General features: G+C 52.1%; 50 protein-coding genes, 1 tRNA gene, 2 rRNA genes, 1 other RNA gene and 2 riboswitches (2 of these 56 only partly in view). Of the genes, 16 read left to right on the top strand and 38 right to left on the bottom strand.

The window, feature by feature from the left end; all coding sequences use genetic code 11:
* Both NSQ80_RS00730 and NSQ80_RS00725 read right to left on the bottom strand, forming a co-directional pair.
* On the bottom strand, nucleotides 1-109 hold the beginning of the coding sequence (locus NSQ80_RS00730) for a pro-sigmaK processing inhibitor BofA family protein (RefSeq protein WP_260071143.1). The gene continues 155 nt to the left of window position 1, outside the view; 109 of the gene's 264 nt are visible here — the first part of the coding sequence; its start codon is at nucleotides 107-109; its stop codon lies beyond the left edge, outside the window.
* Nucleotides 110-142: 33 nt separating this feature from the next.
* A complete protein-coding gene (locus NSQ80_RS00725; protein WP_323078485.1) occupies nucleotides 143-421 on the bottom strand; it encodes a DUF2508 domain-containing protein in 279 nt (92 codons plus the stop codon).
* A gap of 330 nt (nucleotides 422-751) precedes the next feature.
* Between NSQ80_RS00725 and NSQ80_RS00720 the strand changes: the two genes are divergently transcribed.
* The gene (locus NSQ80_RS00720) at nucleotides 752-2,116 is read left to right on the top strand and encodes an ISNCY family transposase (protein WP_339300023.1); all 1,365 of its coding nucleotides are present in this window, start codon (nucleotides 752-754) and stop codon (nucleotides 2,114-2,116) included.
* An 89-nt stretch (nucleotides 2,117-2,205) separates the two neighbouring features.
* Here the strand turns inward: NSQ80_RS00720 and recR are convergent, their stop codons facing one another.
* The 4 genes from recR to ffs all read right to left on the bottom strand — a co-directional run bounded on the left by recR (nucleotide 2,206) and on the right by ffs (nucleotide 5,404).
* Nucleotides 2,206-2,805, bottom strand: coding sequence for a recombination mediator RecR (gene recR, locus NSQ80_RS00715; RefSeq protein ID WP_016314604.1), 600 nt, complete (start codon nucleotides 2,803-2,805; stop codon nucleotides 2,206-2,208).
* A 27-nt stretch (nucleotides 2,806-2,832) separates the two neighbouring features.
* Nucleotides 2,833-3,144, bottom strand: a complete 312-nt coding sequence (locus NSQ80_RS00710; protein WP_009226830.1) for a YbaB/EbfC family nucleoid-associated protein — start codon at nucleotides 3,142-3,144, stop codon at nucleotides 2,833-2,835.
* A gap of 97 nt (nucleotides 3,145-3,241) precedes the next feature.
* Entirely contained in the window at nucleotides 3,242-5,011 is a 1,770-nt protein-coding gene (gene dnaX / locus NSQ80_RS00705) for a DNA polymerase III subunit gamma/tau (protein WP_339300914.1), read from the bottom strand.
* Between the two features lie 126 nt (nucleotides 5,012-5,137).
* An RNA gene (gene ffs / locus NSQ80_RS00700) (signal recognition particle sRNA large type) lies at nucleotides 5,138-5,404 on the bottom strand.
* Nucleotides 5,405-5,590: 186 nt separating this feature from the next.
* Between ffs and NSQ80_RS00695 the strand changes: the two genes are divergently transcribed.
* Complete coding sequence (locus tag NSQ80_RS00695; protein WP_036646522.1) at nucleotides 5,591-6,847, top strand: stalk domain-containing protein; 1,257 nt, start codon at nucleotides 5,591-5,593, stop codon at nucleotides 6,845-6,847.
* Between the two features lie 430 nt (nucleotides 6,848-7,277).
* On the opposite strand, the gene NSQ80_RS00690 is transcribed toward NSQ80_RS00695, so the two are convergent.
* The 10 genes from NSQ80_RS00690 to rpoE all read right to left on the bottom strand — a co-directional run bounded on the left by NSQ80_RS00690 (nucleotide 7,278) and on the right by rpoE (nucleotide 17,712).
* A complete protein-coding gene (locus NSQ80_RS00690; protein ID WP_009226827.1) occupies nucleotides 7,278-7,952 on the bottom strand; it encodes a hypothetical protein in 675 nt (224 codons plus the stop codon).
* 120 nt (nucleotides 7,953-8,072) lie between these two features.
* Nucleotides 8,073-8,270, bottom strand: coding sequence for a 50S ribosomal protein L31 (rpmE, locus tag NSQ80_RS00685; RefSeq protein WP_009226826.1), 198 nt, complete (start codon nucleotides 8,268-8,270; stop codon nucleotides 8,073-8,075).
* A gap of 102 nt (nucleotides 8,271-8,372) precedes the next feature.
* Complete coding sequence (locus NSQ80_RS00680) at nucleotides 8,373-9,641, bottom strand: radical SAM protein (RefSeq protein ID WP_036646527.1); 1,269 nt, start codon at nucleotides 9,639-9,641, stop codon at nucleotides 8,373-8,375.
* Between the two features lie 58 nt (nucleotides 9,642-9,699).
* The gene (gene rho / locus NSQ80_RS00675; RefSeq protein WP_009226824.1) at nucleotides 9,700-11,064 is read right to left on the bottom strand and encodes a transcription termination factor Rho; all 1,365 of its coding nucleotides are present in this window, start codon (nucleotides 11,062-11,064) and stop codon (nucleotides 9,700-9,702) included.
* 112 nt (nucleotides 11,065-11,176) lie between these two features.
* Nucleotides 11,177-12,433 (bottom strand): UDP-N-acetylglucosamine 1-carboxyvinyltransferase, encoded by a 1,257-nt coding sequence (locus NSQ80_RS00670; protein ID WP_009226823.1) that lies wholly within the window; start codon nucleotides 12,431-12,433, stop codon nucleotides 11,177-11,179.
* A 199-nt stretch (nucleotides 12,434-12,632) separates the two neighbouring features.
* Nucleotides 12,633-13,487, bottom strand: a complete 855-nt coding sequence (gene fba / locus NSQ80_RS00665; RefSeq protein ID WP_009226822.1) for a class II fructose-1,6-bisphosphate aldolase — start codon at nucleotides 13,485-13,487, stop codon at nucleotides 12,633-12,635.
* Between the two features lie 333 nt (nucleotides 13,488-13,820).
* Nucleotides 13,821-14,534: a hypothetical protein gene (locus NSQ80_RS00660; protein ID WP_036646520.1), complete on the bottom strand. Its 714-nt coding sequence runs from the start codon at nucleotides 14,532-14,534 to the stop codon at nucleotides 13,821-13,823.
* A 138-nt stretch (nucleotides 14,535-14,672) separates the two neighbouring features.
* Nucleotides 14,673-15,050, bottom strand: coding sequence for a response regulator (locus NSQ80_RS00655; RefSeq protein ID WP_028539100.1), 378 nt, complete (start codon nucleotides 15,048-15,050; stop codon nucleotides 14,673-14,675).
* A gap of 158 nt (nucleotides 15,051-15,208) precedes the next feature.
* Nucleotides 15,209-16,810, bottom strand: a complete 1,602-nt coding sequence (locus NSQ80_RS00650) for a CTP synthase (protein ID WP_009226819.1) — start codon at nucleotides 16,808-16,810, stop codon at nucleotides 15,209-15,211.
* A gap of 332 nt (nucleotides 16,811-17,142) precedes the next feature.
* Entirely contained in the window at nucleotides 17,143-17,712 is a 570-nt protein-coding gene (gene rpoE, locus NSQ80_RS00645) for a DNA-directed RNA polymerase subunit delta (RefSeq protein ID WP_323078475.1), read from the bottom strand.
* A 425-nt stretch (nucleotides 17,713-18,137) separates the two neighbouring features.
* On the opposite strand from rpoE, the gene NSQ80_RS00640 reads away from it, so the two are divergent.
* Entirely contained in the window at nucleotides 18,138-19,289 is a 1,152-nt protein-coding gene (locus tag NSQ80_RS00640; RefSeq protein WP_339300909.1) for a S8 family peptidase, read from the top strand.
* Nucleotides 19,290-19,597: 308 nt separating this feature from the next.
* Here the strand turns inward: NSQ80_RS00640 and argS are convergent, their stop codons facing one another.
* The 4 genes from argS to speE all read right to left on the bottom strand — a co-directional run bounded on the left by argS (nucleotide 19,598) and on the right by speE (nucleotide 23,755).
* A complete protein-coding gene (gene argS / locus NSQ80_RS00635; protein WP_323078472.1) occupies nucleotides 19,598-21,277 on the bottom strand; it encodes an arginine--tRNA ligase in 1,680 nt (559 codons plus the stop codon).
* On the bottom strand, nucleotides 21,278-21,697 hold the full coding sequence (locus NSQ80_RS00630) for a DUF1934 domain-containing protein (protein ID WP_009226815.1): 420 nt from the start codon (nucleotides 21,695-21,697) through the stop codon (nucleotides 21,278-21,280). It abuts the gene before it with no gap.
* A gap of 154 nt (nucleotides 21,698-21,851) precedes the next feature.
* The gene (locus NSQ80_RS00625; RefSeq protein WP_157273538.1) at nucleotides 21,852-22,793 is read right to left on the bottom strand and encodes a hypothetical protein; all 942 of its coding nucleotides are present in this window, start codon (nucleotides 22,791-22,793) and stop codon (nucleotides 21,852-21,854) included.
* 134 nt (nucleotides 22,794-22,927) lie between these two features.
* Complete coding sequence (speE, locus tag NSQ80_RS00620) at nucleotides 22,928-23,755, bottom strand: polyamine aminopropyltransferase (protein ID WP_323078469.1); 828 nt, start codon at nucleotides 23,753-23,755, stop codon at nucleotides 22,928-22,930.
* A gap of 292 nt (nucleotides 23,756-24,047) precedes the next feature.
* Here speE and NSQ80_RS00615 point away from each other — a divergent pair, with 292 nt between their 5' ends.
* The 4 genes from NSQ80_RS00615 (at nucleotide 24,048) to NSQ80_RS00600 (ending at nucleotide 30,006) form a co-directional block, all read left to right on the top strand.
* Complete coding sequence (locus NSQ80_RS00615; protein WP_083791536.1) at nucleotides 24,048-26,045, top strand: PBP1A family penicillin-binding protein; 1,998 nt, start codon at nucleotides 24,048-24,050, stop codon at nucleotides 26,043-26,045.
* 91 nt (nucleotides 26,046-26,136) lie between these two features.
* Entirely contained in the window at nucleotides 26,137-26,835 is a 699-nt protein-coding gene (locus tag NSQ80_RS00610) for a DNA-3-methyladenine glycosylase (RefSeq protein ID WP_009226811.1), read from the top strand.
* Between the two features lie 457 nt (nucleotides 26,836-27,292).
* Complete coding sequence (locus NSQ80_RS00605) at nucleotides 27,293-27,667, top strand: metalloregulator ArsR/SmtB family transcription factor (RefSeq protein ID WP_009226810.1); 375 nt, start codon at nucleotides 27,293-27,295, stop codon at nucleotides 27,665-27,667.
* Nucleotides 27,664-30,006, top strand: coding sequence for a heavy metal translocating P-type ATPase (locus NSQ80_RS00600; RefSeq protein WP_339300904.1), 2,343 nt, complete (start codon nucleotides 27,664-27,666; stop codon nucleotides 30,004-30,006). The genes NSQ80_RS00605 and NSQ80_RS00600 overlap by 4 nt, the downstream gene beginning before the upstream one ends.
* A 77-nt stretch (nucleotides 30,007-30,083) precedes the next feature.
* On the opposite strand, the gene NSQ80_RS00595 is transcribed toward NSQ80_RS00600, so the two are convergent.
* Complete coding sequence (locus NSQ80_RS00595) at nucleotides 30,084-30,596, bottom strand: YwhD family protein (RefSeq protein ID WP_009226807.1); 513 nt, start codon at nucleotides 30,594-30,596, stop codon at nucleotides 30,084-30,086.
* 191 nt (nucleotides 30,597-30,787) lie between these two features.
* On the opposite strand from NSQ80_RS00595, the gene NSQ80_RS00590 reads away from it, so the two are divergent.
* The 6 genes from NSQ80_RS00590 to NSQ80_RS00565 all read left to right on the top strand — a co-directional run bounded on the left by NSQ80_RS00590 (nucleotide 30,788) and on the right by NSQ80_RS00565 (nucleotide 36,749).
* Nucleotides 30,788-32,788, top strand: a complete 2,001-nt coding sequence (locus NSQ80_RS00590; RefSeq protein ID WP_339300901.1) for a M1 family metallopeptidase — start codon at nucleotides 30,788-30,790, stop codon at nucleotides 32,786-32,788.
* Between the two features lie 34 nt (nucleotides 32,789-32,822).
* Entirely contained in the window at nucleotides 32,823-33,653 is an 831-nt protein-coding gene (locus NSQ80_RS00585; protein WP_009226805.1) for a hypothetical protein, read from the top strand.
* 221 nt (nucleotides 33,654-33,874) lie between these two features.
* Nucleotides 33,875-34,011: riboswitch (cyclic di-AMP (ydaO/yuaA leader) on the top strand.
* A gap of 4 nt (nucleotides 34,012-34,015) precedes the next feature.
* Nucleotides 34,016-34,507 carry a C40 family peptidase gene (locus NSQ80_RS00580; RefSeq protein ID WP_009226804.1) on the top strand — a complete coding sequence of 164 codons (492 nt, stop codon included), beginning with the start codon at nucleotides 34,016-34,018 and terminating at the stop codon, nucleotides 34,505-34,507.
* Nucleotides 34,508-34,762: 255 nt separating this feature from the next.
* Nucleotides 34,763-34,959: riboswitch (cyclic di-AMP (ydaO/yuaA leader) on the top strand.
* Nucleotides 34,960-34,963: 4 nt separating this feature from the next.
* Entirely contained in the window at nucleotides 34,964-35,455 is a 492-nt protein-coding gene (locus NSQ80_RS00575; RefSeq protein ID WP_009226803.1) for a C40 family peptidase, read from the top strand.
* A 272-nt stretch (nucleotides 35,456-35,727) separates the two neighbouring features.
* On the top strand, nucleotides 35,728-36,225 hold the full coding sequence (locus tag NSQ80_RS00570) for a GNAT family N-acetyltransferase (RefSeq protein ID WP_009226802.1): 498 nt from the start codon (nucleotides 35,728-35,730) through the stop codon (nucleotides 36,223-36,225).
* Between the two features lie 164 nt (nucleotides 36,226-36,389).
* Complete coding sequence (locus tag NSQ80_RS00565) at nucleotides 36,390-36,749, top strand: cytochrome c (protein WP_009226801.1); 360 nt, start codon at nucleotides 36,390-36,392, stop codon at nucleotides 36,747-36,749.
* Nucleotides 36,750-36,835: 86 nt separating this feature from the next.
* Here NSQ80_RS00565 and NSQ80_RS00560 read toward each other — a convergent pair whose 3' ends face one another.
* Both NSQ80_RS00560 and NSQ80_RS00555 read right to left on the bottom strand, forming a co-directional pair.
* Nucleotides 36,836-37,135 carry a 4a-hydroxytetrahydrobiopterin dehydratase gene (locus tag NSQ80_RS00560; protein WP_016314635.1) on the bottom strand — a complete coding sequence of 100 codons (300 nt, stop codon included), beginning with the start codon at nucleotides 37,133-37,135 and terminating at the stop codon, nucleotides 36,836-36,838.
* A gap of 170 nt (nucleotides 37,136-37,305) precedes the next feature.
* Nucleotides 37,306-37,599: a hypothetical protein gene (locus NSQ80_RS00555; RefSeq protein ID WP_028539084.1), complete on the bottom strand. Its 294-nt coding sequence runs from the start codon at nucleotides 37,597-37,599 to the stop codon at nucleotides 37,306-37,308.
* Between the two features lie 187 nt (nucleotides 37,600-37,786).
* Between NSQ80_RS00555 and motA the strand changes: the two genes are divergently transcribed.
* Both motA and motB read left to right on the top strand, forming a co-directional pair.
* Nucleotides 37,787-38,590: a flagellar motor stator protein MotA gene (motA, locus tag NSQ80_RS00550; protein WP_016314637.1), complete on the top strand. Its 804-nt coding sequence runs from the start codon at nucleotides 37,787-37,789 to the stop codon at nucleotides 38,588-38,590.
* The gene (motB, locus tag NSQ80_RS00545; protein WP_260071160.1) at nucleotides 38,574-39,383 is read left to right on the top strand and encodes a flagellar motor protein MotB; all 810 of its coding nucleotides are present in this window, start codon (nucleotides 38,574-38,576) and stop codon (nucleotides 39,381-39,383) included. Before motA ends, motB begins: the two co-directional genes overlap by 17 nt.
* Nucleotides 39,384-39,446: 63 nt before the next feature.
* Here motB and rluF read toward each other — a convergent pair whose 3' ends face one another.
* Nucleotides 39,447-40,151: a 23S rRNA pseudouridine(2604) synthase RluF gene (gene rluF, locus NSQ80_RS00540; RefSeq protein ID WP_009226796.1), complete on the bottom strand. Its 705-nt coding sequence runs from the start codon at nucleotides 40,149-40,151 to the stop codon at nucleotides 39,447-39,449.
* Nucleotides 40,152-40,192: 41 nt separating this feature from the next.
* On the bottom strand, nucleotides 40,193-42,091 hold the full coding sequence (locus tag NSQ80_RS00535; RefSeq protein WP_009226795.1) for an ATP-binding protein: 1,899 nt from the start codon (nucleotides 42,089-42,091) through the stop codon (nucleotides 40,193-40,195).
* A gap of 352 nt (nucleotides 42,092-42,443) precedes the next feature.
* Here NSQ80_RS00535 and tadA point away from each other — a divergent pair, with 352 nt between their 5' ends.
* Nucleotides 42,444-42,941: a tRNA adenosine(34) deaminase TadA gene (gene tadA, locus NSQ80_RS00530; protein WP_009226794.1), complete on the top strand. Its 498-nt coding sequence runs from the start codon at nucleotides 42,444-42,446 to the stop codon at nucleotides 42,939-42,941.
* Nucleotides 42,942-43,038: 97 nt separating this feature from the next.
* On the opposite strand, the gene NSQ80_RS00525 is transcribed toward tadA, so the two are convergent.
* The 13 genes from NSQ80_RS00525 to NSQ80_RS00465 all read right to left on the bottom strand — a co-directional run.
* Entirely contained in the window at nucleotides 43,039-44,115 is a 1,077-nt protein-coding gene (locus tag NSQ80_RS00525) for a hypothetical protein (RefSeq protein WP_339300896.1), read from the bottom strand.
* Nucleotides 44,116-44,224: 109 nt separating this feature from the next.
* The gene (locus NSQ80_RS00520) at nucleotides 44,225-45,040 is read right to left on the bottom strand and encodes a YitT family protein (protein WP_339302145.1); all 816 of its coding nucleotides are present in this window, start codon (nucleotides 45,038-45,040) and stop codon (nucleotides 44,225-44,227) included.
* A gap of 315 nt (nucleotides 45,041-45,355) precedes the next feature.
* Nucleotides 45,356-45,511, bottom strand: coding sequence for a hypothetical protein (locus tag NSQ80_RS00515; protein WP_009226791.1), 156 nt, complete (start codon nucleotides 45,509-45,511; stop codon nucleotides 45,356-45,358).
* Between the two features lie 109 nt (nucleotides 45,512-45,620).
* Nucleotides 45,621-45,709: transfer RNA gene (locus NSQ80_RS00510), tRNA-Ser, on the bottom strand.
* Nucleotides 45,710-45,770: 61 nt separating this feature from the next.
* The gene (gene serS / locus NSQ80_RS00505; RefSeq protein ID WP_009226790.1) at nucleotides 45,771-47,057 is read right to left on the bottom strand and encodes a serine--tRNA ligase; all 1,287 of its coding nucleotides are present in this window, start codon (nucleotides 47,055-47,057) and stop codon (nucleotides 45,771-45,773) included.
* A gap of 142 nt (nucleotides 47,058-47,199) precedes the next feature.
* The gene (gene pdxT, locus NSQ80_RS00500) at nucleotides 47,200-47,778 is read right to left on the bottom strand and encodes a pyridoxal 5'-phosphate synthase glutaminase subunit PdxT (protein WP_323078454.1); all 579 of its coding nucleotides are present in this window, start codon (nucleotides 47,776-47,778) and stop codon (nucleotides 47,200-47,202) included.
* A 161-nt stretch (nucleotides 47,779-47,939) separates the two neighbouring features.
* The gene (pdxS, locus tag NSQ80_RS00495) at nucleotides 47,940-48,821 is read right to left on the bottom strand and encodes a pyridoxal 5'-phosphate synthase lyase subunit PdxS (RefSeq protein ID WP_009226788.1); all 882 of its coding nucleotides are present in this window, start codon (nucleotides 48,819-48,821) and stop codon (nucleotides 47,940-47,942) included.
* A gap of 88 nt (nucleotides 48,822-48,909) precedes the next feature.
* A complete protein-coding gene (locus NSQ80_RS00490) occupies nucleotides 48,910-50,340 on the bottom strand; it encodes a D-alanyl-D-alanine carboxypeptidase family protein (protein WP_339300892.1) in 1,431 nt (476 codons plus the stop codon).
* 125 nt (nucleotides 50,341-50,465) lie between these two features.
* Complete coding sequence (gene guaB, locus NSQ80_RS00485; protein WP_260071162.1) at nucleotides 50,466-51,926, bottom strand: IMP dehydrogenase; 1,461 nt, start codon at nucleotides 51,924-51,926, stop codon at nucleotides 50,466-50,468.
* A gap of 382 nt (nucleotides 51,927-52,308) precedes the next feature.
* The gene (clpP, locus tag NSQ80_RS00480) at nucleotides 52,309-52,899 is read right to left on the bottom strand and encodes an ATP-dependent Clp endopeptidase proteolytic subunit ClpP (protein WP_009227142.1); all 591 of its coding nucleotides are present in this window, start codon (nucleotides 52,897-52,899) and stop codon (nucleotides 52,309-52,311) included.
* Between the two features lie 18 nt (nucleotides 52,900-52,917).
* Complete coding sequence (locus NSQ80_RS00475) at nucleotides 52,918-53,706, bottom strand: RNA polymerase sigma factor (RefSeq protein ID WP_339302144.1); 789 nt, start codon at nucleotides 53,704-53,706, stop codon at nucleotides 52,918-52,920.
* A gap of 682 nt (nucleotides 53,707-54,388) precedes the next feature.
* A 5S ribosomal RNA gene (rrf, locus tag NSQ80_RS00470) occupies nucleotides 54,389-54,505 on the bottom strand.
* A gap of 139 nt (nucleotides 54,506-54,644) precedes the next feature.
* Nucleotides 54,645-55,000, bottom strand: a 23S ribosomal RNA gene (locus NSQ80_RS00465) (it continues 2,703 nt past the right edge of the window).

Here is a 55,000-nt window from a genome sequence, read left to right as displayed (position 1 = left end):
CATGTAACCCTAAGCGTGAAAGCCACACCAAACCGATTTTACGCGAAAATAAAATGTACAGTAACAGCGCCAATGACACAACCAAAATACCGATCAATACCAGCTTCATTTTTTCCCGCCTCCATATCAAACGGTCTTGAACTTAGCCAAAATAAGAACCATTTCGAAAGGCGTCCCAATCAACCTGCGCCTTCTTCGCCGCTTTCAGTTGAATTTGATATCTACGCTCGGCTGCCTCCAGGGTGTAAATCGCTACGTCCACTTCATCATGCCCCACCGCCTCCTGAAAAGCGATGCTGGCCCGTTCCCACTCCTTTAACGCGTTGATGACTTCCTCATAAAGTTCGCGCTTATATTCCATCGCATCTTTCCTGTGAGCCAGGTTCGAGCGCCCTACCCCCCAGCGCTTCAAGATCTTCAAGTTGGATCGCCTCCCCATCCGTTTTTTTATTTCATGTGTATCGGAGAAAGGACAAACTTAGAACCTCAGCATCGTCGGAAAAACAAAAAGAACCTTAAGCCCCAACGAAAGACAGGGCCTAAAGTTCTTTAGTTTCAAGCGATAGAAAAAAGACTAATTAGTTTCCCCTGAAAAAGTTAGGGTGTTTTGAGCATAATTAAAAGGAATTCAGCACCTCAAAATGGAAATTGTTATTGACGAGATAACAAAGTTCCACACCCCGAGGGAAGAATTCCTTTGCTATAGGAGTTCAACAGAAGCCCTCGGGAATCCTTCCAAGAGGTGAAGAAAATGTTGAAACTTCGAGACGAGCAATTGACCATCTGGGATGCCATTCTCCCGGAATCTGTTAGAAAGTTGCCGGTCGAGCTTGCAATCATAGATCAATTACTGGACGACGACCGTTTTCTTCAACCGTTTACTGAGTTGCACCCGAAAGGCAAGAAAAGCGGCCGTCCTACGCTTGCAATTGAAAAGTACATCCGTCTTATGGTCCTGAAGCATAAATACAATTTGGGCTACGAGTCACTCGTGAAGGAAGTCGGTGACAGCATCACATGGCGAATGTTCTGCCGGTTTGCCATCGACGAACCGATGCCCGACCCGTCTACGCTCATCTATGCCCGCAAACGCTACGGCGACAAGATCGTCGAAGACATCAATGCCGCACTCGTAAAGCAGTGTGAGGAAAAAGCCGTTCTGAAAACCCGCAAATTGCGCACGGATACGACGGTTGTGGAATCCGACATCCATCACCCGACAGACGCTACGCTGTTGCAAGATGGCGTAAAAGTCATCACTCGAACGATTCAGAAAATCCGGAAAATCGCCTCCCACACTGTTCAAGGCTTTGAAGATCGTACGGCAGAAATCAAGGAAAAGATTCTGTCCATCGCGAAAGTTCTACGTCGCCGCACCCGTGAATCTTGGGAAGAAGTTGACCGGATCACTGGGAGCGTAATCGAAGTAGCCGAGAACGTTGTGAACAAGGCGCAAGCCGTTATCGAGAAACTGCAAGACAAGGGCAAAGCTGCTCTTCGACAAAGTAAAACCAAACTGACCGAGGCGGTCACGCTAACCGGCAAGTTGTTGGAACAAGCCAAACAGGTCGTTTCCGGCAATCGAATCATCGCAGATCGGATCGTCAGTTTCTTTGACCCGGAAGCAAGACCGATTAAGAAAGGTAAGCTGGCCAAAGGAACTGAGTTCGGCTACAAGGTGCGAATCGACGAGACGGAAAGCGGCTTTGTGACCGGCTATGCTGTCTACGAGGGGAACCCCTCGGATGATGAACTGCTCGTTCCCGCTGTACAGGCGCATATCAAGCAATTCGGCAAAGCGCCGCAAGCTGTAGCGACCGACCGCGGTTTCTCAAGCAAGAAGAACGAAACGGCCATTACCGAACTTGGTGTGAAGCGAGCTAGCTTGCCGCGAAAGGGCAAAAAAGGCATTGCCCGATCCGAGTACGAAAACGAATTATGGTTCAAAGACTTGCAGCGTTACCGTGCAGCTGGAGAAGCGAAGATTAGTCTTCTCAAGCGGAAGTACGGTTTGAACCGCAGCAGGTATCGGGGCTTTGTCGGCTCAAAATGCTGGGTCGGCTTCGGGATTCTGACCCACAACCTGCAAAGAGCGGCAAAAATGCTCCAAAACTAACATGGAAACCGATCATTAGGGAAAGTTCCCCCTCACAACCCAGCCAGCAACCCGAAACTATTTTTGAAAATCGACTTTTTCAGGAGCAACTAATTAATTTCTCGGCGTCCTTCCAACGCCTTGGATAATGTCACTTCATCCGCATACTCCAAGTCGCCGCCGACCGGCAACCCGTGGGCAATCCGGGTGACGCGGATATCAAAGGGCTTCACGAGACGGGAGATATACATCGCCGTCGCCTCCCCCTCAATGTTTGGGTTGGTTGCCAAGATAAGCTCCTTCACTCGTTCATCACTTAAGCGATTCAGCAGCTCCTTCAGCCGGATATCATCCGGACCGAGGCCTTCCATCGGCGAGATTGCCCCTTGCAGCACATGATAGTAGCCATCAAACTCCTTCGTCCGCTCCATTGCGACCAGGTCCTTGGATTCCTGCACAACGCAAATAACGGAAGCGTCCCGGGTCTTATCCTGACAAATCCGGCAAGGATCCGTATCCGTGATGTTACAGCAGATGGAGCAGTAATGAAGGTTACGCTTCACGCTTACCAGCGCTTTGGCGAAATCAATGACGTCGTCTTCCTTCATGTTCAGCACGTGAAAAGCCAATCTGGCTGCTGTCTTCGGCCCAATACCGGGCAAATGAGTAAAAGCATCGATCAGCTTCGCGATCGGTTCGGGATAATACAATGGGGCCTTCTCCTTCAGTTCGTAGAATTAGAACAGGCCAGGAATTTTGATTCCGCCTGTAAATTTGCCCATGTCTTGGTTTGCCAATTCTTCGGCCTTCGTCAAAGCATCGTTCACTGCAGTCAGCACCAAGTCTTGCAGCATTTCCACATCGTCCGGATCTACCGCTTCCGGTTTGATCGTCAGGTTCAGCACTTTTTTGTGACCGTTGACTTGTACGGTAACGACCCCGCCGCCTGCACTGCCTTCCACGGTTTTGTTCGCAAGCTCTTCCTGTGCTTTGAGCATTTGCTCCTGCATTTTTTTCACTTGCTTCATCATTTGGTTCATATTGTTCATCTGCTTCACATCTCCTTAAATTGGTCTACATGCACATCATGCGATAAGTGGAAAAATATAACCACGATCTGGCGCCTAGTCCAAGCCATTCGTTGGGTTATTCCTTGATGACGACCAGATCATCCCCAAACATATTTAACGCTTCATCCACCCAGGGTTCCTTCCCGGATCCAGGCGCACCTTCCTCCGGCGGATGCTCCAGCTCAAACGGTTCACCGCCGGACCGTTCGCCCGCCCCTTGCAGCGCATCGTTCCAATCCTTCAGCATCATGGTGACCAAATGGTACGGTCTGCCCAGTTGACGCTCCAGAACCGTTTCAATGACTTGCTTATTGGCCGGCTTCTCGGTGGTCTCGCGGTGAATATCGTTCTTAAACGCGACCAGCACGTTATCCTCCAGGATTGAAACGGGCTCTCCGTTCACGAACCACGCATGGACCGTAATTTTGGCATCCTTGACGGCCTGGAGCACTTGATTCCATTTTTGCTGGATTTCCATAAACTCCGGACTATTGCGGTTGGCCAGATACTGATCCATCCCTGCGGGGATTTTGGCTTTCGAGGCGACGCGTGGCGCAGGGCTTCGCGATGGACGATGACCTCCGCCCCCCGCGCCCGAGGCAGAACCGCCAGCGGCAAGCCCGCCCTGCAGCGCCCGCTCTAGCTTCGCCTCCAAGTCTGCAAGCTGGCGGCGCAGCTGTTGGACCTCAGAAGCATCGGCGGATGCTCCGGCCCCCGTTCCGGCAATATGGCCCCCTGTCGGACGCTCTTCCGCGCCATCTTTTCCAAACGTACAGATCTTCAGCAAAGCGACCTCAAACAAGGTTTGGGGTTGAACGGCATATTTCATTTCAGTCTGGTAGTGGTTAAGCGTATCGATGATTCGGAACAGCTGCGATTGGGTGAAGCCCTCGGCAATCTCCGCAAAATCCTGCGGATCCAGCACACGTTCCGTCAACTTGTCCGCTTGCGGCACCATTTTGACCATCAGCAAGTCACGGAAATAGTAAAGCAGGTTCTCCATGCACTTGTCTGCGCTTTTGCCTTCCTGCATAAAGCCGTCGATCATCTGCAGCATCCCGCCAATATCGCCGTCAAGCAGCGTCTTGGCCAGCTCCGCAAACTGCCGGGAGGCGATGCCGCCGGTCATGTCCAGCACCTGCTGATAAGAGACCTTGCGCCCCGAGAAGGAGGCGATTTGATCCAAAATGCTTAACGCATCGCGCATCCCGCCGTCGGACAATCTGGCGATATACTCGATCGCTTCCTTCTCCGCTTCGATGCCCTCTTGCTCGCAGATCATCCGCAGCCGTTCGCTTTGCTCTTCCAGCGATACCCGGCGGAAGTCAAAACGCTGACAACGCGATATCACCGTAGCCGGCAGACGATGCGGTTCAGTGGTTGCCAGAATAAACATCACGTGTGGAGGTGGCTCCTCCAGGGTCTTCAGCAGCGCATTAAACGCTTCCGTCGTTAACATATGGACTTCATCGATAATATAAACCTTCTGCCGCACTTCCGTAGGGGCATATTTCACCTTCTCGCGCAAATCGCGGATTTCTTCAACCCCCCGGTTGGAAGCGGCGTCAATCTCAAGTACATCCATGACAGCACCCGCCGTGATTCTCCGGCACGCATCACACTCGTTGCAGGGTTCTGCCGCGGGTCCTTTTTCGCAGTTGACCGCTTTGGCCAAAATTTTGGCCGCACTGGTCTTCCCGGTTCCGCGCGGACCGCTGAACAGGTAAGCGTGCGACAGCCGCTGTTCACGGATCGCATTCTGCAACGTGCGAATGATATGCTGCTGCCCCACCATGTCTTGAAACGACTGCGGCCGCCAAGCCCGGTACAGCGCAATATGCTCCATTATGCGGCACCTCTTTCTTTCCTTAAACGACGGTTGTCGTTCCCTTATTATACTATAGCCTTTTGGTCTATGTACAAAAAAAACACCCCTGTCCGCAGACAAAGATGTATTCTGATCAAGTATACACCGTGCACCTGTTATCGATCATTGCGATCCGAGCGGCACCTTTACGGCAAGACTCGAGACAGGCTGCCCTCCGGCACAGGCGTAGGACTGCTTATGGCTGCTTCCTTCCGGACCTGACCAGGTTCACAGGTACTCCTTGCGGAGGACCCGTCCGTCAACGTCTGCCGTAAAGACCGGCCTCACATCGGCAAGACCTCTAACAGGACTTCAACCTCGCTATAGCGGATTGCGAGTTACAGGGCACCGCTACCTCCCCATCTAGCACGGTGAAACTAAGTATAGCTCATGCCTGTATAAAATGCAACCGGAGGGAAGAAGTTGGCTTTACGACTTGGCTTATGCCTCGACTATCACTGAGTTGTGCGCGCTCTCTCATGCAACTCTAGTTATATTTTGCTATATTAATAGAATAAGGAAATGGGAAACTAGAAGTGCATGAGAGAGGGGAAACAAATGAAATTAATTGGGAAGCTCTTGCTGGGCATCACCCTGTTAGCCGGAGGCCTGGCCGGGATGCAGTCGCCCCGGGTTGAAGCGGCGTCACCGGTACGGATCCTGCTGGACGGATACCCGCTGAATTTTGCAGGTGAACCCATGATTGTAAACGGCACGACACTGGTTCCGTTCCGCTCCATATCCGAAGCGCTCGGCATCAACGTCACTTGGAACCAAGCTTCCAAAACGATCACCGCGATCAAAGGCACAGGTGCTGAAGCCATTCATGTGCAGTTAACGCTGAACAGCAAAACGGCGAAAGTGAACAACACCTCCGTTCCATTGGCGGTTGCGCCCCGGTCCGTTGGAGGCAATACGCTGATTCCGCTCAGCTTCTTCAGTCAGCAGTTCGGAGCCCAGGTCGGGTGGGACCAAGCTTCGCGGACCGTATCCATCGCCTCCCCGCAGGAACGGATGTACACGCTGGGGTTCTACGCCATCTCCTCCTTCTCGGAAGTCGGGGTGATTCCGAGTCTGGACGCTGTCGCTTTCGGCTGGAGCCGGATCAACGAGAAAGGGGAGTTTACGCAAACGGGCGACGTGTTTAGGCTCCCGCAACCCGCAGGGAACGTGACTGCGGACAGCCTTGTGAGTGACGCTGCCTCCGCACGAACCTTGCCGTATCTGATGGTCTTCGCCAGCGATGGGAAAGGCGAACTGACCCGGATCTTGGAGGATCCAGCCCTGCAGCAGCAGGCGATTACCGATATGGTGAACGCTGCGACAGCGAAGGCGTTTCAAGGAATTATGCTTGATTTCGAAGGACTGGGCTTAACAACAGAAAAGACGGCGACACGCCAGGCTTTCAACAGCTTCGTGAAGGAATTGTCTAAGCAAACCCGAACAGCTGGGTTGAAGCTGTCCCTGGCTCTGCACCCGTTGAACTCGTCCTATAAAGGCTATGATTATAAGACACTGGGGGCTCTGGCAGACGAGATTGTCATCATGGCTTACGATTACTTCCCAGGAAACAATAGCGGCCGGCCGCAGCCCGCAGACAAAGTAGACGAAGCGATCCGCCTTGCTCTTAACGAGACAAGTGCCAGCAAGCTCCTCCTGGGGCTAAATATGGACAGCGAGGATCAAACCAGCGTCAAAACGCTAACCGGGCTGGCCAAGCGCTATGATTTGAAGGGCATCGCTTTATGGCGGCTGGGCCTCATCAAGAGTGAAGAATGGAATAGTCTGAAGGAAACTGTGGAGTTTAAGAAGTAGATATCATCCCAGGCAGGTTGGAGATTTGAGGGCGGACCGCGGTCGGCTATCGTCTTCGACCTGTTTTTTAGTTTGTACACTGCCTCCCGTCCCCGATCGCGACAGCCAACCGGCTGATTTGTACACCGCCTCCCGTCCCCCGACCCCTGATCGCAACAGCGACCCTCTGAAATGCAAAAGTGCAGTTCATTTCGCCAATTTAGTATCATTTTGCCGTTTTAACTGCAAAAGTGTAGTCCATTTCCGCCTATTGTGGCTGAATTCCGCCTTTTCCGCCCTTTCGAACTGCGCTTTTACATTCCACCAAGCAAATCACTCCATGTTCGCTCAAATCAACTGCACTTTTACACTTAGCGACGGGGTATCGAGGGGTGGCAGCATAAGCTTAATTTTGTGTTAGCCGTTAGGCGACCAAGCCCATATTATCCACTCACCAATCAAACGCATCCCAATCCCGTCGTATCACCTCATACATCCGAACCCGGCCCGACTCACCGCTGGAACGCGCCTGTAGCCAGCCCATCTGGCACAACTGCTGTAAATACCGCACCGCGGTCCGATGATTTACGCCAAGCTGCCTCTCTACATCCTTCGGGCGAATGGGTCTGCCTAACTGAACTGCTTGCAGCAACGCTGATTTCAAAGCCAGCCTGGGAAGCTTGTCCGTCTGCCGGGACGACTCAAATCTGCTTAATAGCATGCGAAGTAGCATGATGCAAACTTCCGGCTGCCGTTCCACATCGTCATAGGACAGGGAAACAACCCGATACCCCAACGCTTGCAGAAAAACCTCCCGGTTCAACTCCCGGCTATACATCGTACGATCCATATCGCGAACATGCGGTCCAAAGCCTTTCACCTCAATAATGAGCTTCACGGCCCCCGTTAGCCAAGCAAAATCTGCAAAATACGGCCGCCCCCGCCAATCGACGATTTCGTATTCCGGATGCAGGTTGTCCAAATTCCCCCGCAAAGGCCACCATACATTGCGCAAAAACAGCTGCTCTCCATGCCCATGTCCCCGTTCCAATCGGTCTTTCCGTTCACCCGAACGGCGTTTACGATGCGTGTCCAACCACAACCGATGCGCCTGATCGAAGTCCATATGTTCTGTACACCTCCCCTTAATGGGCCCATTCATTACCGCCGAAAAAGAAAAAAACGCCCCCGCCAATCATCAGATTGGCAGAGACGTTCTTCGTCATTTCGCTTGTGCAAGGGTATCTTAGATACCGTATTTCTTTTTGAATCTATCCACACGTCCACCAGCATCCAGGAATTTCTGCTTCCCGGTGAAGAATGGATGGCAGTTGGAGCAAATTTCAACGCGCAGGTCTTGTTTCACGGAACCCGTCTCAAACGTGTTACCGCAAGCGCAAGTTACAGTAGTCACGTAATATTTCGGTTGAATTGCTTCTTTCATCTTCTTTCACCTCTTTCCGCCCTGAGCCTCAGTCGTGCCCAGAGTTATAATGACACATAATCGCATTATAGCACGGGCCCCTCGTTCACGCAATTGCCTGTTTTATCCGCCCACTTTGACACGGGCCAATTCCGCCGGCGGCACATGCGTATACGATCCGATGACCACGTCCGGCAGCTCCTCCTGAAAAATCTCAATCGCCTGCTTCATCCCAAGAATCTCCCCTTTGGCCGTCGGAATCAATTCCAGGTAGCTTTCGGGGTCGATGTTCAGGTTGCGCAGCTGAATCAGTTTCAGATTGGTGCGGCGGGCGAAATCAATCATCGCTTCGATTTCTTCCTCCCGGTCCGTAACTCCAGGGAAAATCAAATAGTTGATCGAGGTATAGACCCCTTGATCCGCTGCATACTTCAACGATTTCTCCACATTCGCGAGCGTATAGCCGCGCGGTTTGTAGTAGGCGTTGTAGTGATCGTCCAACGCGCTGATCGTGCTGACCCGCATTAGATCCAAGCCGGCATCCACGATCCCGCGGATATGATCGGTAAGCCCCGCGTTGGTATTGATATTGATATACCCCATGTCCGTCTGGCGCCGCACCTCGCGAATCGCCTCAATGATCAGCTTAGCCTGCGTGGACGGTTCCCCTTCACAGCCCTGGCCGAAGCTGATAATCGACTCCGGAGTCTTCAGATGCTCTAGCATCACTTCCACCAGTTCTTCGACACGCGGGCGAAAGTTCATCCGCGTCTGCGGCGAAACAAATCCGCTGTCATCCGGTTGCTCGGAAATACAGCCGAAGCATCCCGCATTACAGGAATAGGAGACGGGGACGGCCCCTTCCCAGCGGTTCAAAAACGTATTGGAGGCGGTTAGGCATTCATAACCTAACGCGCAATTCGATAAATGTTCGTACAGCCGATTCTCCGGATAACGGGAGGTGTAGGCTTTCACTTGATTTTTGAGCTCAAGAGGATCACAATTCAGCGGATTCCACTTCTCGGGATCGTCCGACAGGCGCGCTGTCACGTAAAACTGACCGTCCTTCCAAACCACCGCAGAATACCCGAACAAAGGCAGTTTATAATTCTTGTCCGTCTTCACATACCCCGGCAAACAAAGACGGGTATAGCCTTGCGGAAGCAGAGCGCCGACCGCCTGGACATTCCCGGGGAGCGGCTTCATTTCGCCGGTTTCCGGGTCCATCCCGATCGGCCGGGTGGACGGCAAGCCCACCAATGTCGCCCCTTCAGGAAGCGGAATCAGCTCATCCTCCATAATCTCCACGATCATGTCCGCACTGCGGGCTAAGCCGTACAGCGACGGATGATCATAGACCTGTCCTTGTTCATCTGCATACACTAAGTACATGTTGTTCTCCTCTTTGTATTCATCGTTGGAAGCCAAGCAAGCCCCCCGAGAGATCTCTTTAAACCGTAGTATTTTGCGCGGTGCCAGCGCCCGTAGAAGCCGAACTCGACCGTGAGGAGGTAGAGCCCGACCGTACCGGACGACGCGCCCCGCCGTTGCCGCCACCCGAAGGGTTGTTCCCGGAAACATCAAAAGAAGCCAGGAATTCGGCGTTGGTCTTGCACTCGCGCAGCTTTTTGAGGAAGCCTTCCACAAAGTCGTAAGAGTCGGTCATATTCTTCCGGATCGACCAGATCGTATCCAGCTCTTCTTTGCTCAGGAGCACTTCCTCACGCCGCGTGCCGGAGCGGCGAATGTCGATAGCCGGGAAGATCCGGCGTTCCGCCAATTTCCGATCCAGGTGCAGCTCCATGTTCCCCGTACCCTTAAATTCCTCATAAATAATATCGTCCATCCGCGAACCGGTATCCACCAATGCCGTTGCCAAAATCGTCAAGCTGCCGCCCTCTTCCACATTCCGGGCCGAGCCGAAGAACCGCTTCGGACGATGGAACGCAGCCGGATCGATCCCCCCGCTGAGCGTACGTCCCGACGGCGGAACCACCAAGTTATAGGCACGGGCAAGACGCGTAATGCTATCAAGCAAAATCACAACGTCCTTCTTGTGCTCCACTAGCCGTAAAGCGCGCTGCAGCACAAGCTCCGCCACCTTGATATGGTTCTCCGGCAGCTCGTCAAACGTAGAAGCGATCACTTCGCCTTTGACCGAACGCTGCATATCGGTAACCTCTTCCGGACGTTCGTCGATCAACAATACGAATAACTCAATGTCGGGATTGTTGGTGGAGATGCTGTTGGCGATTTCCTTCAGCAGCAAAGTCTTCCCTGCTTTAGGCGGCGCCACGATCAAACCACGTTGGCCGAGTCCGACCGGGGCAAGCAAATCCATAATGCGGGTGGATAAATGATTTGGGGAAGTTTCGAGCACCAATTTGGTCTGCGGATAGAGTGGAGTCAGCGCTGGAAAATGCAGACGTTCCGCCGCAATGGCCGGGTTCTCGCCGTTGACGGCGTTGACTTGCAGGAGGCCGAAATACCTCTCATTTTCCTTCGGTGTACGGCACTTCCCGGAGACCAGATCCCCGGTGCGCAGATCAAATTTGCGGATTTGCGATGCGGAAATGTAAATATCCTCCGTGCTGGGCAGATAATTGATCGGTCTGAGGAAACCGTACCCTTCCGGCAAAATCTCGAGCACGCCTTCCATAAACATCAGACCGCTTTGTTCAGCCTGTGCCCTTAAAATAGCAAAAATCAATTCTTTCTTCTTTAATTGGCCGTAATAAGGGATCTGATATTGCTTCGCCAGCTTGTACAGCTCGGTAAGCTTCATCCCTTCCAGATCGGCGATTTGAAGATCCATATTAAAATAACCACCTATTCAATTTTATTGAAAACTATGAAGTATCGCGTAATGATAGACTTATTCGCCTATTATGCCCTATCCTTGGCAACTTATGCGCGAAAACGGAAAGTTATTCTTCCATCTCCCGCCAAACATCTGCACCCAATGCACGTAAGTTCGGCACCAGATGGTCATACCCCCGGTCAATCAACTCCACGCCAAAGACTTCTGTCGTGCCCTCCGGCACCGTGAGTCCAGCTACGACCAGCGCAGCCCCGGCACGCAAATCAGCCGCCTTCACCTTCGCCGCATTCAGCGGTCCGCCTTCGATAATGGCAGAACGGCCTTCGACGCGGATTTTCGCGCCCATCCGAACCAGCTCCGGCACGTGCTTAAACCGATTGCTGTAGACAAAATCGCTCAGCACGCTGACTCCTTTCGCCTGCGTCAGCAGACTGGTCATCGGCGACTGAATATCTGTCGGAAACCCAGGGTAGACTAATGCCTTGACATCAACATGATGGTATTCTGGTTGTCCGATCACCCGAATGCTTTCGTCCATCTCTTCCACATGAGCGCCCATTTCCAGCAGCTTGGCGGTCAACGCCTCTAAATGTTTAGGAATCACGCCGTCGATCAAGACATCGCCCCGGGTTGCCGCAGCAGCAATCATGTAAGTTCCAGCTTGAATCCGATCGGGAATGATAGAATGGCGGCAGCCTTTCAGTTCCGTAACGCCTTCAATTCGGATCGTCTCCGTACCGGCCCCTTTAATTACTGCTCCCATGGAGTTTAACAAAGTGGCCACATCTATAATTTCAGGCTCTTTCGCCGCATTTTCGATAATTGTAGCGCCTTTGGCTCTCGTGGCCGCCAGCATAATGTTAATTGTTGCTCCAACGCTGCTGACATCCAGGTATACCTTCGCCCCGCGCAGCTCCTTCGCATGCAAGTGAATCGCGCCGTGTTCATTCGTCACGGTCGCCCCTAAAGCTTCAAACCCTTTGATATGCTGATCAATTGGACGAGGTTCAAAGTTACATCCCCCCGGCAAGCCGATGGTCGCTTCTTTGAAACGTCCTAACAAGGCCCCCATCATATAATAGGAAGCCCGCAGCTTCTTTACCGGCCCGTTGGGCATCGGAATGGAACGAATATGGGTGGGATCGATACGCATTTGATTGCCTTCCCACAAGACGCGGGCACCCAGCTCCTCCAAAATCTCCGAGTATACCGCCACGTCACTTAAAATCGGCAAGTTATCCAGAACCACCTCGGATTCTGCCAAGATCGCAGCTGGAATCAACGCTATCGCGCTGTTTTTGGCGCCGCTGATCGAAACGCTTCCGCGCAGCGGACGTCCGCCACGAATCATTAATTTCTCCATAAGTCCAGGATCCCCCTACGTATTTGCGTCGGTACACAAGCCCATGATTTTTAGCGACAGAAATGGAAAGACACCGTCTAGGCGGTGTGCTCTCCAAGTCACCTTATTCAGCTGAACGGTCCAATCCCTTGTCCGTCCTAAAGCTTGCGCCGCAACCCACCTAAGACGGGAGTACGGCGCAAACGCTTGATGTTGATCCTTAAGCTTTGTTGTTGGAGCCGAATTCACGGATTTTTCCAACAACCGTGGCTTTGATCGCGTCACGGCCAGGAACGATGTATTTACGAGGATCGTATACATCAGGTTTCGCAGCCAATACTTCGCGAACGGCCTTCGTGAACGCAATTTGGTTCTCCGTATTTACGTTAATTTTGGAAGTACCGAGCGAGATCGCTTTAGCAATATCATGCGTCGGAATGCCTGTCCCACCGTGAAGAACGAGCGGAATTTTAACAGCATCGCGGATTTCTTCCATTTCTTTAAAGCCAAGGTTTGGTTCACCTTTGTAAGGACCATGAACGGAACCCAACGCAGGAGCCAGCGTATCGATGCCAGTTTCGTTAACGATACGGACGCACTCGTCCAGTTTAGCGTATTGAATACCGCCAACAACGTCATCTTCTTGACCGCCGACAGTACCTACTTCAGCTTCAACGGAAACGCCTTTGGCATGTGCGTATTCAACAACTTTCTTCGTCATGGCAATGTTCTCATCAATTGGATGATGGGAGCCGTCGATCATAACGGAAGTAAAGCCAGCGTCAATCGCTTCTTTACATTTATCAAAGCTCGAACCATGGTCGAGGTGAATCGCAACAGGTACAGTGATTTTCATGTCATGCAGCAAGCCTTCCACCATTTTAACAACGGTGTAGAAACCGCCCATGTGACGGGCAGCGCCTTCGGAAACACCCAGAATGACCGGGGATTTCTCTTCTTCTGCTGCAGCCAGAATGGCTTGTGTCCATTCCAGGTTATTGATGTTGTACTGGCCTACGGCATATTTGCCGGCAAGGGCCTTGTTCAACATGTCAGTCATCGATACTAATGGCATGGGTTTCAATCCTCCTAAGGATGTGGGATATTATCTTTTTAGCCGACATTCACACACTTTTTTATTATACCACAACCTTGCAAAAATACTATTCATGCTTTCCTTTCATTTGTGAACGCCTTGTGTTGTACTTACGAAAATACCTTCACCGCAAAACCCGCAACTGTAAATTTGATACTAATTCTAATGGGAAGAATGGATATAAAAAGTATTTCCGTTATCGATTTAAAAAATATCTTTAATAAAGGATGTTTTGTTCAATTTCCCCATACACAAAAAGACCTTAATTCGTAGAGAACCGTGAATTAAGGCCCAAATTTTTCCGTTATAGAGTTACCCTGCAAATATTTTATCTTCTTTAATTGGGGCAGGGCGTTCTTTTATCTCAACATTCTCTATGCTTAAAAACTGAAACGGTAATGACTCAAAATACTTATATTCCTCTATTTTCTCGGTATCTTTCTTCCATTCCCCCTGAGCGTCCTTAAGATAAATTTCTCTTTTTACAGGCAATCCTGTTAGCTCATCGATATAAACAATCTCTTTTTGATCGGTCTGTTCCGATGTTACCTGTTGCAAAGATCTCCCATCTTCCTTCAAAGTTTGTGTCATATTCCATTTTTTCAACTTCAGTTCTTCCTTTTGTTTTTCTAACAATGAAATTTTTAGAATCCGTTCATTTTCCGCAGCAATATTTTTGGGCAGTAACCATGTGGTTCCCACGAGTTTACCTGTTTCATGATCTCTCCCAATAGAAGTAACTCTTTTTCCACCTTCAGAAACAATATTTTTATTTTGAAGCTGTCCATTAAGATATGTTTCACTTACTTCCACCAATTTAATTTTATCACGAACATGAACCGTATAATCTTCTGCTGAAGTTGAAACTTTAATATATTCGACTTTTCCAGAAATTGATTTATCAGCCGCCTCAATTACTTGGCTCTGGGCGCTCACCGATCCATCTTTATTACTGAACAAAGCGGCTGCACCTAAGAATAATAACCCGAGTAATATGGTTGACCCCAATTTAATATATTTGTTCACTTTAGTCCCTCCCGTTAGCTTTACATCCATGACAGTTGTGTGCTTTCCGTACCTGAAAATAAAAAAGAACCCCCCAAGATCCGCGTGGAAAGCACACCGTAATCCTCAGGAGGTTTATTATTCAGAATATCTTTTGATTTAAAGTACATTTCCGCTTTTAAGCTGCAAGTTAACTGCTGCGCGCATTTCATCAATGTCAAAGGGTTTCGTAAAATGCATCAGAGCCCCAAGGTCCGTCGCTTCCTTGATCATGTCGAGCTCGCCGTAAGCGGTCATCATGATGACCTTGATCTCTGGATTGACCTCCTTGATATGCTTAAGGATTTCCAAACCGTCCATGCCCGGGATTTTCATGTCGAGAAGCACTAAATCCGGCGAGTCGCTGCGGACGATTTCCAATGCCATCTTACCGTTGGCTGCCTGAAACGTTTTATACCCTTCGCTGCTAAACACTTCCATCAATAAAATGCGGATACCGTTCTGATCGTCGACGATTAACACTTTCTTCTCTTCCACCGAAAAGCCCTCCCACAAGTCCACCATGTAATCCTGGTCATAAGTAAATACTTCGCTCCCGATTTGCAAAACCCTTCTCCACTGGAAAAAAGAGCCTTAAAAAATCAGTTAACCCAAAATTACAGGTGGCTTGAAATTGGGACTTGCGGTCAATTTGCTTAGGACAAGTGTGCGATCGAAGCTTTCACGAACTCGCGGAACAACGGCTGCGGACGGTTCGGACGGGAGGTAAATTCCGGATGGAACTGCACCGCCAGGAACCAAGGATGATCCGGAAGCTCGACGATTTCCACCAGGCGTCCGTCCGGTGATGTCCCGGAAATGCGCAGGCCAACGCGCTCCAACGTCTCACGGTACGCATTGTTGAACTCATACCGGTGGCGATGGCGCTCGTAGATCAATTCGTCGTTATAACATTGCATCGCAAGCGATCCTGGTGCCAGCTTACAAGGGTACAACCCAAGTCTCATCGTACCGCCCAGATCCTCGATATCCTTCTGCTCCGGCAGCAGGTCGATCACCGGATACTCGGTGGCAGGGTTGATCTCCGAGCTGTTCGCGCCTTGAAGTCCGGCAAGCGAACGAGCGTATTCGATCACTGCGACCTGCATCCCCAAGCAGATACCGAAGAACGGAATCCGTTTCTCACGGGCATATTTGATCGTCGTAATTTTGCCTTCGATGCCGCGATCGCCGAAACCGCCCGGGACAAGAATCCCGCCGACGCCTTGCAGCAGCTCATCCACGTTCTCGTCCGTTACTTCTTCTGCATTTACCCAGCGAATCTTCACATCCGCATTCGCATCAAAACCAGCGTGAGACAACGACTCCACCACACTGAGATAGGCGTCATGCAGCGCTACATATTTCCCGACGATGGCGATTTCCACCGTCTTCTCCAGCTTGTTGATCCGGTCAACGAGGCCTTCCCACTCGCGCATATCCGGAGCCGGCGTCGTCAACTTCAGATGGTTAACGACGATTTCGTCCAGCCCTTCATCGCGCAGGTTCAGCGGTACTTCGTACAGCGTGTTGGCATCCCGGCACTCCACTACCGCGCTTGGATCTACATCGCAGAACTGTGCGATTTTCGCTTTGATATCGTCCGACAGCTCATGCTCCGTACGGCAGACGATCACGTTCGGCTGAATCCCGATGCTGCGCAGCTCCTTGACGCTGTGTTGCGTTGGCTTGGTTTTAACTTCGCCAGCCGCTTTGATATATGGAATGAGCGTCACGTGAATATACATCACGTTCTCGCGTCCGATGTCGCTTTTGATTTGACGAATCGCTTCCAGGAACGGCAAGCTCTCGATGTCACCGACGGTTCCCCCGATCTCGGTGATTACAACGTCAGATCCCGCTTCCCGCCCGGCGCGGAAGACACGCTCTTTAATTTCGTTCGTAATGTGCGGGATGACCTGAACCGTACCGCCCAGATACTCGCCCCGGCGTTCTTTGCCGATAACGGAGGAATAGATTTTCCCTGTCGTCACATTGCTGTTCTTAGAAAGATTGATATCGATAAAACGTTCATAATGGCCCAGATCCAAGTCGGTCTCGGCGCCATCGTCCGTGACGAACACTTCCCCGTGCTGATACGGGCTCATCGTGCCCGGATCGACGTTAATATAAGGATCGAATTTCTGGATCGTTACCTTTAATCCCCTGTTCTTCAACAGCCTTCCCAGCGAAGCCGCCGTAATGCCCTTCCCCAGTGAGGATACGACCCCGCCTGTCACGAAAATGTATTTTGCCACAGCCAAAAACCTCCTAAAGTAGTACGTGTTCACAAACCAATCGGATCCCAGAAATTCAGGTAACTTAGATCATTAGCGTAACCTATTATCCGGTAAAACATAGCCAAAAAGGCATAAAAAAATAAAAAGTGACACCCGAATTGGTCGGGGCACTTTTTAATAAATTCACATTTTATATAGGTTTGAATCATAAGCCCATGCAATAGTTTACCCGTTACCCTAGTCCGTGTCAAGTCAAGGCGGAGCGCATCTATGAACAAAATAAGGCATGAAAAAGGACGGCCTTTGCCGTCCTTTATAAGGAAATCGCGAGGCCCCTGCCCCGAGGCCGATTAATCCTCGTCGCTGTCGTCGAAATCCGCATCGGTGTCCAGATCTTCGTCCTCTTCGACAAGGTCGTCCTCGTCTTCAAGTTCTTCGTCAGGAAGCAACTCATCGTCATCAACATCTTCCACGTCGTCATCGTCATCATCCGGGAACAACTCGTCTTCGGAATCCCCGTCGAGCACATCGTAATCCTCTTCGTCTTCGGATACGTATGTATCGTCCTCTTCCACAAAATCGTCGTCTTCCAGATCGTCGTCATCATCGTTAATGATGCGCGGACGCTTGGAGTTGCCAACCGGATCCTCCGACCGCTCGATCGGATACCAGCGTTTCAGGCCCCACAGGTTGGTGCCAACGCAGGCAAACCGACCATCAATGTTGATCTCCGTATAAAGCTGCGCAATCGCCTCGTTAATTTGCTCCTCGGTCATGCCGCGAAGCTTGGCGACCTCATTCATCAAGTCACGGTAGTAATACGGCGTATTTGCCGCCTTCAAGATCATAAAGGCCAAGTCGACCATAGGAATTTCCTGGATTTTCTCCGGGTCGATTTTCAAATTCAGCGGGGTACTCACGTTACGGACACTTCCTCTCACGCAAAAGTTCACTATAAAGCAATGATGAAACCTTATCGTTAGAGCCGGTTTCTTTCACTAACATATCCATATCACACAATAGTAAAACCTATTTGGCACCAAATTGCAAGTTTTAAAAACACACCAAAGCCCCGCCGGAAAAAGGGAAGGAGCGGAGAACCCCTAGTCCCCCGCTCCTTGACTGTATCCTTCCCCAAAAGAAGGCCTTGCCCTCTCTTGGGTTGGCGAAAGCCGCAAGGCCTTCCCTTCATCCTATGTCCAGATTTGCACTTTGACACGCCGGATTCGCGCGAAAAGCAGCAATCCGGGCCCATTTCCATCAAAACAGGGCCGCTTCCCCATTCAATGAAAAAAGGAACGTCATACTATACTGCAACACGATGCGTAGGAGGGGCTACTCATACATGGACTACTCCGGATTCCTCAGGTTTTTGAACGATCATGTCGACGCCTCCGGAAAAAGCGGTCGCATCATTATCCGCTTTGCGCACCCGGCCGAATTCGCCGAATGCGTCCGCCAATTGCTTAAGCACAAGCGCCAGCATCCCGCGTTGCGGCACATCCGCACATCCTCGCTGCTGCAGGCGCTGATCTGTCCCCTCGGTTTACGCGGGGAAGTGGCCCGCTCCCGCTTCGGCCTGTGGGTCGAAGAAGACAGCCTCGTCAGCGTCCATAGCCCAGCCCCGGCCAACAAGGGGCAAACTCCTTCAATCCCTTGGGGGGTACGGCGAATCGGCGCCCCGGAAACCTGGTCCGTGTCCACAGGCTACAGGGTCCGTATCGGCGTGATTGATACGGGAGCCGATTTCAACCATCCGGATCTTCGCCATTCTTTGGCCCGGGGGATTAATCTCTTGAATCGGATCAGCTTACCATACGACGATAACGGACACGGCACGCATATCGCCGGAACCATCGCGGCCTCCGGCGGATCTCAAGGGATGATGGGCGTGGCCCCGCGTTCTTTGATTTTTCCGGTGAAGGCGTTTGATCATAATGGCTCCGCCTTCGTTTCTGACATCATTTTGGGCATCGACTGGTGCGTACGCAACCGGATGCACATCGTAAATATGAGCTTTGGCATGAAGAGCAACAGTGCCTCACTGCAAAATATTATCCGCAAAGCCTATAACGCAGGCATCGTCGTTGTCGCGTCCTCGGGGAACGACAAAAAGGGCCGCGGCTGCGATTACCCGGCCCGCTACCCGCAAACGATCTCTGTAGGCGCGACCGGCAAGGATGGCAAAATCGCCTCCTTCAGCAACTACGGTCCCAATATCGATATTTACGCCCCCGGCGAAAAAATCAGCTCAGCCTGGCTGGGCGGCGGTTACCGCGAAATGAGCGGCACCTCCATGGCGACTTCCCACGTCAGCGGCGCCGTGGCCTTGCTGCTGGCTATGAAGCCGGACATGAAGCCGAGCGAGGTCAAGCGCCGCCTACGCCGTACCGCCAAACGGCTGTCCAGCACAGCGGCCAGGGCCAAAGGCGGCGGCGCCGGCGAACTGAGCGCGGTACGCCTGCTGCGCACCAAATCGGGGCGCAGCAGAAGCTAACGCCCGCCGCCTGCTGCCTTTGCGGACTTATCTAATCGCAATGTGCCTGCTCCGTGCTGTGCTGGGATACAGCAGTTCAACACGAAGCAGGCACACTGAATCTTTTTATAAGCGGTATAGGTCTCTTTGGAGCACCTTTTGCACGATTATCCCTTTTGGTCAGTCGTCTACGGTTGATATCCGCATCAAGCCTTCATCTGATCCATCGGAATCATGGAGGATTCAAAGAGCATTAGCGTCTGATTAAGCGGGATAATCATGCAAAGAGCCTCCCAACTAGATATAACTCGCGCAACAGCTTCCGTTAATTACATCTTTTCTGGCGCGGACACGCCGATCAAACGAAGCACGTTGGCAAGTACCGTGCGCACCCCGCCGAGCAGCACCAGCCGTGCCGCCGCTTGTTCTGCGTCTTCTGTAATTACGCGCTCCGCCCGGTAATAGCTGTGGAACAGCGCCGCCAGTTCATAGACATAGCGGACCAGTCGGTGCGGCGCATAGTTCTCAGCGGCCACGTTAATTTCTTCCGGCAGCTCGCCGAGCTTCCGCAGCAGATCGTATTCATGCTCAGCCGTCAGCTTGCTGAGATTTACATTCTCTGCCGCCGGAATCTGGATGCCTTGCTCCTCCGCCTGGCGGAAGATGCTGCAAATCCGGGCATGTGCATATTGCACGTAGTAAACCGGGTTTTCGTTCGAGGTGGAAATCGCCAGGTCCATATCGAAATCCAGATGCGAATCCATGCTGCGCATCGTGAAGAAGTAACGAATCGGGTCTACCCCAACCTCATCCATCAAATCCACCATAGTGACCGCTTTACCGGTCCGTTTGGACATTTTCACCTTCTCGCCGTCTTGGAACAGGCTGACCATTTGTGCAATCAATACGGTCAGCTTCTCCGGATCTTTACCGATCGCCTGCATTGCTGCCTTCACCCGAGGAATATAGCCGTGGTGGTCAGCTCCCCAGATATTGATGATCCGGTCAAAGCCGCGGTCATATTTATTGCGGTGGTAAGCGATGTCCGGCGTCAAATAAGTATAGGTCCCGTCATTTTTCACCAATACGCGGTCCTTGTCATCTCCGTAAGCCGTCGTCTTCAACCAGGTTGCTCCGTCTTGCTCATACGTCTGCCCCTTTTCGCGCAGCTCGGACAGCGATGCTTCTACTTGGCCATCCTGATACAGGGACGTTTCGCTAAACCAAACGTCGAAGCGAACCCGGAAGCGTTCCAGGTCGCGCTGAATTTTGGACAGCTCCTTCTCCAGTCCGAATTTGCGCAGGAACGCCGTCCGTTCTTCTTCCGGCATCCCCAGCAGCTTGTCCCCCTGTTCGGCGACGAGCTCTTTGGCGAACCCTTTGATGTCTTCGCCATGGTATCCGTCTTCCGGCATCTCTACGTCTTGTCCAAGCTCCTGGCGGTAGCGGGCCTCAATGGATTTGATCAGATTGACGATCTGGTTCCCAGCGTCATTGATATAGTATTCGCGCGTTACGTCATAACCGGCGAAATCCAGCACGTTGCACAACGCATCGCCTACCGCCGCGCCGCGGGCATGTCCGAGGTGCAAACTGCCAGTCGGGTTGGCGCTGACGAATTCGACCTGCACTTTTTTTCCATTCCCTAATGTCGTGCGGCCGTAGTTCTCACCCTCGCGGTATACCTGCAGCAGAATCGGATACAAATAACTCTTGCTTAACGTAAAATTGATAAACCCGGGACCAGCAACCTCCGCCTTCTCAATCCCAGCCTTCCCATAGTCCAGCTGCCCGAGAATCTCTTCCGCGATTTGGCGCGGATTCTTCTTCGCGATCCGCGACAGCTGCATCGCCGCATTGGTCGCGAAATCACCGTGCGCCTTATCCTTCGGCACTTCTAAGACGATCGCCGGAATTTCCTCCCGCTGCGCCAGACCAGCGGATACGATCGCATCCAGGATCGCTTCCTTCAGTGCCTGGTTCATTTGTTCCAACGGATTGTGTGGCATTTAAACGTCCTCCTGTATATATAGACTGAGTTCAAAACGTCCTGATAGTTCCTCAAACACGTATAAATCGTATTCCCAGATCACCTGACCAACCGCCCCGTCCCATCGGGATTCCAGCTTTACGGTGTCGGTAGACAGGTTAAACCGGGTAAAGGGCGAGCGGTAAAACCCTGGTATCCGGCTGCCGCTGCGGAAGGTTTGCTCGGCCTCTACGCCTCCGTGGCGTATGATTTTCAGCTCGTTGCCAGATAGTTTAATCATCGTGCGCGTCTTGGCACCATCCGGCCCCGGATCTGGTTCTTCATAGCGGATGTATAAGGTGTCGCTCCGGCGGATAATATCTCCCCGCAGGTGCTGCACCGTTTCTTCCGTTCCCTGTCGGCTCGTCAGCACAAGGCTTACCGGCTTGGTCTCCGGCATAGGTCAAAACTCCTTCCGACATCGATCCTTACTGTACTACTATAGCCAGTTCGCCCCGGCAATTCAATACATATGCGGTACAACGCCCCCTTTAGGCAAAAAAAGGAGCCGTTGCTGCAGCGGCTCCTTCTCTCCCGTCAAGGCCTGATGTGGCCTACAAAGGTTGACTTAATGCGAGGTATTTAACTTTGCCATCCATAAAATATACATGAAACCGGAAATAATCCCCGACTTTATAGCTCCAGCGGCTCTCCAGCTTCAGCGCCTTCGTCCCTAGCTTCTTCGTAACGTCATCCGTGCTGATCCCCGTCTTCACGCCGGCCGCGCACTGGTGATCCGGCCGGGTAAAAACGATCATCCGATTCAACTCCAACACCCCGTCCTTAAATAAACGGGCTTCTTTCACCTGGCCAGTGCCGTCGTCATAGAAAGGCTTGGCCCAAACGATCTCCTCAGGCGGAGACTCGGCCAATCGCTGCTCCCAGCCGTCGAAGTCGAGCCCATCGACCTGCGCGGCCTCCCCGTCCAGCGGAGCGGCAGGAGCCGCATCCGGATCAACCGAGGTTTCCTTCTCTTGCTCAACCCTTGCTTGCTCCAGCAGTGCGTCCAACGAAGCCAACTCCTCCCGCTCGCGGAACAGCCCTTGCATCAACAGCAGCACCCGGTCGTCAGCGTAGTAATATTTCCCTTGATACTCAAAAGCATTGCTGGTTAAATCATAGGTCAGCTCATAGTGCGTGTCCGCCAGCTTAAACTGCAGAACAATCGGCTTCCGGGAAGCCGCCGGCATCGGACCCGCAAGCGCACTCTTCATATCTGTATAACGCAGCGATTCCAACAAGACGAATTGCCGTTCCGCAGGAATACGGGCGTTCTTGCCGTTTCCCCCGGCAGTAATCGCGAGGACCTCCTCTTCCTTAAAGGGAAGATGGTCCAACAAATACGGCGAATCAGCGGCAATGTCGTTGTTCGCAACGTCTGAAGCTTCTCCTGTAACCGCCGTCGGAGCTTGCACCGGCGTTTCCGTTGAACCGCCGGAAGGTGCATCAGGGCGACCGTAAAAGAGCCAGCCCGCCACCATAACCACAATAATCATCGTCAGGCCCGCAAGCATGCTTCGGGCCGGGTTATTCCTTCTGATAAGAATCCCGCCTTGTCCCATGTGAAAGTAGTGATATAAATCATACTATCACACTTTAAACAGGCCATTTATAGTCCGAACGACGTATTTTACTTTACAAGGTCTTCAATGAATTTAGGAAGCACAAATGCGGCCTTGTGGAGGCGCGGCGTATAATATTTGGTGTCCAGCTCGGGGATCTTCGTCTCGTCCACCTGCAATGGATCATAAACCTTGCTGCCCATCGTGAACGTCCACAGCCCGCTTGGGTATGTCGGAATGTTGGCGCCGTATACGCGAACGATCGGGAATATCTCTTTGACGTCTTTGTTCACCTTTTGGATCAAATCCGCTTTGAACCAAGGGTTATCGGTCTGGGCTACGAAGATGCCATCGTCTTTTAACGCTTCATAGATGCCTTGATAAAATCCACGCTCGAACAAAGGCGCCGCCGGCCCCACCGGTTCGGTAGAATCGACCATGATGACGTCGTATTGATTTTTGCTTTCAATAATATGCATGTAGCCGTCAGCGACCTGTACGTCCACCCGCGGATTGTCCAGCCCCCCGGCAATTTCCGGCAAATATTTCTTGGAATATTCAATGACCTTGCCGTCAATCTCGACCAACACGGCCTGCTCCACTTCAGGATGCTTGATCACCTCGCGAATGACCCCGCCGTCCCCGCCGCCAACGACGAGCACCCGCTTCGGATTCGGATGGGTGAACAACGCCGGATGCGCCATCATTTCGTGATATACGAATTCATCCTTGATGGTTGTCATAACCATGCCGTCCAAGACGAGCATCCGGCCAAATTCCTCCGTATCTAACATCGCCAAGTCCTGATACTCCGTTTTTTCCGTAACCAGCGTTTCGCGTATTTTTGCCGTGATCCCAAAAACCGGGGTTTGCTTCTCCGTAAACCATAATTCCATGCTATCAACCTTCTTTCCTATGATCATGATTCGCGCATGTCAGCTCAAACATCATTTCCTATATTGTACCAAACGAAAAAATAATAACACATCTCCCGAAATAACAGCGCAGGCACGGCTTCTGGCGTGAATGATCTCTCCCAAACTTTCCCATACTAAACTTTAGACGTTCGCAGCACGGATTTGCTATAGGATCGGAAAGGAGAGTCCCCTCGTGCAGAAACTCGTTCGCAGTGATCGACATCATCATAAACGTAAACCTCGCTGTCCGTGGCTTCTGCTGTTCAAGCTGATGGTCGGCACGGGTTTACTTGGCCTATGCGCTGTCGGCATCCTGCTCCTCTACTTGTCCCAAGCCGAGCTGCCCCTCGCCGGATCGGACCGGAACTCGCAGCTAATCAACAGCCGGGGAGAGACGATCGCGGTGTTTTCCGATGGCGGGAAGAACCGGGAAAGCGTGGATCTGCAAGACATCTCACCTTGGCTGATCAAAGCGACGCTAGCGACCGAAGACCGGCAGTTTTACAACCATTTTGGCTTTGATTTGAAAGGGATGGCCCGGGCAGCCCTGGTGAATCTCAAGGAAATGGGCACTGTCCAAGGAGCGAGCACCTTAACCCAGCAACTGGCGCGGAATTTGTATCTATCGCATGAACGGACCTGGTCACGGAAAATCAAGGAAGCGATGTACACCGCTCAGTTGGAGATGAAATACTCCAAAGACGACATTTTGCGCATGTACCTCAACGAAATTTATTACGGACACGGCGCGTATGGAATTGAAGCCGCGGCCCAGATGTATTTCGGAAAACCAGCTAAGGATCTGAGCCTGGCCGAAAGCGCGATGTTAGCCGGGGTCCCGAAAGGCCCCACCTATTATTCGCCGTTTAATCATATGAAGAACGCCAAGGATCGCCAGCGTACCGTGCTGTCGGCGATGGTCGCCACGGGTGGGATCACACAGCAGGAAGCCGATGAGGCTTATGAAGCCATCCTGAACTTCCAATCGCCGAAGCAGCCAAGTCCCACCGATAAAGCTCCTTATTTCCGCGATTATATTCGCAATGTGGTGGTCGGCGAGCTTGGCTTCGACGAGACGCTGCTTGAGCATGGCGGGCTGAACATCTACACGACGCTGGATCCGGATGCCCAGCAGGCAGCGGAAGCGGCGGTGGCTTCGGAGCTGGCAAACTCGCCGGATCTGGAGGCCGCTCTCATCTCCATCGATCCACGCAACGGCTACATCAAAGCGATGGTTGGCGGCGTCAATTACAAGAAAAGTCAATACAACCATGTCTTCGCCACAACGCGGCAGCCCGGCTCCAGCTTTAAGCCCATTATGTATCTCACAGCACTCTCTTCGAGAAAAATGACCAGTGCCAGTAAATTTAGCAGTCAACCGACACTGTTCCATTATGACGACAACCGCAAAACGTACAGTCCGAAAAATTTCGGCGACAAATATCTGGGCGAAATCGATATGCGGCAAGCGATTGCAGCTTCAGACAATATCTATGCGGTCAATACGATTTTGACGGTGGGGGCCGAGCAGGTCATCGAAATGGGGCGGAAAATGGGCATCACCAGCCCGCTGCAAGCCGTTCCTTCTCTTGCACTGGGCACGTCGCCGGTCAGCCCGTTCGAAATGGCCACGGCGTTTGCGGTGATCAGCAACCAGGGCCGCAGCGTCAAACCGGTGGCGGTGCTGAAGATTACCGATGCCAGCGGGCGCGTGTTATACGAGGCCAAACCGGCCAAAAGCGAGCAGGTCGTGGAGGCTTCCGCCGCCTACGTGCTGACGCATTTGATGGAGAGCGTGTTTGAAACCGGAGGTACGGGCAACCGCGTCTCCAACGAAATCAAACGGCCGGTCGCCGGCAAAACCGGGACGACCAGCACGGACGCCTGGCTCGTCGGCTTTACGCCGGAGCTGTCGACGGCCGTTTGGGTCGGCTATGACAAGGGCAAGACGCTTGGCACCACGGAGTCGCGCAAAGCCGCGCCGATCTTCGCCAAATACACGGAGAAAGCGTTGGAAAAAGTACCTCCGAAGATCTTCCCAATCCCTGACGGGGTGGTCAGCGTATACATCGATCCGGAAACGGGTCTGCTCGCCACGAAGGATTGCCCGGACAAGAAGCTGGAAGTGTTCATTGAGGGAACGGAGCCAACGGAGTACTGCACTGCACACGGGGAAGGCGAAGCCGAGCCGGTGCCGCCTCCAGCCGAGGAGCAGAAGAAAGAAAGTCACTCCTGGTGGGAAGATCTGAAGCGCTGGTGGATGGATTAGCGCGGCAGGAGTTGGACAACGCATGAAAAAGTTTTTACGATATAAGGAAGCAATCCATAGTTAAAAAATGTTCAAGGAGACTTCCTTATCGATGGACCCTATCTTGAAACTAATCAAACCGGGGGCGCCGTTGCCCCCGGCTTTTTATCGATTGACGGCCCTTGAGGCCGCCCCCCGTCTGCTCGGACAGACGCTTGTCCGCCGTACGGAAGAAGGCGACATTCGCTGCCGCATTGTGGAGACGGAAAGCTACGGCGGCATTCATGACAAAGGCAGTCATGCCTACGGAGGACGACGTACAGCGCGGACGGACATCATGTTTGGCCCCGGCGGAACGGCCTACGTCTATCTGATTTACGGCATGTATAACTGCCTGAACGTCGTAACTGGCACGGAGGGTGACCCGCAAGCCGTGCTGATCCGTGCCGTCGAGCCCTTGTCCCCGGCAGATGAAGCGGCGATGCGCCGCTATCGCGGTACGGCCGCCCGCAAGCCGGCGGACCTATCGGGCGGTCCCGGCAAGCTGTGCCGCGCACTGGACATCAGCAAAGCGCTGAACGGCTTGCCGCTCGATCAGCCCGGCGGACCGCTTTGGCTCGAAGGCGGGTCGATGTCGGAGGGATCGGGAGCCGGTGAGGCGATCGTCCAGGCGCCACGCATCGGCATCGCGTATGCGGAGGAGTATGCGGCGAAGCCGTGGCGGTTTTATTTTCACGGCAACCCCTATGTGTCGGTCATCGACAAGCAGGCCGAGGTTTGGTCAGGAGACGCTATCGCTACCGACACCTAGGTCGTCCGTCCGATCCTTTTTGACCATTATCCCGTTGCATCAGGAAGAGACGAAGCTGTTTGGCTGCTTGTTTGCGATGCCCGGATGTTCGCTTCGATGAAGTCAGCGATCGCCTTAATATAGTCCGCCTCACTCACGATGCAGCCCTCCTCACTTTGGGATCGATTGATATAGGTCCGCACTCGTTCCTATTTTAAAGTCCGATCACTCCGCTCAATTACAAGGTCTCTTTAGAAGGTCTCCTCAGAAGGTTACCTTCTAAGCTCTCCTTCCCCGATCCCCTTCTGAACAAAAGGGATAATCCCGTAAAGAGGCGCGAAAAGAACCATATAGGGGCAGAAAAGCCCCTGAATTCGTTGCCGTAACATTCAAAAGAATCTTTGAATATTCTATAAGATCGCTTATACTTAAACTATATCATTCAAACGTTGATTTGAATAAAGGAGGTCGACGATCCATGGCCGATTCGGTAGAGACCGCAGATGTGTGCGAGCAGACCTGCACCGAAACCACCCGCATGAACGGGCTCCGGGATAGTCTGGAGGAGCGGGACGTGAACGGAATGGTCCAGATTTTTAAGGCATTATCCGATCCGAACCGGGTGAAGATCGCTTATTATTTGCAGCACCAGGAGCTATGCGTCTGCGATATCGCCGATTTACTCGACGTCTCCGTGGCGACGGCTTCCCATCACCTGCGCCAGCTGAAGGCACTCCATATCGCCAAATCGCGCAAAGAAGGCAAGAACGTCTACTATTCGTTAAGCGACCATCATATTCAGACGCTGGTGGCCATGACGCTGGAGCATCAGAAGGAGCGGATGAACGAATGAATCCGACTGTGGAAAAAAATCAAACGCCCGGTGAGAACCGTCGCATAGAGTATCGTGTTCAAGGGTTGTCCTGCGCGAATTGTGCCAGGGAGATGCAGGAGGAAATCCAGCGCCTGGATCACGGGAAGGATGCCTCTCTTCTATATAATAGCGGGCGCCTGCTCATCGATCCCGCTGTGGATTTGAAGCAGGTGGAGCGGATTTTGAAAAGGGACGGAGCAACCTTAGTCTTACCGGGTCCCAGCTCCGCTGACGGAACGGCGGCTGCGGCTGCCTCGGAAGCAGTCTCCCAGAAGGCCACAGAACCTGGAAACAACAGTGAACCGCAAGAACATGAAAGCCGCCTGGGACTATGGCTGCTGGTGATTTCCGCCGTGATCTACGGGGGGACGTTTGTGCTCGACATGCCAAATGCCGTACAGATTGCATGTTACCTGGCTGCCATTGTTCTCAGCGGGTACACCACGTTCCTGCGCGGTTTGCGTAACCTGCTCCGATTGAAATTCAACATGGATACGCTCATGACCGTAGCCTTAACCGGTGCGGTGATCATCGGGGAATGGAAGGAGGCGACGCTGGTCGCGATATTGTTTGGTCTGAACGAGCTGCTGGAGGGCTATGGCATGAGCCGCGCCCGCCGCTCGCTGTCAGCGCTGCTGGATGCCGCTCCAAAGGAAGCGATCGTTGTTCAGGATGGACGGGAATCGATCGTCCCGATCGCGCGGCTGAAAGCAAACGATATCGTTCTCGTCCGAGCCGGGGAAAAGATCCCTTCGGACGGCACGGTCCTGGAAGGGACGAGCGCCGTCAACGAAGCAGCCATTACCGGCGAATCGATTCCGGTCACGAAACAGCCCGGAATGCCGGTATTCGGCGGCAGCATCAATTCCGAAGGTCTGCTTCAAGTCCGGATCGATAAACCATACGAAGACTCATCCCTGGCCAAAATCATGCATCTTGTGCAGGAGGCGCAGGATAAGAAGACGCCAACCGAACTGTTTATTGATCGGTTCGCCAAGTGGTATACGCCGGCCATCATGATTCTGGCGGCGCTTGTGGTGCTGGCTCCGCCGCTGCTGTTCGGGCAGCCGTGGATGAAATGGATCTATGAAGGCTTAGCCATCCTGATCGTTGGCTGCCCTTGCGCCCTTGTGCTATCCTCGCCGATCCCGTTGGTCAGCGGGATGACCCGATGTGCGCGGCTCGGCGTGCTCGTCAAGGGCGGCGTGCATCTGGAGCAGCTCGGGAAGTTGGACGCGATCGCGTTCGATAAGACCGGCACCCTGACGAAGGGGCAACCGGAGGTGCAGCGCGAGATCGCGTATGTGCCGCAGCGGTTTTACTCGGTAGCCGCCGCTCTGGAGCGCGGCTCCCTGCACCCGCTGGCCGCTGCGGTGGTGCGCTACGTTGCCGCCCGCGCCGGCGGCAACAGTGACGATCGCGGCGACGTGGCCTGCCGCTGCGAAACATCGAGCAGCGGGCAATGCAGCAACGCTCACGGAGCTCGCGCCGATGGCTCCCAGCGCCGCAACGGCTGGGCGCAGCCCGCCGGGCTCGTGACCTTGCCCGGCGTTGGCGTGAGCGCCGAGGTCGATGGCGTTCGCTGCTTCGTCGGCAGCGAAGCGCTGCTCGCGCAGCTCTCCCTCGGCGGCGAGGAGCGGGCGCGCGTTACCGAAGACCTCGCGCGCCTGAAGGCGGAGGGCCTCACCGTGGTGCTCGCCGCGGAATCCACGCGCGTGTTGGGCCTGTTCGGCCTCGCTGATGAACTCCGTCCGGAAGCCCCGGACGTCGTCCGCGCCTTGCACCGCGCCGGAGTCGCCCGCACCGTCATGCTGACGGGCGACCACGCCGCGGCAGCCCAAGCGATCGCTGACCGCAGCGGTGTCAGCGAATGGCATGCCGGCCTGCTGCCGGAGCAGAAGGTCGCGCACATCCAGGCGCTGGCCGGCCGCGGGACGGTGGCGATGGTCGGCGACGGGATCAACGACGCTCCGGCCTTGGCCGCAGCCGACCTCGGGATCGCCATGGGCCAAGGCACGGACAGCGCCGTAGAGACCGCCGACATCGTGCTGATGCAGGATCATCTTGGCCATCTCCCCCGCGCCATCCGCATCGCCCGGCGGGCCGGCCGGATCGTCGCCTGGAATATCGGCCTCTCCCTTGCGCTTAAGCTGATGGCCCTGCTGCTGACGATCCCCGGCTGGCTCACGCTGTGGGTGGCCGTCATGTCCGATATGGGGGCGACCATCCTCGTGACGCTGTTTGGACTGACGATTTTACTGGGCAAGGACCCGCAAACAGCGGATTCGCCGAAGGTTCAGGTCATCCCCTATCGCTAGCATCCATTTGCAAATCAAAGCGCCCCTCCGGGATCCAACCGGATAGGGGCGCTTCTCTTTTGCCTCGTCTATTCAGTTTACGCGTCCAATGCCGCCTTCAGCTCTTCCGGCGAGCGGTCCCACCATTCCGCGTTGGTCTCGATCAGCAGCTGCTTCAACCCGGCCTTCTGCTCTTTGCTCAACCCGTCCAAAATCACTCTGCGTTTTAACGCATAATCCATTTTGTTGACATGGTCAGCAAGAATTTTCCAGCCTCGGCGCGCTTCAGTATCAATCAACATCTCGCAAGCCGTCATTCCACCGTAGAACTGGCCTTCCGGCCCGCGGTCTACCGCAACCCAAACGATCCAGACCTGGCGGCCATTCGGAACGTCCTCACGGTTGGTCGAAAATTTGATGCCTTTCTCCACCTTGCTTTTGGCGTGCATGGCTCCGATGTCAATGTACACCTCATCGCCGTCGATGATGACCGGGGACATGCTGTTCAAATCGATGGAACCCGCGCCAAAGCCTTTATGTTTGCTCTTCTCATCATTACTGATAATGTTGAGGGCAAAAATCTTTTTACCCGATTTCGGTGTCTGATCCATAATTCCCTCCATATTCCTGCGTGCCTGCCGCCTCCGTTCCCATTAAACAAAAGCGGCTTATATAGTTATCCTTACATTTCAATCCAAGTTCAAAAAATGGCTTTTTAACTACCTCTCAATTTTAACTAATAATCTTCCAAATGCAAACATATACATGCTGTAGATGCTTGTCAACGGGAGGTATCCATTGTATGACCCGACGTACTATTGTCTACGGCATTTCCATCCTTGCCTTGTGCCTCACCCTCGGAGCCGCCTGGGTGACCCTGCGGGGAGGGGGGGATTCGCTGGCTTCGTTCGTACCGGCCAAGGCGGGGCCTAAAGCGGTCCAAAAAACCGGACAAACCCCTGCACCGCCGCAAACTGAAACCATTCAGCAACCGACCGCCGAAGTGCTCAGCAATCGGGTCGCCGAATACCACATCGACGTCACGCTGAACGAGCAGGAAGGTACGTTAACCGGCTCGGAGACGCTGACCTGGACCCATCCCGGCAAGAAAACGATCAACGAGGTGTACTTGCACTTATATCCTAACGCGTTTGCTTCCGAGGATACGACTTTTATGAAGGAATCGGGCGGAAAACTGCGGAACGACGTCATGCCCAAAGACGGCTGGGGATCCATGGAGATCACCGAGCTGAAAACGACCGACGGCATCTCCTTGCTGCATCGGATTCAGTACGTTCAGCCTGACGACGGCAATACGAAGGATAAAACTTTAGCCAAGGTGCGGCTGCCCGTGCCGGTCCAGGGCGGCGAAAGCCTGACGCTGCGGATGAAATTTACCGTCAAGCTGCCTAAGATTTTTGCCCGCATGGGCGTGGCCGACGATTTCGTCATGGCAGGGCAATGGTTTCCTAAGATTAGCGTGTACGAGCCGGTGGGTACCCGGGGGCGGACGTCCGAAGGCTGGAACCTCCATCAGTATCACGGAAACTCGGAATTTTACTCCGACTTTGGGATTTATAGCGTAAGGATCAACGTGCCCGAAACGTACACCATGGCAGCCACCGGTTTTCAGACCAAAAAGGCGGTCTTGAAGGACGGACGGAAAACCTTGCAATTCTACGCCGACGACGTCCACGATTTCGCTTGGGCGGCTTCGCCGAACTTCATCTATGTAGAAGAGCCGTTCTCCTCTGCCGAAGTTCCCGGCGTGCGGATCAAGCTGTATCTCGATCCTGCACATAAGGATCTGAAGGAACGTTACTTCTATGCCGCCAAGGTAGCTCTGGCGAACTACAGTAAGTGGTATGGACGATACCCGTATTCCACGCTGTCCGTTGTGGTTCCACCGGCGAACGCAAACGGTGCGGGAGGTATGGAATATCCAACCTTGGTCACCGCGTTTGGAGCCGTCAGCGATTCCCCCGGATACGACGATCTGGAGCGCACGGTCATCCATGAAATCGCCCATCAGTTCTTCTACGGGATGATCGCCAACAATGAATTCGAGGAAGCTTGGCTGGATGAAGCTTTTGCCTCTTATGCAGAGGATAAGCTCATGGAGCAGGAGTTCGGAATCACCCCGAATTTGCCGATCCAGTCCGCCATGATTACCTCGCCGGCTTCCTTGACCCAGAACGCCTGGAAATACGGCTCCGGGGACGGTTATGCCAAGAATGCGTACTACCGAGGCAAGTTAATCCTGCTTGACATCGAGCGGCAGGTCGGCAGCAAGACGATGAAGCGGATTCTGAGCACGTACAGCCAGAAGTACCGGTTTAAGCACCCAACGACCGCCGACTTCCAACGGGTGGTTGAGCAAGTGACCAGCCGCAGCTGGAAAGAGTATTTTCAGCAATACGTCTATGACGGGAAAATGGCGGATTTTGCAGTGGAAAAAATTCAGATCACTCCGATCAGCCAAGAAGGCGGCCGGATTTACGAGTCGAACGTAGTCTTTACCCGCAAAGGGGCAACCCACCCGAAGGTTCCGCTGCTGTTTACCTTCACCGATGGTCACACCGTACGCAAGCAATGGAACGGGGAAGATACTCGCCTCGAGATCAAGATGCAATATAAAGCACCGCTGGCATGGGTTCAGATCGATCCGGATTACACCTTAACGGTGGAGAACCTTCACATCAACAACTATCTGAAAGCGGAAGTCCCTGAAACCACGCTGTCCCGCTCCAATATGAGCGTCACCAAGCTGCTTGAAGCGATCCTTGGGGGACTTCTGTGGTAAACCTAGGTCCATACTTCTATAAGGAGGGAAAGAAATGAGTTTCGTTCGTTTGGGGTGGACTGCCCTGAAAAGCCAATTTCCCTCGGTCATCATCTTGTTTCTGTACCAGCTGCTGTGGGGATTGTTCTTGTACCGGTTGGTCGATACCGCGGTAATGGCGCTGCTGCAACGATATCCTGACCCGCCGCCCACTGCGCTGTCGAAACTACTGTTCTTGCTTGAGGGACAAATGAATTTATGGAGCAATCCCGAGGTTCGGCTGTATTGCTGGCTGCTGGCAGGGATGGTCGTCCTGCGCATGATCTTGACTCCGTTGATCCAAGCCGGAATCTTCTACGGCTTCACACCGGCCGATCACCGCAGCCCGGGGTTCCCCCTGTTCCGAGGGATGAAGGAATTTGGCAAACCGGTGATTCTGTTTTACGCGATGGAGCTCGTGCTTACCTTGCTGCCCGCCTTCTGGATTGTACCGAGGCTGCTGTCGCTCTGGCCGGGACTCACCGGGATGGAAATCCCGATGGCAACCTGGCTCACCGGGCTTGGTCTGATTCTTGGCTGGTTCATCTACGGCTGGTTCATCCGGCAGTGCCTGTTATTTGTCCAGTTCGGCTACCTGTTTAAGGCCGGGGTTTGGAATTCCCTGCTGGTTTGCTTCCGAACCCTCTTGCAGGGCATCTCCATCTCGTTGATTCTCGGGGCTTTTGGCCTGATCCTCTTCCTTCTGTTCGGAACCGCATCTTGGGTTTGGACGGGGATGCTGGCCCTGATCCTGCAGCAGGCTTATCCCCTCTTCCGCTGCACGTTTAAGGTCTGGAAGATCGCCTCTCAATTTCATCTTTGGCAGTCAAAGGCACAAAAAAGTTAAAATTTTTTAACTCCTCAAAAACCCCGTAACAACAAGGCCTTCGCCGTTTGGCGAAGGCCTTCAGTCCTATTTCCCCTCTTAATCTTGTGAATTAGGCATTGCCAAAAGATACCTGACTTTGTTACAATAACAGCAACGCAATTTCAGTAACAGTTTTGTAATTATTTTTGTCATCTTTGGCAGGAGATTGGTGCCGGATGTCAAATAAGAAATGTCAGGTGTGAAAAACAAAGCCGAATTCCCTTCACCAGGGAAACGGGGGAACCACTTTGGGTGAATTGATCTCGCTTTAGAGGGATCATAGGGAACCTTCAACCGAATCCTTAAGCTAACCTCGTAGGCATTGGAAGGAGCATAACTTCTTGAAGAAGCGTTTGACGGTAGCAGCAGTAAGTTTTGCCATGCTTTTCACCATTGGAACTGGCAGCGTTTTCGCCGATTCCAAACTGGACAGCGTCATCGGCGGCGCGCTCGGAAGCAGCTATGTTGCGGGCGGAACCACAACCGACGGGTTCGACTGTTCTGGATTTACGATGTACGTCTTCTCGAAGATCGGCATCAAGCTGCCTCACCAATCCGCATCCCAATACAAAATGGGAACTGCGGTTGACAAGAGCGAATTGATCGAGGGCGATTTGGTCTTCTTTAATACTTCCGGTAAAGGCGTTTCTCATGTCGGCATCTACGTCGGCGACGGCAAATTTGCTCATGCCTCCTCCTCCAAAGGTGTAGTCATCAGCAAATTAAGCGAGAAGTATTACGTCGAGCGTTACGTTGGAGCGAAACGGATCATGAGCAACGACAAGTATGAAGATGTGACCGGTGAAATTGCTGAACACGATGATGTTCAATAAGAACTCGCTACGAAGCCCGTGGGGATGTTGATAACAACGTCTCTGCGGGTTTTTTCCTTGTCTTCCCTTCTCCCTAGCCCCAGTCCCTTAGGAACCATTACCCACGAATCGCCTCGCGAAAACAGGCCAATAGAAGCGTTTTTTTTCGACAAACTTGTCAACTCTGGACGCCTTTGGTAAAATGAACAACGTAAATGGTAACAACTTTGTAATTATTGTTGTAACTGTTTCTGTGCAAGATCTTGGGTGCAATCTACAATGAAACTGCCGAATTCCCACGCACCCGGGAAGCGGGGGACCCACCATAGGGTGAATTGATTTTCGCTATAAAGGTAACAGCTCCCAAACTAATAACTACCATTTCAATCAAGGTTACTTACCTCTATAGCAAATCATAGGGAACCTTCAACCGAATCCATAAGCTAACCTCGTAGGCCTTGGAAGGAGTAAGACATCTTGAGAAAGACTTTGACAGCAGCGGTAACGAGTTTAGCCCTCCTATTTACCTTGGGGGCAGGTAGCGCCTTTGCCGACTCCGCAAAAGCCGAGACAACGACGCTATCCAGTATCGTCGATTCCGTGTACGGGACGCCTTATAAATTCGGAGGCACCACGACAGCGGGATTTGATTGCTCCGGATTTACCCGGTACGTCTTCAGCAAGATGGGCATCAAGCTGGCGCGTGTGTCCGCCGCCCAGTATAAGCAAGGCACACCGGTACCCAAGAGCGAGCTTCAAGCTGGGGATCTCGTCTTCTTCAAGACGACGGGGACGGGCAAAGTATCCCATGTCGGTGTTTACATCGGCAACGGTGAATTCGCTCACGCGTCCTCATCCAAGGGCATCCGGATCGACAAGTTAAGCAATAGTTATTACCAGAACCGCTACGTTGGCGCGAAGCGAGTTCTCAGTAAATACGGTTATTCCGTCTACGCTGCGGAATCGTAATCCATTGATCTATCGGTTTCATCCTGTTCATCATCACTTACTCGCCGCAGGCCGGGTTCCTGTTAGAACCGCCTTGCGGTCTTTTTTTATCTGCACCCTTATCTATATAACGAAACAGCCCGGAAAAAGGTTGCCACAAAGCTAAAAATCCCGCGCAAATCTCACAATTTCCCGAAGGGGGGGCAAAAACCTTTACAAGCTGCGTAATTCCGGCTATTGTGAGGATAATGGAACAATTACGACGGACTTTCCTTTAACAAAGGAGGGGCAATATGGACCAATCGATGTCTCCGTTTCGTATCGTGCCGATGGAAGAAGCCCATGGCGCGGAAATTTGCACCTGGCGTTACGATTCTCCTTACGACATCTACAGCTGGCTGCCTTGGGAGCAAATGAAAGCGCTCGACGTGGAGTTTGGGAACCCGGCGATCCGCGCCGAACAGTATGTCTCCGTGTTGAATGCAAAGGGCGAGCTTGCCGGCTTCGCACAGTACTTCCCGATGGAAGGAGTCACCCGGCTTGGCATCGGCATGAAGCCCGAGCTATGCGGCCATGGGCTGGGCAAGCAGTTTGTGAGGACCATCGTGGAGGAAGCCCGGCGCCGTAAGCCGGAAAACCAGATTGACCTTGAAGTGCTGACCTGGAACACCCGGGCGATCCGGGCCTACCAGAAGGCTGGGTTTGTCATCACGGATCTGTACGAGAAGATGACGCCTGGCGGGGTGTCCAAACCGTTTTATTGCATGGTTCATAAGGGGCTGCCTGAATAAAGGCACGCCCCTTTTTATGTCCTGTTTTGATTAAGACTATGACTTATGGCACACAATTTAATGAAAACGGATCATTTTTGTTCCTAATTTGGACACAAAGACTATGATCAACCCGCGTGTTCCGTTATAATGGATAGGTAGCATACATAGGAGGGGCGATTGAAATGCAAAAGTGGATCATGAGCGGTTTGTTCGTCATCGCAGGCGCTTTAGCCCTAGTATTGATGTTCACCTTGCCAAGCCGGGAAGAGGCTGAGCAAGAAGCCAAGCCGCAAATGCCTGAAATCACCATGAACGCAGAACAAGCCGAAGCCATCGTCAAAGCAAATTGCATCTCCTGCCACGGTGATACATTGCAAGGCGGAGCGGGCCCAAATCTGCAGAAGATCGGCTCGGAATTGACGGCAGAACAACTGTATTCCATCATCACTAAAGGGAAGGGCGGCATGATGCCTTCTTTTAAGGATCGCTTAAAGGAAGAGGAAATTGCGAACGTCGCCATGTGGCTTGCGGAGAAAAAATAAAAGCACGAAAAAGCACGACCGCCGGGAATTTACGTTCCCGGCGGTCGTTTTGTTACCCCTATAGTTTCGATCATGCTCTGATTTGGTTAATCCCCTGACCGCATCTTTTCGTAGGCCTCGTTATATTGCTGCGCCTCCTTGATGTCGACGGCCGTAATGCCGCCTTCCTCCCAAGAGGTCAAACGGAGCGTTACCGTTTTATAGTCGATCGTGATAAAGGGATGGTGGTTAAATGCTTCCGAGATCGCTGCTACCTCATCAACAAATGCGATTCCCTTCATAAAGTTGGAAAACGTATATTTACGAAAAATCCATCGTCCTTCCTCTAGTTCCCATCCTTCCAGTTTTTCCAAATGCGCTTCTACTTCTTGCGGTGTAAACGGCATTATTCTTCCTCCCGTTCTCTTCAAGAACTCCTGTATATGTAAGTTTCCTCGTCACGCACCAGGATCTGAAGTTTGATTTGTCCTAGCTTCGTCTCCAACTATTGTATTCTCAAACCCCTGCCTTCATGCTTATCGCCATTGGACGGTACAGCGGCAGCAACAGTATCCGGTCATATCAAGGATACGGAGGTCAATTCGGAATCCCCAATCAGGATATTGATGCGATGTCCTTCGGGATCATAGATCACGATCGCACTGCCTACCTCAATCATCGGCTCCGAGCCCAACCCAAAGAATAAATCCTCCGCCAGAGCTTCAAGCACCTCGCCTCGATCCGTATCCGATAACCCTTCCCATTCCGAGGGCTCCATTTCGAAGAAAAGATAGCTATCTTGAATCCGGCCAACCGCGTTCGTCAAATCAGCCAAAATAAATTCATAATCCCTGCCGTGTTTTACGCCCACTGCGATATCCTCCCTTTCGGCCTTCTCCATTCTGACCGTAATCTTATTATACCGGAAAAAACCACTTAAAAAAAAAGGGAAATCTGTCGATAAAATAGTTAATCGTTTCAGACTGGTGTGTCAGTCTCTTCCGCAAGGACGCGGAAGGGCAAGTTGGTATCAATTTCTCTCAAGGACGAGGTGTACAATGGAATTTTCAACAATTATTGGTTTGATTCTCGGATTAATCGCCCTGATTTTAGGGATGTTCCTGAAAGGCGCACCCGTAGAAAGCTTGGTTCAGAACCCTGCGGCCTTCGTCATCATCTTTGTCGGAACGGCGGCAACGCTGTTTATGGGCTTCCCGTTATCGGAGTTGAAGAAGTTTCCGACCTTGATCAAAATGACGATCGTCAAACCGAAAATGATCAGCAAAGCGGAGTTGATCACCCTGTTTACGGAATGGGCGACCATTACCCGCCGCGAAGGCTTGCTGGCGCTAGAAGCGAAGGTCGAAGAGATCAACGACGATTTTCTGCGCGGCGGCATGCGGATGATCATCGACGGTAACGATCAGGAATTCGTTCAGGATGTCCTGACCGAGGATATCGCCGCTACGGAAGAACGGCACAAAGCCGGCGCCTTGATGTTCTCCCAGGCGGGGATGTACGCCCCAACGCTCGGGGTACTCGGTGCGGTGGTTGGTTTGATCGCCGCATTGTCCGACATGAGCGATATGGAGATTCTGGCTCATGCGATTTCGGGTGCATTTATCGCGACGGTATTCGGTATTTTCACCGGTTATGTTCTTTGGCACCCAATCGCCAATAAACTGAAGCGTCTCTCGAAGAAAGAGATGGAGATCCGGTTGATGATGGTGGAAGGCCTGCTGTCCATCCAATCGGGTGTGTCTACGATTGCTATTCAACAGAAGCTTGCCGTGTTCTTAACCCCTGCGGAACGTGCGGAAATCTTTGAAAAGGGGGCCGGTGATGGTGAGCAAAAAGAATAAAAAACACCAAGATCACGAGGAACATGCCGACGAGAGCTGGCTGCTCCCTTATTCTGACCTGATGACGCTGATGTTGGCGTTGTTTATCGTCCTTTATGGGATGAGCACGGTTGATGCTCTGAAATTCCAAGAGATGAGCGAAGCATTTAAGAGCGTGCTGACCGGAGGCACCAGTGTCCTCGATCAAAACGCCATGATCAGCAACAACAAGACTTCGCTCAGCGAAATCGAGACGCCAAAATCCACCCAGGATGGCTTAATGACGAAGAAGAACGAGCTGAAGCGTCAAGAACAGCAGAACCTGGAAGCTTTGAAGAAGCAGCTAGACACCTATATCAAGGAAAATGGATTAACGGATGACCTGGAAACGAAACTCAATCAATCCCAGCTGATGATCACGATTAGCGACAAGGCGCTTTTCGCTTCAGGAGAAGCCGTGGTGAAACCGGAAGCTCGTCAGTTAGCTAAGGCGATCTCCAACATGCTTCAGCAATTTCCGGATTATGAGGTTATCGTATCCGGCCATACCGACAACGTACCGATCTCAACCTATGAATTCCCGTCCAACTGGGATTTAAGCTCGGTGCGGGCGTTGAATTTTATGAAGATACTCCTGCTTAACACGAACTTGGATCCGAAGAAGTTTAGTGCCATCGGATATGGGGAATATCACCCTGTTGCCAGCAACGATACGGCTGCGGGCCGCGCACAGAACCGCAGGGTCGAAGTCTCGATCATCCGCAAGTACGTGGATAGCACCGAGCAGCTTGGCGTAACGGCTGCCCACGAATAAAGAAATAAGGACAGGCGCCTTTCGAGGCAAGCCTGTCCTTTATTTTTCGTAGACCGTGTCACGTTAGGAAAGCTCGTAATTCAGGGCCAAGCCCAACTCCCGCTTCTCTTGTTCGGTTAAGTCGCGCCAGGTGCCCACTTTCTGTTGGCCGAGATGGATGTTCATAATCCGAATGCGCTGCAGCCTGCGCACCTCATACCCGAGAGCGCTGCACATTCGGCGAATTTGCCGATTCTTCCCCTCGGTCAGAATAATTCGGAACACCCGATCCGAAACCCGCGTCACCTTGCACGGCAACGTCATTTCCCCGAGAATTTTAACGCCTTCGCTCATCGCCTTCACAAAGCTAGGTGTAATCGGCCGATCCACGGTCACGATATATTCCTTCTCATGCTTGCCTTCCGCCCGCAGAATTTTGTTGACGATATCACCATCGCTGGTGAGCAGGATTAATCCCTCCGAGTCCTTATCCAGTCGTCCAATCGGAAAAATCCGCTCCGGATGCCCAACGAAATCCACAATATTGCCTTTCACATGCGTTTCCGTTGTACAGGTGATCCCCACCGGCTTATTTAAAGCGATATACACATGCTTAGAGCGCTTCGCCGCAATCGGTCTCCCATTGACCCGGACATCGTCTCCAGGCTCCGCCTGGCTGCCTAGAACCGCCTTGACGCCGTTAATGGTCACTTGGCCTGACTCGACCAGCTTGTCCGCCTCCCGCCGGGAGCAGAATCCCGTTTCACTGATGAATTTATTAATCCTCATGATGCTGTCTTTGGTCCCTCCGCATGGCCTAGCAGTTCGCTTTAATTCGCGAGATCCGCTTGCCCTTCGTGATGTTCTTCCTCCTCCTGTACAAGCGGGAGGGTAATGGTTACAGCCGTTCCTTTTCCAAGCTCGCTTTCGATCTTCAGCGTCCCGCGGTGTCCTTCAATGATCCGCTGGCTGATCATCAGACCGAGACCGGTCCCTTTCTCCTTGTTCGTGTAAAAAGGCTCTCCCAGCTTCTGAAGCCGGTCCTTGGAAATCCCCTCGCCTTCATCGATGACGCGGAGCACGGCAAAGCCACTGTCGTCCTCCTCCACTTGAAGCAGGATCTTCCCTCCTTTGGGCATGGCCTCCATTGCATTTTTCAATAAGTTGATGAATACCTGCTTCAGTTGGTTCTCTTCACAGTGTACCAGAACCGGGCTCGGCGAGAAATGCACTTCAAATTCAATATTATGTAAATGGGCTTCGCTATCCAACAAAGAGACGACGTCCCCCATCGTGAAGCGGACGTCCTTGATCTGAAACTGCACTGCCTGAGGCTTGGCTAAAATCAGAAATTCGCTGACGATGAGATTAATCCGGTCCAGCTCCGCCAGCATGACATCGGTATGCATCACGTTCACCACCCGGGTGCGCTGCTGCATTTGCAGAAACCCGCGGAGCGTCGTCAACGGATTGCGAATTTCATGCGCAACCCCGGCGGCGAGCTGACCCACGGTGGTCAGCTTCTCTGACCGACGCAGCAAGTCTTCCATTTTATTGTGCTCCGTCATATCGCGGGAAATGCTGATCAATGCGGTAATTTTGCCAGCTTGGTCAAAGATAGGCGATACGCTGATGCTCACCTCGACTTGGCTGCCGTCCTTGCGTAATCGGACGGTCTCCGCCAATACCGATTCGGCGGTTTCAATCACTTCATTCTCCGGACGCCAAATGGTCCTCCCATCTAACTCGGACTCCGGGAGAAAATCGAGATACTTCCCGACAATTTCTTCGCTGCTCCAGCCGTACAGCCTTTCGAAGGCGGCATTGACTTGCAGCACCCGCCCTTTGACATCCGTGATATGAATCGCATCAGCCGTCTGGCTTATAATCGATTCAAGATACTCCTTCATGGACCGGTTCTCTTCGCTCTTTTGCCTCAGCTCGGTCGTATAACGGCCCAAGTTGTCTGCCATGATGTTGATTTTGTGGGCGAGGAGTCCAAGCTCGTCAAAGCTGCTGACTTTTAAGCGAGTATCAAGCCGGCCTGAAGCCAGCACATTCACCTGGTCTAAAATATGGCGAATTGGTCGGATGAGCCCGCCAGCCATCCAATAGCTCCCCGCCACCATCAATGCCAACAGACTGAGGGAAACGATGAGCTGACTGATCATCTGCTTGTTGATCGCATCGGCAATCGGGGAATAACTAGACACGACACGAATGACGTAAGGCTTCTCCCCGCTATTCGTAACGGGAACATAGCACTCCAGAACGCGTTCGCCGTTAATCCGAGTATCCACCAGCAGGCTGCGATTTTGCGAAATGGCCTCCGCAACGGAGCGTCTCAGCCCTTCATCATTTTTATAGTTATAGGTCCCGAACAGCCGATGGTTGGCATCAAAATGATTCGGGTCAATCCCTGTAATCTCCAGCAAGCTGCGATTCGTACTCATCGATTTTTGCGAAATACGATCCGGGCTGGTCATGATCAGGATCGCATCGGTCATGTCGCTGCTCATTCTTCCGCCCAACGTAAGCTTGACATAAGTGTACAACGAACGACTTTGTTCGACAGCAATAGCAATTTGATTCGCAGTCAGCATCATGTTCGCTTCGCTGTCCCTGCGCAGATTGTCCCGTACCGTAAAATAACTTAAAACGATATTCAGAGAGAGGATAATCAGCGCAAAACAAGATATAATCAAAGCGAGCTTGGTTTTTATAGTCAAGTGTTTATCCCACCTCTGGAACTAATTTATGGATATTTATGGGATTCACAATTTCTACATACATCATACCTTTTACGACATGTTTTGCAAAGACGTTGAATTTCCCAGATCGTATCCTTACAATATGTAGAAATGCCTACAAAGCCAGTTCTTGAGTCTTATCTATGAGACGTGATGTTCTGTTGAGTTATCCACAAATTATCAACATACTCACAATATTCTGGATAATATGTGTATAAAAATGGGGATATTCTTGCAGTTATACACAATGTTATTCACAACATGTTAACAACGAATGCCTGTTCGTTGGACAAAACGAATGGTTACGTTCATTAAGGAGTTGATTTGATCTATGCCTTCTTCATCCCCTTTGATCCCCGAACCTCCTGCCTCAACTTATCCCCATGAATATTGGATGGCCGAGGCAATTCGGGAAGCTCGAAAAGCAGAAGCCATCGGCGAAGTCCCCATCGGTGCGGTGATCGTCCGAGGCGACGAAATCGTTGGACGCGGCCACAACCTGCGGGAAAGCTCGCTCGATGGAACCGCCCATGCCGAGATGATTGCCATCCGCGAAGCCAGCGAGCGGCTTGGCGCCTGGCGGCTCCTTCACTGTCGTCTCTATGTCACTCTGGAGCCTTGCCCAATGTGCGCCGGGGCGATCGTGCAGTGCCGTGTCCCCCATGTGATCTACGGGGCGCCGGATCCAAAGGCGGGGTGTGCCGGCACCCTGATGAACCTGCTGCAGGAACCGCGGTTTAACCACCGCACCGATATTACCTCTGGCATACTTCAAGAGGAATGCGCCTCGCTGTTAACCGAGTTCTTCCGCCGGCTTCGCAAGAAATAACTTCTCATAAAACATTAAAACCTCCAGCCCCTTAAGAAACATGGGACTGGAGGTTTTTTTCGAGTGTAAGTATAAACTGTTGGATAAGTCCTAACGCCTAATAGCCAAACTGGCTCATTTCCTCTTGCAGCTGTTCCAAAGTCAACGTGTCTGTCGGGATGCCAATTTCAAAGGCTGGCTTCTCGTTGATTTGGGTAAAGTGGCTGGTCATTTGCACCGCTGCCTTAACGTTCGTCTGCGTATCCGGATCGTTCACGGCGACGTCCACCTGAACATTGTAGTACGCTGGGTAATTGTTCTCGTCGATTGCGGTATCCACAGTGAACTTGTTGATTTGCAGATGATTCTTCATCTCATCCAGCGCCTCGCCCAATTCATCCTGGTTGCCTTCCTGCAGCTCCTGCTTCGCCTGCTCGATTTCCTCCGGCGTCAGCTGCAGCATCGAACGGTATTCTTCTTTCGCCAGGATATCCAGCATCTTCGGCAATGCCTGGTTTACCAGAATGGTCACCGCTTCTTTTACATTGTCATTCGTAATGGCAAACTGCACGACTTGCTTGGCCTTGAAGCCTTCCGGCAGCGAAGCCTCCTTAGGATCGATGTTGCTGAAGTAAGCCCCCGACTCATATTCGGCGAATAAAGCCCCCATCAATTCCGTACTCAGCTTCTGAGTTTTCTCCGGGTTGAATAGATCCGGATTGAACTCCTCGCCAGCTTGCTCTGCCAACTCTTTCAAGTCCAGTACCAGGAATTTCCCAGTCACCGACTCCGGCATTGGCAAGAATGGGATGCTTGGGATTTTGACGTACAGCTTCTCGGACGTCATCACCAACGGGATTGTAATTGTCGTCGTCATATCCCCTGTCAGTTTGACTTCCAGCGTTGCTTCGGTTTGCATCGGTTCCTTCTGATATATTTGCTTGATGTTGATCTCAGCGTTCTTGAGCATGGATAACACCGCGCCCACTTGCGCCGACTCGGTGTCCTCTGTCCCTTCTACGGAGAAATCCAAGATCTTAATTTGATTCTCCACCACGTAGGAATCCATCTCCAGCGCCTTCACCGCTGCGCTGCTCAAAGCTTCCTTCGGTTCTTTCTTACTGCTGCAGCCGGACAATACCAGCACGACAGACAGCATCACCAGCATCATCGACGTGAACCATTTCCTAGACATTACAGTCTCCTCTCTCCTGCCCTAACCTCATTCTAAAGCATTCCTTTTTCTGAACACTTCTCACATATCATAAACCATACGCCAATAGGACGGAATTCATTTCTCCAAATTAATGGATCGCCTTTTTCTTGAAACGTCCGCCTTTGACGTCATGAATGTTTCCGACTGCCAAAAATGCATTTTCATCGTAATGATTAACGATTTCCTTCAGCTTAGCTTCTTCCAAGCGGGTAATTACACAGAAGATGACTTTCTTCGGATCCCCGGAAAAACCGCCTTCTCCAGTTAAGTACGTAACGCCGCGGCCCAAACGGCTTAGAATAGCATCTCCGATCTCATCGATTTGATCGCTGATGATCCATACCGATTTCGACTCGTTTAAGCCATCTACCACGATATCAATCGATTTGTAGGCAATATAATAAGCTAACAGCGAAAATAATGCGCGCTCCCAGCCAAACACGAAGCCTGCGCTAAGCAAAATAAAAAAGTTAAAAAACATAATGACTTCGCCAACCGAAAATGGGGTTCTGCGCGAAATCAGAATAGCAACGATTTCGGTACCGTCTAAGGAGCCACCAAAGCGGATGACTAAACCGGTACCTATACCCAGCAATATCCCGCCAAACACAAAGGCCAGCAAAGTATCCGTCACAAACGGTTCAACATGGTGCAACAGTGTTGTGCCGGCCGACATGACGGAAATACCCAACAGGGTGGATATCGCAAAAGTTTTGCCAATTTGCTTATAACCGACAATAAGAAAAGGGAGGTTGAAAAGGAAGAGGAATACCCCAAGCGGGAGACCCGACAAATAAGAGGACATTACGGAAATACCGGTTATACCGCCGTCCGTAATTTTGTTAGGCACCAAAAACAGTTCCAGTGCAACGGAGACGATCACCGCTCCAATGACAATAAACATCGATCTGAACAAGGTGCTTTTCAGCGTCCGCTGTTTATGTTGGCGTACTTGGGTTGCATTAGGTGGAATCAGATGGGTTGGATTAACTGCGTTCAAATGGCATCACGATCCTTTCAAGTTGATTTGCATAATTCTTCCTCTCACCATTCTTTCTGAAGTATTCATGCTCCCGTGTAAAGACACACCCTATCTTTATTATGACATTTTCTTGGCTTGTTGTCTTGTTCTAATTCATAAGTCCCCTGGCAGTTTCAATACAAAAGCCCCAGCAGAGCTGGGGCCGAGGGACAGCGAATCGTTTCCAATGAAGAAGGCTTACCCTTCCGGATTGTAATGGCCATCTTGTTTACGCATTTTTACCTTTTTGGACCCGGATAACGGTTCTGGGCCTCTTTTCCCCTTGTCTCGCCGATGATCCTGGTCTTGCACGTTGTCGGAGCCTGAGGTTTGATAGGTCTGCGGTTTCGTCATAACAAATAAAGCCTCCCTTGGTTTAATCCACAAGGTTAATTTGCGAAGAAACGGCAGCCCTTATACACGAAAAAAAGAGCATCTCTGCTCTCTGAGTATACGATATGTATGGCGGAGAGGGTGGGATTCGAACCCACGTGGGCTTGCACCCTAACGGTTTTCAAGACCGCCCCGTTATGACCGCTTCGGTACCTCTCCAAGGAAAAATCCGATTCGCGTAACAAATCAGATTCTACCATATCGTCCGCAAGCGCGCAAGTTAATTACGCTTGGTAATCTTCTGCAAATTCCCCATATAAGGACGCAGAACTTCAGGAATAACAACACTGCCGTCCTCTTGTTGGTAATTCTCAAGAATGGCCGCTACGGTACGACCGACAGCCAGCCCTGAACCATTCAGCGTATGCACAAACTCCGGCTTCGCTTTCGGCTCCGGACGGAACCGGATGTTCGCCCGGCGAGCTTGGAAGTCCTCCACGTTAGAGCAAGAGGAGATTTCGCGGTAGACGCCGCTTTCCGGGAGCCATACCTCTAGGTCATACGTTTTAGCTGCCGTAAAGCCCATATCGCCCGTACACAAGGCAAGCACACGGTAAGGCAGGCCCAATAGCTGCAGCACGCGTTCCGCGTTCTCCGTCATTTTCTCCAGTTCGTCATAGGAGGTGTCTGGATGGACAATCTTGATCATTTCCACCTTATTGAACTGGTGCTGACGAATCAAACCCCGCGTATCGCGGCCCGCCGCGCCAGCCTCGGAACGGAAACAGGAGCTGTAAGCCACATAATAACGCGGCAAGTCTTCCGCATTCAAGATTTCGTCACGATGATAGTTGGTTACCGGCACCTCAGCCGTTGGGATCAGATAGTAGTCGTTGCTGCCGGTGAGCTTGAACAAGTCCTCTTCGAACTTCGGAAGCTGGCCTGTCCCGTACAAGCTGTCTTGATTCACGATGTACGGCGGAAGCATTTCCTCATACCCGTGCTCGTTGCTGTGCAGATCCATCATAAAGTTGATGAGTGCACGCTCAAGACGGGCCCCCAGCCCTTTGTAGAACGTAAACCGCGAGCCGGTTACCTTAGCTGCAGCCTCAAAGTCAAGGATGCCGAGGTCAGCGGCAATATCCCAATGCGCCTTCGGAGTAAAATCGAATTTCCGCGGTTCGCTCCAACGGCGCACCTCAACGTTATCTTCTTCAGAAGCCCCCACCGGTACACTCTCATGAGGAATGTTCGGAATCGAGAGCATCAGCTGATCAATTTGGGCCTCCAGCGTTCGTACCTCTTCGTCCAGCTCCTTGATGCGATCCCCGACTTCGCGCATCTCCACGATCAGCTCGTCGGCGTCCTCTTTGTTTTTCTTACGCTTGGCCACTTCTGCAGATACCGTGTTGCGACGGTTTTTGAGCGCTTCGCTCTCTTGAAGCAGCTCCCGGCGTTTCTCATCCAGCGGGGCAAAACCGGAGATCAGCTCCAACGATTTCCCCCGATTTTTCAGCGCTTCCTCAACGCGCGCATATTCATTTCGTAAGATTTTCACATCTAACATGAGTAGTCCCTCCTAGAATGATCCCGCACAGACCTGCCGACCTTCATCTGGGGAGACCCGCGGACGGAAAGGCTGCTTAACGGAAGTTCAAAACGCCGGTAAAACAGACAAAACCTCAACCCGCAAAGGAGTCAAGGCCTGCTTACGGCTGCTTGGCTTGCTTGATCATCTCCACAAAATACGTATGTAGCGAGAAGTCGTCGGTCAGTTCCGGGTGAAACGACGATACGAGCAAATGCCCTTGTCGTGCGGTCACGATCTCGTCCTTATAGGTCGACAACACCTCGACTCCGTCTCCAACCGCCGTGATCAGCGGAGCACGAATAAATACGGCCCGCAGCGGCGCCTCAAGTCCCTTCACGTCAAGGTCGGTCTCGAAGCTTTCACGCTGACGTCCAAACGCATTGCGCGATACTTTAATATCCATCAGACCGAGATGAGGTTCCTCGCCGCCCTCGATCTCCTTCGCCATGACGATCAATCCTGCACAAGTCCCAAAGATCGGTTTCCCTTGTCCAGAAAAATCCCGAATGGCTTCAATAAAGCCGTATTTCCGCATCAGCTTGCCGATCGTCGTGCTTTCGCCGCCAGGAATAATCAATCCATCCAAGTCAGCAAGCTGCTCGACTTGCTTCACGGTTACGCCTTCAACTCCGGTCTTCTCCAAGCTGCGGATATGCTCCGCAACTGCGCCTTGCAGCGCCAACACCCCTACTCTCATGATAAACCTTCTTTCTCTAGAGGTAGTTCAAATCGTCGTTACCATTCCTCTTTGAACATTCATTAAAACGGCAGTTTACTAAGATGTACCCCGACCATCCCTAGGGACAGCCGGGGTGAAAGACTTGCCTTTGATTCCAGCGGTTACTTCCGCTCTCAGGATTACCAGCCGCGATCCGACATCCGCTCTGCTGCGGCCAATTTGGAAATTTCAATGCCTTTCATCGGCGTACCCAAGTTCTTGGATACTTCAGCGATCAGTTTGTAATCCGTGTAATGCGTCGTCGCTTCAACGATCGCCCGGGCAAATTTCTCTGGATTATCCGATTTGAAAATACCGGATCCCACGAACACCCCGTCTGCACCCAAGTGCATCATCAAGGCCGCATCCGCCGGAGTAGCTACCCCGCCTGCAGCGAAGTTAACGACTGGCAGCTTGCCTTTCTCGTGAACTTCGAGCAGCAGATCGTAAGAAACGCCGAGGTTTTTCGCTTCCGCATACAGTTCGTCCTTCGACATGTTTTGTACTTTGCGAATTTGGCTGTTGATCAGACGCATATGGCGTACCGCTTCAACGATGTTGCCCGTTCCTGGTTCGCCTTTCGTCCGGATCATCGATGCGCCTTCGCTGATCCGGCGCAGCGCTTCACCCAAGTCCTTAGCGCCGCACACGAACGGCACCGTGAAATCCCGTTTATCGATATGGAACACTTCATCCGCCGGGGTCAGTACTTCACTCTCGTCCAAATAGTCTACCCCAAGCGATTCCAGAACTTTCGCTTCCACGTAATGACCAATACGTGCTTTGGCCATAACCGGGATGGAGACAACCTTCATGACTTCCTCAATAATCGTTGGATCCGCCATGCGGGCAACGCCGCCAGCCGCCCGGATATCGGAAGGCACACGCTCCAGCGCCATAACGGCGGTAGCCCCGGCCGCTTCGGCAATTTTGGCTTGTTCCGCATTCATGACGTCCATAATGACGCCACCTTTTTGCATCTCAGCCATACCTCTTTTAACACGCGATGTTCCTGTTTCCATGTCCAATCCTCCCGATAATAATCTAACTAAATATTTTACAAGATACGCCTTAAATACACAACCCGTTTACTCGGATTTGAATGGACCGTTAGAAAAGATTTTTGATCCCGTTAAACAGATCGCTGAAGAAATCACCAATCGCCCGCATCACCAGGGTGAACCAGCCGGCTTTCTCCGCATCCTCGGCCGTGATCAGATCAACCGTCTTCTCAAGCGTTTGGTCCATGCCCGGCGCTTTAAACGTGTAAGTCACCGTCCCAACCTTGGTTCCTTGCTTCAAAGGAGCTGTCAGGTTGCTTTCGTCGGCCAGCGTTACTTTGGCTTCAACCGCACTCGTGTCTGCGCCTTTCGGCACAACGAAGCTAACCGCTTGATCGGTTACCACCGGAACTTCCGTATTTTTGGCTTTCTTCACCGTAACGGTTTCAATTCCAGCCACCGTCGTCTTCGGCGGCACGATTTGTTTCGTTTCAAAGTTATTGAACCCGTAGTCCAGGACTTTCCGCGTTTCCACAAAGCGGGCTTTGTCCGAAGCGGTACCCATGACCACGCTAATTAGCCGCATTCCGTTACGCACTGCTGTACCTGTAAAGCAGTTACCGGCATTGGAGGTGTGTCCCGTCTTCAGACCGTCCAAACCCTCGTAAGCAAATTGTTTAAAGTTCGTGACGTTCTTATTGGCTTCCAGCATCCAGTTCAAGTTCACCATCGGCGCGGTATCGCGGTCGCGGAACTTCTTGCTTTGAATCGTTGTAAAGCGGGTAAAGTCCGGATGGTCCGTTACGATATATTTGGCCAAAATAGCAGCATCCAGCGCGGACATTACGGTTTCTTTCCCATCGGTCGGACGGAATTCCGCCGGCATATCTGCGATATCCAAACCGGTCGAGTTCGCAAAGTGGGCGGTCTTCATTCCCATCCGCTTGGCTTCATCGTTCATCATTTTCACAAAAGCCTGCTCGGAACCGGCCACATATTCTGCCAGAGCAACCGTCGCATCATTGGCGGAGGCAATCGCCATCGCCGTATATAGTTCTTCTACAGTATGTTGATCCCCTTCGGCCAGAAAAATCCGTGAACCGATCGTTTGGGCAGCATTTCTCCCTACGGTCACTACGTCATCCCAGCTGAACTTTCCTTGTTTCACAAGTTCCGCCACGATATATTCGGTCATCATCTTGGTCATGCTGGCCGGAGGCAGCGGTTGTTCCCCATTAACATTCAATAAGATTTGTCCAGAGACAGGCTCGAGCAAGATCGCAGCGCTGACTTCCAAACCTAAAGACTCCACGGAAGGAATTGAGGTAGCCGTTTGCACTGTCGTCGTTTCGGTTGTCGTTGTTTCGGCAGTAGTAGATTCTGTCTGTTCCCCTTCGGCCAGCGCCATCGCCGGCGCGAGAGAGAATACTAGCGCATTCAGCAGCAGCACAGAAGCAACGCCTTTGCGCAGGAAACGCCGTTTAGTTGTCGATTTGCGTTGTGGTTGTTTGAGTTTCAATGCCCTTAAAGCTCCCCTCATATTCTTTCATTTTGCTTTATCTATTCTATCACAGGGGTACCTGTAAAAAAAGACAAGCAGGGCGGAAAACGCCCTGCCAGTGTTGGAATATTATGGTCAGCTCATTTCTATCAAAATTTACGAGTTTATTGAATCGAGTAGTTAGGCGCTTCTTTGGTGATTTGTACGTCATGCGGATGGCTTTCGCGCAGGCCGGCACCCGTGATGCGCACAAACTGCGTATCGTTCCGCAGCTCTTCGAGCGTCTTCGTGCCGCAATACCCCATCCCGGAACGCAGACCGCCAATGAGTTGGTGGATCGTATCCGAGAGCGGTCCCTTATACGCTACGCGTCCTTCAATCCCTTCCGGAACGAGCTTCTTGTCATCGTCCTGGAAGTAGCGGTCCTTACTGCCTTGCTTCATGGCACCCAGCGAGCCCATGCCTCTGTATACCTTATACCGACGCCCTTGATAGATTTCCGAGTCGCCAGGGCTTTCCTCGGTCCCGGCAAACAAGCTGCCCAGCATGACCGCATGCGCACCGGCCGCGATCGCTTTGGTAATTTCGCCGGAGTATTTGATGCCGCCGTCCGCGATAATCGGAATTCCGTATTCACGGGCAACTGTCGCGCAATCGTATACTGCCGTGATTTGCGGCACGCCGATCCCAGCGACGACGCGGGTGGTACAGATCGAACCCGGTCCGATCCCCACCTTCACAACGGAAGCTCCGGCTTCGATCAAAGCTCTCGTTCCCTCGCCTGTCGCTACGTTCCCTGCGATGATCGTCAAGTCCGGATACCGTCTGCGAAGCTCGGCCACAGCATCAATAATGTTAATGTGATGGCCATGCGCCGAATCGACTGTAATGACGTCAACGCCGGCTTTTACCAACGCCTCAGTCCGTTCAAAGGTATCCTTGGAGATGCCAACCGCTGCGCCAACAAGCAAGCGCCCTTGGGCATCCTTAGCCGCATTCGGGAATTGGATCGCTTTTTCAATATCTTTGATTGTGATAAGGCCTTTCAGAATATTCTGCTCGTCAACGAGCGGAAGCTTCTCGATTTTATGCTTTTGCAAAATAATTTCTGCTTCGTGCAACGATGTTCCCACCGGAGCGGTAATCAGGTTGTCTCTCGTCATGACGTCGCTGATTTTGATATTATAATCATGAACAAAGCGCAGGTCACGGTTGGTCAAAATCCCCACCAGTTTCTGCTCTTCATTCACAATCGGCACGCCGGAAATGCGGAACTTGGCCATAACCTGCTCTGCATCGGATACGAGATGATCTGGAGTCAGCGAGAAAGGATTGGTGATAACGCCGCTCTCGGAGCGCTTCACCCGATCGACCTCTTCAGCTTGTTGTTCGACCGGCATATTTTTATGGATGATCCCAATGCCGCCTTCCCGTGCGATGGCGATTGCCAGCGCCGCTTCGGTGACCGTGTCCATGCCTGCACTGATCAACGGAATATTCAGCTTCACCTTGTCGCTAAGCCGAGTGGACACGTCCACCTCTTTAGGCAATACCTCCGATTTACGGGGAATCAGAAGCACATCGTCAAACGTTAAGCCTTCCTTGTCAAATTTACTTTCCCACACCGTGATGAATCCTCCTTCGAATTTTGATGATTTGCTGGGCTTTATTCCTGAAATTCGGGTATAAAAAAAACGACTACCGTGTAATCCCTATGAAGACACAACCCTTATATATCAAGACCGTATAGCCGCTTACGAAAATATATTGTTCCCATCTTAGCAAAGCCCCTCTGGGCTGTCAAGGACAAGCGCAAGCAAAGTAACAGGCGGCCTCCCAGCGAATACGAGTGTCTATTTGTCGCGTACATTGACCTAAAATTTGCAGGTATTCTGATGCTAATCCTGCCCCATTCCCCTTCGTTTGATTCTGCAAAAAGAAATAGGACGGAGAAGCCTTGGGCGCCTTCTTCCGTCCTTGTATTTTCCTTGTATACACTTCGCTCAGCTAACGCTTATTGGGCGTAATCACCTGGTCGATGATCCCATACTCGCGCGCTTCGTCTGCGCTCATGAAATAATCTCGGTCCATGTCTTTTTCAATCCGCTCTAGGGGTTGACCGGTGCATTCCGCGGCAATGGTGTTCAACACGGCTCGGGTTCGCAATATCCGGTTAGCACTGATCGCAATGTCGCTGGCCTGCCCTTGGGCACCTCCATGCGGTTGGTGAATCATGATCTCGCTGTTGGGAAGAGCAAATCGTTTGCCCTTTGCCCCGGCCATTAACAGGATCGCGGCAAAAGACGCCGCCATTCCAGAGCAGATCGTCTGCACGTCGGGTTTCACATACTGCATCGTATCGTAGATCGCAAAGCCAGCTGACGTCGAGCCGCCCGGACTGTTGATATAAAAGTAAATATCCTTCTCCGGATCCTCCGCCGCCAAAAATAGCATTTGCGCCATAATGCTATTCGCAACCTGATCATCAATCGCGGAACCGAGAAACACGATCCGATCCTTCAGCAAACGTGAATAAATGTCATACGACCGCTCTCCCCGGCCGGTTTGCTCAATGACGTAAGGAATGACTGAACTCATGGCTTACCCTCCTTCAAATCAGGCGGCAAGACCGTAGGACATCAACATCAGATGGTTCTGCACCGGATCGGCAACAAGAGTGTCTACCTTGCTTCGTAAAGAGCTGCGACGGTACGACTGGAGAGTTACCACCGGAACCACATCCTGAGGCCGGGCGTCGTTATACAGCATCGCCAGCGCAGCCGCGTCTTCTCGGCGAATCGCATCCATGTAGGCAAGAACGAGTACATCGTCGGTGAAAGCCTCGGGTAAGGTGTCCTCCTTCATGGATTGAACCTCACCCTCCGGTGGCGCTGCAACTCCTCGTCTGGAACCCTTCACTGTATTCCGCAGTCTGACCCGAGCTCTGTGCAAGGCGGCTTTCACCGCCCCTTCCGTCGACCCAATCAACTGCGCTGCTTCGCCAGCTGTATATTTTAAAGTATCAATCAGCAGCAGCGCGGTGCGTTGTAGAGGCGAAAGCTCGTCAACCAGCGTCTCCATTGCGGCCCACACTGCAGCAGGATCGGTCGGTTCCGGCGCTTGCAGATGTTCGTCCAGGGGGAGCGATTCAACCGGAAGCTTCCGTTTGCGATTACGGTCGATCCAAGCATGCTGGGCGGCACTGTAAAGATAGGCTCGTGTGAGTTGAACGTCATCACCTTTCCCTTGCGTCGCCGACCATATCTTAAGCCATGTATCCTGCGCCAAATCGTCGCCTTCCCAAACGGATCCGGTGATAGATCGGCAGTAATTGCGCAGTGCGGTACCGTACAATTGGACCCATGTTTGAAAGTTGCCCCTTTCTGAACGGGACCGTGCAGACACGGATCTCTGCAGATCACGCTCCTTAGCTGCTATAGGCACCGGAACACACCTCCATCTGTAGTGTAAGATCTCGCGATCTCCAATGATCCATCTTGTGTCATGCCCTCACACCAGTCTTCGACCAACCAGGAGTAAGCTGAAGACTTACTCACCGGTATAAACGTATTTTTCGGAAGGAACGATACGCGGGATCATCAAATTTTTTATAAATTTTTTATATCATAACACCTTTCGTTCACACTACACACTAGCAGCTTTAGCCGCATTTGCAGCTCCCCACAGTGGATCCTGGATTGGCTCGATTGGGGTAAAGTTTAAGTATGGCATAGTATAACTCATGAGCAGTATCTCAAGAGCGGTATCTCAAGAGCGGTATCTCAAGAGCGGTATCTCAGCTGCAGTATTGTACCGTCTGCCCCTCCACGCGATTCCTGCAAAAATACAGTTTTTGTGAGGAGAAATTGCCATTTTGCCCAAAATCCCTGCAAAAGTGCAGGCTTTTGGGGCCGATTTGCTCCATTGCCCCAAATCACGAAAAAATAACTGCACTTTTGCAGGCTTCGGCTCAAAAATCGGGATTTCCCCGAAAAAAACTGTACTTTTGCAGGTTTCCAGCTCGGGGTAAGCACAAGTCAAACACAAAAAGAGCACCACCGATCACCGGTAGTGCTCTTTCTTCTTTGCTTGGCAGCGTCCTACTCTCCCAGGACCCTTCGGTCCAAGTACCATCGGCGCTGGAGGGCTTAACGGTCGTGTTCGGGATGGGAACGAGTGGAACCCCTCCGCCATTGCCACCAAACATGATTTTTGCGCTGCTTTTACTTCCGCACTTTCCGCTTCAGCAAAAGATCAAACCTTATAAAAGGCTTGCAGCTAAAAATCGGTTCAAGGTTGAATCCTTGAAAACTGGATACGAAACTAGATTTGCATTTTATTTTTTGGATAAGCCCTCGACCGATTAGTACCTGTCAGCTCCATGCCTTACGGCACTTCCACCTCAGGCCTATCAACCTTGTCGTCTTCAAGGGGTCTTACATACGGGGAAATCTCATCTTGAGGGGGGCTTCACGCTTAGATGCTTTCAGCGCTTATCCCGTCCGCACTTAGCTACCCAGCTGTGCTCCTGGCGGAACAACTGGTGCACCAGCGGTGCGTCCATCCCGGTCCTCTCGTACTAAGGACAGCTCCTCTCAAATTTCCTACGCCCACGACAGATAGGGACCGAACTGTCTCACGACGTTCTGAACCCAGCTCGCGTACCGCTTTAATGGGCGAACAGCCCAACCCTTGGGAC

The organism is Paenibacillus sp. FSL K6-2441 (assembly GCF_037964765.1).
In the GTDB taxonomy this organism is placed as follows: Bacteria; Bacillota; Bacilli; order Paenibacillales; family Paenibacillaceae; genus Fontibacillus; species Fontibacillus phoenicis.
Note: the sequence above shows the minus strand (reverse complement) of the source record. Positions and strands in the feature narration are given on the sequence as shown.

What these genes read in the sequence shown, in the direction of transcription:
- NSQ80_RS00720 (WP_339300023.1), top strand. Translation starts at nt 752, where the DNA reads ATGTTGAAACTTCGAGACGAGCAATTGACCATCTGGGATGCCATTCTC.
- NSQ80_RS00710 (WP_009226830.1), bottom strand. Translation starts at nt 3,144, where the DNA reads ATGAACAATATGAACCAAATGATGAAGCAAGTGAAAAAAATGCAGGAG.
- dnaX (WP_339300914.1), bottom strand. Translation starts at nt 5,011, where the DNA reads ATGGAGCATATTGCGCTGTACCGGGCTTGGCGGCCGCAGTCGTTTCAA.
- NSQ80_RS00695 (WP_036646522.1), top strand. Translation starts at nt 5,591, where the DNA reads ATGAAATTAATTGGGAAGCTCTTGCTGGGCATCACCCTGTTAGCCGGA.
- NSQ80_RS00690 (WP_009226827.1), bottom strand. Translation starts at nt 7,952, where the DNA reads ATGGACTTCGATCAGGCGCATCGGTTGTGGTTGGACACGCATCGTAAA.
- rpmE (WP_009226826.1), bottom strand. Translation starts at nt 8,270, where the DNA reads ATGAAAGAAGCAATTCAACCGAAATATTACGTGACTACTGTAACTTGC.
- NSQ80_RS00680 (WP_036646527.1), bottom strand. Translation starts at nt 9,641, where the DNA reads ATGTACTTAGTGTATGCAGATGAACAAGGACAGGTCTATGATCATCCG.
- rho (WP_009226824.1), bottom strand. Translation starts at nt 11,064, where the DNA reads ATGGATCTTCAAATCGCCGATCTGGAAGGGATGAAGCTTACCGAGCTG.
- NSQ80_RS00670 (WP_009226823.1), bottom strand. Translation starts at nt 12,433, where the DNA reads ATGGAGAAATTAATGATTCGTGGCGGACGTCCGCTGCGCGGAAGCGTT.
- fba (WP_009226822.1), bottom strand. Translation starts at nt 13,487, where the DNA reads ATGCCATTAGTATCGATGACTGACATGTTGAACAAGGCCCTTGCCGGC.
- NSQ80_RS00640 (WP_339300909.1), top strand. Translation starts at nt 18,138, where the DNA reads ATGGACTACTCCGGATTCCTCAGGTTTTTGAACGATCATGTCGACGCC.
- argS (WP_323078472.1), bottom strand. Translation starts at nt 21,277, where the DNA reads ATGCCACACAATCCGTTGGAACAAATGAACCAGGCACTGAAGGAAGCG.
- NSQ80_RS00630 (WP_009226815.1), bottom strand. Translation starts at nt 21,697, where the DNA reads ATGCCGGAGACCAAGCCGGTAAGCCTTGTGCTGACGAGCCGACAGGGA.
- NSQ80_RS00625 (WP_157273538.1), bottom strand. Translation starts at nt 22,793, where the DNA reads ATGATTATTGTGGTTATGGTGGCGGGCTGGCTCTTTTACGGTCGCCCT.
- speE (WP_323078469.1), bottom strand. Translation starts at nt 23,755, where the DNA reads ATGGAATTATGGTTTACGGAGAAGCAAACCCCGGTTTTTGGGATCACG.
- NSQ80_RS00615 (WP_083791536.1), top strand. Translation starts at nt 24,048, where the DNA reads ATGGTCGGCACGGGTTTACTTGGCCTATGCGCTGTCGGCATCCTGCTC.
- NSQ80_RS00610 (WP_009226811.1), top strand. Translation starts at nt 26,137, where the DNA reads ATGGACCCTATCTTGAAACTAATCAAACCGGGGGCGCCGTTGCCCCCG.
- NSQ80_RS00605 (WP_009226810.1), top strand. Translation starts at nt 27,293, where the DNA reads ATGGCCGATTCGGTAGAGACCGCAGATGTGTGCGAGCAGACCTGCACC.
- NSQ80_RS00600 (WP_339300904.1), top strand. Translation starts at nt 27,664, where the DNA reads ATGAATCCGACTGTGGAAAAAAATCAAACGCCCGGTGAGAACCGTCGC.
- NSQ80_RS00595 (WP_009226807.1), bottom strand. Translation starts at nt 30,596, where the DNA reads ATGGATCAGACACCGAAATCGGGTAAAAAGATTTTTGCCCTCAACATT.
- NSQ80_RS00590 (WP_339300901.1), top strand. Translation starts at nt 30,788, where the DNA reads ATGACCCGACGTACTATTGTCTACGGCATTTCCATCCTTGCCTTGTGC.
- NSQ80_RS00585 (WP_009226805.1), top strand. Translation starts at nt 32,823, where the DNA reads ATGAGTTTCGTTCGTTTGGGGTGGACTGCCCTGAAAAGCCAATTTCCC.
- NSQ80_RS00570 (WP_009226802.1), top strand. Translation starts at nt 35,728, where the DNA reads ATGGACCAATCGATGTCTCCGTTTCGTATCGTGCCGATGGAAGAAGCC.
- NSQ80_RS00565 (WP_009226801.1), top strand. Translation starts at nt 36,390, where the DNA reads ATGCAAAAGTGGATCATGAGCGGTTTGTTCGTCATCGCAGGCGCTTTA.
- NSQ80_RS00560 (WP_016314635.1), bottom strand. Translation starts at nt 37,135, where the DNA reads ATGCCGTTTACACCGCAAGAAGTAGAAGCGCATTTGGAAAAACTGGAA.
- motA (WP_016314637.1), top strand. Translation starts at nt 37,787, where the DNA reads ATGGAATTTTCAACAATTATTGGTTTGATTCTCGGATTAATCGCCCTG.
- rluF (WP_009226796.1), bottom strand. Translation starts at nt 40,151, where the DNA reads ATGAGGATTAATAAATTCATCAGTGAAACGGGATTCTGCTCCCGGCGG.
- tadA (WP_009226794.1), top strand. Translation starts at nt 42,444, where the DNA reads ATGCCTTCTTCATCCCCTTTGATCCCCGAACCTCCTGCCTCAACTTAT.
- NSQ80_RS00525 (WP_339300896.1), bottom strand. Translation starts at nt 44,115, where the DNA reads ATGTCTAGGAAATGGTTCACGTCGATGATGCTGGTGATGCTGTCTGTC.
- NSQ80_RS00520 (WP_339302145.1), bottom strand. Translation starts at nt 45,040, where the DNA reads ATGTTTATTGTCATTGGAGCGGTGATCGTCTCCGTTGCACTGGAACTG.
- NSQ80_RS00515 (WP_009226791.1), bottom strand. Translation starts at nt 45,511, where the DNA reads ATGACGAAACCGCAGACCTATCAAACCTCAGGCTCCGACAACGTGCAA.
- serS (WP_009226790.1), bottom strand. Translation starts at nt 47,057, where the DNA reads ATGTTAGATGTGAAAATCTTACGAAATGAATATGCGCGCGTTGAGGAA.
- pdxT (WP_323078454.1), bottom strand. Translation starts at nt 47,778, where the DNA reads ATGAGAGTAGGGGTGTTGGCGCTGCAAGGCGCAGTTGCGGAGCATATC.
- pdxS (WP_009226788.1), bottom strand. Translation starts at nt 48,821, where the DNA reads ATGGAAACAGGAACATCGCGTGTTAAAAGAGGTATGGCTGAGATGCAA.
- NSQ80_RS00490 (WP_339300892.1), bottom strand. Translation starts at nt 50,340, where the DNA reads ATGAGGGGAGCTTTAAGGGCATTGAAACTCAAACAACCACAACGCAAA.
- clpP (WP_009227142.1), bottom strand. Translation starts at nt 52,899, where the DNA reads ATGAGTTCAGTCATTCCTTACGTCATTGAGCAAACCGGCCGGGGAGAG.